This window comes from [Clostridium] clostridioforme AGR2157, from assembly GCF_000424325.1.
GTDB lineage: Bacteria > Bacillota > Clostridia > Lachnospirales > Lachnospiraceae > Enterocloster > Enterocloster clostridioformis_A.
Genome location: NZ_KE384165.1, coordinates 22,518 through 78,932, shown reverse-complemented (window position 1 = coordinate 78,932; position 56,415 = coordinate 22,518). Strand labels below are relative to the sequence as shown.

59 protein-coding genes and 6 pseudogenes (1 of these 65 cut by a window edge) are annotated in these 56,415 nt (G+C 51.6%); 53 read left to right on the top strand and 12 right to left on the bottom strand.

Features of this window, described 5'->3' with window-relative positions:
• Both G614_RS32285 and G614_RS29120 read left to right on the top strand, forming a co-directional pair.
• Nucleotides 1-325: pseudogene (locus G614_RS32285) on the top strand (DUF4368 domain-containing protein) (its annotated part extends 674 nt beyond the left edge of the window); the annotation flags it as partial.
• Between the two features lie 119 nt (nt 326-444).
• Nucleotides 445-744: a MarR family transcriptional regulator gene (locus tag G614_RS29120; RefSeq protein WP_242828234.1), complete on the top strand. Its 300-nt coding sequence runs from the start codon at nt 445-447 to the stop codon at nt 742-744.
• 57 nt (nt 745-801) lie between these two features.
• Here G614_RS29120 and G614_RS0126110 read toward each other — a convergent pair whose 3' ends face one another.
• Nucleotides 802-2,211, bottom strand: a complete 1,410-nt coding sequence (locus G614_RS0126110) for an ATP-binding protein (protein WP_027644212.1) — start codon at nt 2,209-2,211, stop codon at nt 802-804.
• Between the two features lie 154 nt (nt 2,212-2,365).
• Complete coding sequence (locus G614_RS31650) at nt 2,366-2,557, bottom strand: hypothetical protein (protein ID WP_155245165.1); 192 nt, start codon at nt 2,555-2,557, stop codon at nt 2,366-2,368.
• A gap of 158 nt (nt 2,558-2,715) precedes the next feature.
• On the opposite strand from G614_RS31650, the gene holA reads away from it, so the two are divergent.
• The 3 genes and pseudogenes from holA to G614_RS30930 form a co-directional block, all read left to right on the top strand.
• A complete protein-coding gene (holA, locus tag G614_RS0126100; RefSeq protein ID WP_027644211.1) occupies nt 2,716-3,696 on the top strand; it encodes a DNA polymerase III subunit delta in 981 nt (326 codons plus the stop codon).
• A 20-nt stretch (nt 3,697-3,716) separates the two neighbouring features.
• The gene (locus G614_RS0126095; RefSeq protein WP_027644210.1) at nt 3,717-4,289 is read left to right on the top strand and encodes a TIGR01440 family protein; all 573 of its coding nucleotides are present in this window, start codon (nt 3,717-3,719) and stop codon (nt 4,287-4,289) included.
• 39 nt (nt 4,290-4,328) lie between these two features.
• Nucleotides 4,329-4,520, top strand: a pseudogene (locus G614_RS30930) (cytidylate kinase family protein); the annotation flags it as partial.
• 107 nt (nt 4,521-4,627) lie between these two features.
• Here the strand turns inward: G614_RS30930 and G614_RS32115 are convergent.
• The 3 genes from G614_RS32115 to rpsT form a co-directional block, all read right to left on the bottom strand.
• Nucleotides 4,628-4,771, bottom strand: coding sequence for a hypothetical protein (locus G614_RS32115; protein ID WP_166430232.1), 144 nt, complete (start codon nt 4,769-4,771; stop codon nt 4,628-4,630).
• Between the two features lie 23 nt (nt 4,772-4,794).
• Nucleotides 4,795-4,944, bottom strand: coding sequence for a hypothetical protein (locus G614_RS29115; protein WP_002569425.1), 150 nt, complete (start codon nt 4,942-4,944; stop codon nt 4,795-4,797).
• Nucleotides 4,945-5,100: 156 nt separating this feature from the next.
• Nucleotides 5,101-5,364: a 30S ribosomal protein S20 gene (gene rpsT, locus G614_RS0126075; RefSeq protein WP_002569424.1), complete on the bottom strand. Its 264-nt coding sequence runs from the start codon at nt 5,362-5,364 to the stop codon at nt 5,101-5,103.
• 197 nt (nt 5,365-5,561) lie between these two features.
• On the opposite strand from rpsT, the gene gpr reads away from it, so the two are divergent.
• The 17 genes from gpr (at nt 5,562) to dhaM (ending at nt 22,532) form a co-directional block, all read left to right on the top strand.
• On the top strand, nt 5,562-6,572 hold the full coding sequence (gene gpr, locus G614_RS0126070; protein ID WP_027644209.1) for a GPR endopeptidase: 1,011 nt from the start codon (nt 5,562-5,564) through the stop codon (nt 6,570-6,572).
• A 73-nt stretch (nt 6,573-6,645) separates the two neighbouring features.
• Nucleotides 6,646-8,046, top strand: coding sequence for a stage II sporulation protein P (locus G614_RS0126065; protein ID WP_027644208.1), 1,401 nt, complete (start codon nt 6,646-6,648; stop codon nt 8,044-8,046).
• A gap of 73 nt (nt 8,047-8,119) precedes the next feature.
• On the top strand, nt 8,120-9,934 hold the full coding sequence (gene lepA, locus G614_RS0126060; protein WP_027644207.1) for a translation elongation factor 4: 1,815 nt from the start codon (nt 8,120-8,122) through the stop codon (nt 9,932-9,934).
• 21 nt (nt 9,935-9,955) lie between these two features.
• The gene (locus G614_RS0126055; RefSeq protein WP_027644206.1) at nt 9,956-11,233 is read left to right on the top strand and encodes a coproporphyrinogen-III oxidase family protein; all 1,278 of its coding nucleotides are present in this window, start codon (nt 9,956-9,958) and stop codon (nt 11,231-11,233) included.
• Nucleotides 11,234-11,305: 72 nt separating this feature from the next.
• Nucleotides 11,306-12,043: a DNA alkylation repair protein gene (locus tag G614_RS0126050; protein WP_027644205.1), complete on the top strand. Its 738-nt coding sequence runs from the start codon at nt 11,306-11,308 to the stop codon at nt 12,041-12,043.
• Nucleotides 12,044-12,200: 157 nt separating this feature from the next.
• Nucleotides 12,201-12,767 (top strand): alkyl hydroperoxide reductase subunit C, encoded by a 567-nt coding sequence (ahpC, locus tag G614_RS0126045; protein WP_027644204.1) that lies wholly within the window; start codon nt 12,201-12,203, stop codon nt 12,765-12,767.
• Between the two features lie 4 nt (nt 12,768-12,771).
• A complete protein-coding gene (locus G614_RS0126040; protein ID WP_027644203.1) occupies nt 12,772-13,437 on the top strand; it encodes a thioredoxin family protein in 666 nt (221 codons plus the stop codon).
• A 256-nt stretch (nt 13,438-13,693) separates the two neighbouring features.
• Nucleotides 13,694-14,263 (top strand): glycerol-3-phosphate responsive antiterminator, encoded by a 570-nt coding sequence (locus G614_RS0126035; protein ID WP_027644202.1) that lies wholly within the window; start codon nt 13,694-13,696, stop codon nt 14,261-14,263.
• A 100-nt stretch (nt 14,264-14,363) separates the two neighbouring features.
• A complete protein-coding gene (glpK, locus tag G614_RS0126030) occupies nt 14,364-15,860 on the top strand; it encodes a glycerol kinase GlpK (protein ID WP_027644201.1) in 1,497 nt (498 codons plus the stop codon).
• A 105-nt stretch (nt 15,861-15,965) separates the two neighbouring features.
• Nucleotides 15,966-16,679 (top strand): MIP/aquaporin family protein, encoded by a 714-nt coding sequence (locus G614_RS0126025; RefSeq protein WP_027644200.1) that lies wholly within the window; start codon nt 15,966-15,968, stop codon nt 16,677-16,679.
• A gap of 242 nt (nt 16,680-16,921) precedes the next feature.
• Nucleotides 16,922-18,361, top strand: coding sequence for an NAD(P)/FAD-dependent oxidoreductase (locus G614_RS0126015; protein WP_027644198.1), 1,440 nt, complete (start codon nt 16,922-16,924; stop codon nt 18,359-18,361).
• A gap of 17 nt (nt 18,362-18,378) precedes the next feature.
• Complete coding sequence (locus tag G614_RS0126010) at nt 18,379-19,644, top strand: NAD(P)/FAD-dependent oxidoreductase (RefSeq protein ID WP_027644197.1); 1,266 nt, start codon at nt 18,379-18,381, stop codon at nt 19,642-19,644.
• A gap of 3 nt (nt 19,645-19,647) precedes the next feature.
• On the top strand, nt 19,648-20,007 hold the full coding sequence (locus G614_RS0126005; RefSeq protein WP_027644196.1) for a DUF1667 domain-containing protein: 360 nt from the start codon (nt 19,648-19,650) through the stop codon (nt 20,005-20,007).
• A 169-nt stretch (nt 20,008-20,176) separates the two neighbouring features.
• A complete protein-coding gene (locus G614_RS0126000; RefSeq protein ID WP_027644195.1) occupies nt 20,177-20,368 on the top strand; it encodes a hypothetical protein in 192 nt (63 codons plus the stop codon).
• A 52-nt stretch (nt 20,369-20,420) separates the two neighbouring features.
• Nucleotides 20,421-21,407 (top strand): dihydroxyacetone kinase subunit DhaK, encoded by a 987-nt coding sequence (gene dhaK / locus G614_RS0125995; protein ID WP_027644194.1) that lies wholly within the window; start codon nt 20,421-20,423, stop codon nt 21,405-21,407.
• Nucleotides 21,408-21,460: 53 nt separating this feature from the next.
• On the top strand, nt 21,461-22,084 hold the full coding sequence (gene dhaL / locus G614_RS0125990; RefSeq protein WP_027644193.1) for a dihydroxyacetone kinase subunit DhaL: 624 nt from the start codon (nt 21,461-21,463) through the stop codon (nt 22,082-22,084).
• Between the two features lie 67 nt (nt 22,085-22,151).
• Nucleotides 22,152-22,532 carry a dihydroxyacetone kinase phosphoryl donor subunit DhaM gene (gene dhaM / locus G614_RS0125985; protein ID WP_027644192.1) on the top strand — a complete coding sequence of 127 codons (381 nt, stop codon included), beginning with the start codon at nt 22,152-22,154 and terminating at the stop codon, nt 22,530-22,532.
• A gap of 38 nt (nt 22,533-22,570) precedes the next feature.
• On the opposite strand, the gene G614_RS0125980 is transcribed toward dhaM, so the two are convergent.
• Together G614_RS0125980 and G614_RS0125975 are read right to left on the bottom strand one after the other, a co-directional pair.
• Nucleotides 22,571-22,921, bottom strand: a complete 351-nt coding sequence (locus tag G614_RS0125980) for a NusG domain II-containing protein (protein ID WP_027644191.1) — start codon at nt 22,919-22,921, stop codon at nt 22,571-22,573.
• Nucleotides 22,918-23,424 carry a hypothetical protein gene (locus tag G614_RS0125975; protein ID WP_027644190.1) on the bottom strand — a complete coding sequence of 169 codons (507 nt, stop codon included), beginning with the start codon at nt 23,422-23,424 and terminating at the stop codon, nt 22,918-22,920. The genes G614_RS0125980 and G614_RS0125975 overlap by 4 nt, the downstream gene beginning before the upstream one ends.
• Before the next feature lie 270 nt (nt 23,425-23,694).
• On the opposite strand from G614_RS0125975, the gene G614_RS0125970 reads away from it, so the two are divergent.
• The 4 genes from G614_RS0125970 (at nt 23,695) to G614_RS31645 (ending at nt 26,559) form a co-directional block, all read left to right on the top strand.
• Nucleotides 23,695-24,285, top strand: a complete 591-nt coding sequence (locus G614_RS0125970; RefSeq protein ID WP_027644189.1) for a Gx transporter family protein — start codon at nt 23,695-23,697, stop codon at nt 24,283-24,285.
• 58 nt (nt 24,286-24,343) lie between these two features.
• The gene (gene galT, locus G614_RS0125965; RefSeq protein WP_027644188.1) at nt 24,344-25,927 is read left to right on the top strand and encodes a UDP-glucose--hexose-1-phosphate uridylyltransferase; all 1,584 of its coding nucleotides are present in this window, start codon (nt 24,344-24,346) and stop codon (nt 25,925-25,927) included.
• Nucleotides 25,928-26,059: 132 nt separating this feature from the next.
• The gene (locus tag G614_RS0125960; protein WP_027644187.1) at nt 26,060-26,392 is read left to right on the top strand and encodes a cupin domain-containing protein; all 333 of its coding nucleotides are present in this window, start codon (nt 26,060-26,062) and stop codon (nt 26,390-26,392) included.
• Nucleotides 26,326-26,559 carry a hypothetical protein gene (locus tag G614_RS31645; RefSeq protein ID WP_162142795.1) on the top strand — a complete coding sequence of 78 codons (234 nt, stop codon included), beginning with the start codon at nt 26,326-26,328 and terminating at the stop codon, nt 26,557-26,559. Before G614_RS0125960 ends, G614_RS31645 begins: the two co-directional genes overlap by 67 nt.
• On the opposite strand, the gene G614_RS0125950 is transcribed toward G614_RS31645, so the two are convergent.
• Nucleotides 26,556-27,077 carry an ECF transporter S component gene (locus G614_RS0125950; RefSeq protein WP_027644186.1) on the bottom strand — a complete coding sequence of 174 codons (522 nt, stop codon included), beginning with the start codon at nt 27,075-27,077 and terminating at the stop codon, nt 26,556-26,558. The genes G614_RS31645 and G614_RS0125950 overlap by 4 nt on opposite strands.
• 194 nt (nt 27,078-27,271) lie before the next feature.
• Nucleotides 27,272-27,870: pseudogene (locus G614_RS34865) on the bottom strand (HAD family hydrolase).
• Between G614_RS34865 and G614_RS0125940 the strand changes: the two are divergent.
• Nucleotides 27,846-28,211, top strand: a pseudogene (locus G614_RS0125940) (AEC family transporter); the annotation flags it as partial. The pseudogenes G614_RS34865 and G614_RS0125940 overlap by 25 nt on opposite strands.
• Before the next feature lie 51 nt (nt 28,212-28,262).
• On the opposite strand, the gene G614_RS0125935 reads toward G614_RS0125940, so the two are convergent.
• On the bottom strand, nt 28,263-29,276 hold the full coding sequence (locus G614_RS0125935) for an asparaginase (protein ID WP_027644184.1): 1,014 nt from the start codon (nt 29,274-29,276) through the stop codon (nt 28,263-28,265).
• Nucleotides 29,277-29,509: 233 nt separating this feature from the next.
• Between G614_RS0125935 and G614_RS0125930 the strand changes: the two genes are divergently transcribed.
• The 8 genes and pseudogenes from G614_RS0125930 to ilvC all read left to right on the top strand — a co-directional run bounded on the left by G614_RS0125930 (nt 29,510) and on the right by ilvC (nt 34,830).
• On the top strand, nt 29,510-29,962 hold the full coding sequence (locus G614_RS0125930) for an NfeD family protein (RefSeq protein ID WP_027644183.1): 453 nt from the start codon (nt 29,510-29,512) through the stop codon (nt 29,960-29,962).
• Nucleotides 29,963-29,983: 21 nt separating this feature from the next.
• Nucleotides 29,984-30,934, top strand: coding sequence for an SPFH domain-containing protein (locus G614_RS0125925; RefSeq protein ID WP_027644182.1), 951 nt, complete (start codon nt 29,984-29,986; stop codon nt 30,932-30,934).
• 37 nt (nt 30,935-30,971) lie between these two features.
• Nucleotides 30,972-31,085: pseudogene (locus G614_RS31640) on the top strand (MATE family efflux transporter); the annotation flags it as partial.
• Between the two features lie 99 nt (nt 31,086-31,184).
• Nucleotides 31,185-31,367, top strand: coding sequence for an HPr family phosphocarrier protein (locus G614_RS0125915; protein WP_027644181.1), 183 nt, complete (start codon nt 31,185-31,187; stop codon nt 31,365-31,367).
• A gap of 177 nt (nt 31,368-31,544) precedes the next feature.
• On the top strand, nt 31,545-32,378 hold the full coding sequence (gene nudC, locus G614_RS0125910; RefSeq protein WP_027644180.1) for an NAD(+) diphosphatase: 834 nt from the start codon (nt 31,545-31,547) through the stop codon (nt 32,376-32,378).
• Nucleotides 32,379-32,409: 31 nt separating this feature from the next.
• On the top strand, nt 32,410-33,078 hold the full coding sequence (locus G614_RS0125905) for an HAD family hydrolase (protein WP_027644179.1): 669 nt from the start codon (nt 32,410-32,412) through the stop codon (nt 33,076-33,078).
• Nucleotides 33,079-33,203: 125 nt separating this feature from the next.
• Nucleotides 33,204-33,707 (top strand): acetolactate synthase small subunit, encoded by a 504-nt coding sequence (ilvN, locus tag G614_RS0125900; protein ID WP_002569358.1) that lies wholly within the window; start codon nt 33,204-33,206, stop codon nt 33,705-33,707.
• Nucleotides 33,708-33,819: 112 nt separating this feature from the next.
• Nucleotides 33,820-34,830, top strand: coding sequence for a ketol-acid reductoisomerase (ilvC, locus tag G614_RS0125895; RefSeq protein ID WP_027644178.1), 1,011 nt, complete (start codon nt 33,820-33,822; stop codon nt 34,828-34,830).
• A 117-nt stretch (nt 34,831-34,947) separates the two neighbouring features.
• On the opposite strand, the gene G614_RS0125890 is transcribed toward ilvC, so the two are convergent.
• Entirely contained in the window at nt 34,948-35,829 is an 882-nt protein-coding gene (locus G614_RS0125890; RefSeq protein ID WP_027644177.1) for a LysR family transcriptional regulator, read from the bottom strand.
• A gap of 150 nt (nt 35,830-35,979) precedes the next feature.
• Between G614_RS0125890 and leuC the strand changes: the two genes are divergently transcribed.
• On the top strand, nt 35,980-37,242 hold the full coding sequence (gene leuC / locus G614_RS0125885; protein WP_027644176.1) for a 3-isopropylmalate dehydratase large subunit: 1,263 nt from the start codon (nt 35,980-35,982) through the stop codon (nt 37,240-37,242).
• Nucleotides 37,243-37,286: 44 nt separating this feature from the next.
• A complete protein-coding gene (gene leuD / locus G614_RS0125880) occupies nt 37,287-37,772 on the top strand; it encodes a 3-isopropylmalate dehydratase small subunit (protein ID WP_027644175.1) in 486 nt (161 codons plus the stop codon).
• Nucleotides 37,773-37,899: 127 nt separating this feature from the next.
• Here the strand turns inward: leuD and G614_RS0125875 are convergent, their stop codons facing one another.
• Nucleotides 37,900-38,787, bottom strand: coding sequence for a LysR family transcriptional regulator (locus G614_RS0125875; RefSeq protein WP_027644174.1), 888 nt, complete (start codon nt 38,785-38,787; stop codon nt 37,900-37,902).
• 168 nt (nt 38,788-38,955) lie between these two features.
• On the opposite strand from G614_RS0125875, the gene G614_RS0125870 reads away from it, so the two are divergent.
• The 16 genes and pseudogenes from G614_RS0125870 to G614_RS33290 form a co-directional block, all read left to right on the top strand.
• Nucleotides 38,956-40,233: a serine dehydratase subunit alpha family protein gene (locus G614_RS0125870; protein WP_027644173.1), complete on the top strand. Its 1,278-nt coding sequence runs from the start codon at nt 38,956-38,958 to the stop codon at nt 40,231-40,233.
• Between the two features lie 2 nt (nt 40,234-40,235).
• A complete protein-coding gene (locus tag G614_RS0125865; protein WP_027644172.1) occupies nt 40,236-41,429 on the top strand; it encodes a dicarboxylate/amino acid:cation symporter in 1,194 nt (397 codons plus the stop codon).
• A gap of 175 nt (nt 41,430-41,604) precedes the next feature.
• Nucleotides 41,605-43,035: an amidohydrolase gene (locus tag G614_RS0125860; RefSeq protein WP_027644171.1), complete on the top strand. Its 1,431-nt coding sequence runs from the start codon at nt 41,605-41,607 to the stop codon at nt 43,033-43,035.
• Between the two features lie 94 nt (nt 43,036-43,129).
• Entirely contained in the window at nt 43,130-43,885 is a 756-nt protein-coding gene (locus tag G614_RS0125855; protein ID WP_027644170.1) for a MerR family transcriptional regulator, read from the top strand.
• A 114-nt stretch (nt 43,886-43,999) separates the two neighbouring features.
• Nucleotides 44,000-45,118, top strand: coding sequence for a BMP family protein (locus G614_RS0125850; RefSeq protein ID WP_027644169.1), 1,119 nt, complete (start codon nt 44,000-44,002; stop codon nt 45,116-45,118).
• Between the two features lie 90 nt (nt 45,119-45,208).
• Complete coding sequence (locus tag G614_RS0125845; protein ID WP_027644168.1) at nt 45,209-46,738, top strand: ABC transporter ATP-binding protein; 1,530 nt, start codon at nt 45,209-45,211, stop codon at nt 46,736-46,738.
• Nucleotides 46,731-47,759: an ABC transporter permease gene (locus G614_RS0125840; RefSeq protein ID WP_027644167.1), complete on the top strand. Its 1,029-nt coding sequence runs from the start codon at nt 46,731-46,733 to the stop codon at nt 47,757-47,759. The genes G614_RS0125845 and G614_RS0125840 overlap by 8 nt, the downstream gene beginning before the upstream one ends.
• Nucleotides 47,753-48,694: an ABC transporter permease gene (locus tag G614_RS0125835; RefSeq protein WP_027644166.1), complete on the top strand. Its 942-nt coding sequence runs from the start codon at nt 47,753-47,755 to the stop codon at nt 48,692-48,694. Before G614_RS0125840 ends, G614_RS0125835 begins: the two co-directional genes overlap by 7 nt.
• A 470-nt stretch (nt 48,695-49,164) precedes the next feature.
• Nucleotides 49,165-50,586, top strand: a complete 1,422-nt coding sequence (gene hydG / locus G614_RS0125830; RefSeq protein WP_027644165.1) for a [FeFe] hydrogenase H-cluster radical SAM maturase HydG — start codon at nt 49,165-49,167, stop codon at nt 50,584-50,586.
• Nucleotides 50,587-50,645: 59 nt separating this feature from the next.
• Nucleotides 50,646-51,881, top strand: coding sequence for a [FeFe] hydrogenase H-cluster maturation GTPase HydF (gene hydF / locus G614_RS0125825; protein WP_027644164.1), 1,236 nt, complete (start codon nt 50,646-50,648; stop codon nt 51,879-51,881).
• A gap of 226 nt (nt 51,882-52,107) precedes the next feature.
• Nucleotides 52,108-53,247: an N-acetylglucosamine-6-phosphate deacetylase gene (gene nagA / locus G614_RS0125820; RefSeq protein ID WP_027644163.1), complete on the top strand. Its 1,140-nt coding sequence runs from the start codon at nt 52,108-52,110 to the stop codon at nt 53,245-53,247.
• A 176-nt stretch (nt 53,248-53,423) separates the two neighbouring features.
• Nucleotides 53,424-53,891 carry a ribosome maturation factor RimP gene (gene rimP / locus G614_RS0125815; RefSeq protein ID WP_027644162.1) on the top strand — a complete coding sequence of 156 codons (468 nt, stop codon included), beginning with the start codon at nt 53,424-53,426 and terminating at the stop codon, nt 53,889-53,891.
• Between the two features lie 41 nt (nt 53,892-53,932).
• Nucleotides 53,933-55,099 (top strand): transcription termination factor NusA, encoded by a 1,167-nt coding sequence (gene nusA / locus G614_RS0125810; RefSeq protein WP_027644161.1) that lies wholly within the window; start codon nt 53,933-53,935, stop codon nt 55,097-55,099.
• A gap of 34 nt (nt 55,100-55,133) precedes the next feature.
• Entirely contained in the window at nt 55,134-55,406 is a 273-nt protein-coding gene (rnpM, locus tag G614_RS0125805; RefSeq protein WP_002569337.1) for an RNase P modulator RnpM, read from the top strand.
• Nucleotides 55,396-55,731 carry a L7Ae/L30e/S12e/Gadd45 family ribosomal protein gene (locus tag G614_RS0125800; protein WP_002569336.1) on the top strand — a complete coding sequence of 112 codons (336 nt, stop codon included), beginning with the start codon at nt 55,396-55,398 and terminating at the stop codon, nt 55,729-55,731. Before rnpM ends, G614_RS0125800 begins: the two co-directional genes overlap by 11 nt.
• A pseudogene (locus tag G614_RS33290) lies at nt 55,718-56,415 on the top strand (translation initiation factor IF-2); the annotation flags it as partial. The gene G614_RS0125800 and the pseudogene G614_RS33290, both read left to right, overlap by 14 nt.

Below are 56,415 nucleotides of genomic sequence, written 5' to 3'. Positions count from 1 at the left end.
ACCGGGCGCATATCGGACGAGCGTTTCACGGAATTGTCGGCAGACTATGAAGCCGAGCAAAAGGAACTGAAAGAACGTGCCGCCGTTCTGCAGGGCGAGCTTTCAAGGACACTGGAAGCCACGGCAAACGCTGAAAAGTTTATGAAAGTGGTACGCAAGTACACCAGCTTTGAGGAACTTACCCCTCCTGTTACGGGAGTTTGTGGAGAAAATCGTTATCCACGAATCGGAATCATTGGACGGGAAACGCCGGGGGAAGCTCCGCAGACAGGAAATCGAAATCTATTATTCTTTCGTCGGCAAGGTAGATTTGCCCGACGCATAAAGCCCGACCTGTCCGGCAGTCAGCCGGATAGGAACGGCAAAATTTTTTACGCTTCTTTTACTTCTTTATCTCACATGAGCAAAGGCAACGGGAATCTGACAAAAGTCACCAGTCCGATTATGGAAAATGAGCGTTCCTACCGGGGGCTTAATTTCTTTGCAGAGCGTGACCTGCGAGTACTTGAAGCCGTCAGCTGTGGAGAATACATGACTTTTGGAATGCAGGGAAAAGACATCCGCCAGTATCTGGGAGATATCAGTTCCTCCGCCATGTCCAGAATATTCAAGAGGCTCCGCCTTCACGGGATCATTGAACGAGTTCAGGGAACTTATAAATATTTTCCAACAGCCTACGGCAAAGAAGTCATTGCCGCTGGGCTTGCTATTAGAAATCTTGTGCTTATACCAGCTTTGGCATAAGTGTTTTTTCTACGCAGAAATTTTGCCATTTTGCGCTAAAAATCATTTATAAGTGGCCTAATTAGTACTTTTTTCCAACTTATCCAAAATATTTTCATAGCTTACAAGTGTGACATTTCTTGTTTCCATCGCCTTATCCACACATCCTTTTGTAAATCCTCTCTTTGCAAACAGATATAAGTGTACATTTTGATAATGAAACAACTGGCTTCGTTCTATCAGAGTCTCCAATACCCCCACATCCACTTTCTCATTTATCCATTTACATTCACCAAATAACGCGGTATTTCTATCCTGCTCCCCCATAATATCAATCTCTGTCTGGCTACGGGTAGATGGATCAGTTCCCCACCAGCGCCCGAGTTCTTTGAATTCCACAAGGGATTCACCGCTCAAAAGCAATTTCCAAAGATACTGCTTGCAAATTTCCTCAAACACCCTGCCCATATAGTCCGACAGATATGGTTCAATTCGTTTATATGCCAAGTCAGCTGCTCCACGAGCAATAATGGAATTGTTTTCCGGCACAAACCGGTACCAAAACCGATACATATTATCATCAATAGAATAGATTGACTTTCGGGAGGCCTTTTCACCATAAGGAGTTTCCTTTTGAATCAATCCCAATGCTATCAGATTTTTTAGATAGCCAGCACAAACACTACTATCTTCCCCAACCTTAGTAGAAATTTCTGCCATGCGGGAAGCACCGGTTGCAATTGCAGTAATAATCGCATTGTAAAGTGCTGGCTCTCGTACCTCCTGCTTTAACAAATTTTCTGGTTCTTCAAAAAGAGAGGATGTCACATTCAGAAATGTATTCTTAATATTATCCTCAACACTTAACCGATCATTCATTTGCAAAAGATACTGTGGTGTACCACCTACAATACCGTAAATCAGAGCCTTATCCTCAGCAGAAAAGTTTTTGAAGCATTGACAGGCATCTGCAAAATCAAAAGGTAAGATCTTCATCTGCGCTGTTCGCCTGCCATAAAGCGGCGCTTTATAGGCCAGAACATGATCTTCCATATAAGACATGGAGGAACCGCAAAGAATCAGCATTAGTTTAGAGTTGTCCTTATATTTGTCAATTAAAAGCTGCAAAGTAGAGGCCAAACTCTTGGAGGAACGAGCTACATAAGGATACTCATCAATGGCCAGAATCAAACGCTCTTTTTCCGCCAACCGGAATACATATTCTAATGCTGCCTGGAAAGATAAAAAAGCGGTTTCTGCCCGAATGCCTGTACCAAACTCCATAATATCTTTACTTAAGTTTTCCAGGTTTTGTTTAGCATTACTCTCTACACCCATAAAATACAGCGCTCTTTTATCCTTAATGAATTGATTAATGAGCGCAGTCTTGCCTACTCGACGGCGACCATAGATAACGGCAAACTCAAACTTGTCTGATGTATATAATTTATTCAAGGAAGCTAACTCACACTCTCTGCCAATAAACATACGCCTACCTCCATTTTACTTTCTCTAAACTATAACATATTGCTGAATTTTAGTCAAATATGATTTACTAATTTATAATTCACCAACCAAAAATACCTTATGCAACTTCCTTATTTTGAAGTGCAGAATCGCTTCAACAAATATTTTTTGTCAATCAAGGCTCTTTCAAAAATGGTGTAGTAGTGGTGTAGTAAGCGCCTTTCTCTACCATGAAACCATTGATTTCACAGGCTTTTTCGGGACTTTTCAAGATGTCCTTTTCAGTTTTAAGTTTTCTTCTCCCATAGTTTCCTTTTGCCTCCCGTTTTTTGGCATGAACAAAATTCCTTACATATATATGTTCCATGACTTCAGTCTACTATAAATCCAGGAGATGAACAAGGAAACTTTGTACCTTAAGCAGCACTTTTCAAACATGCTCTAGTGACAAATCACCTGGCCCTGTGTTATACTGAAACTGGAAAACATCAGCCAATTGACGGGATATGGAAGGACGACCTTTACATGCAGACATTAAACCAGGATATAAAAGACCGCACATTTAAGCCTGTATACCTTCTGTTCGGTGAAGAGGCCTTCTTAAAGAAAAGTTATAAGAGCCGTCTGAGAGAAGCCCTTACAGGCGGGGATACCATGAATTATAATTATTTCGAAGGCAAAGGGATGAATGTGAACGAAATCATCGGCCTTGCGGACACCATGCCTTTTTTTGCGGAGAAGCGCCTTGTACTTATGGAGGACAGCGGATTCTTTAAAGGCGGGCCAGGAGCGGACGAGCTGACTGAGTACATGGGAGGAATCCCCGAATCCACCTGTCTTGTATTTGTGGAATCGGAAGTGGACAAGAGGAGCAGACTATATAAGGCAGTGAAGAAATACGGCTATGCTGCGGAACTGGGCCATCAGGAACCGGCCCAGCTTGCCAGATGGGCGGCAGGCATCCTGTCTAAAAACGGTAAGAAGATTACCGGCCGCACCATGGAATTCTTCCTGAGTAAGGCGGGGGATGACATGGAGAACATCAGCTCGGAGCTGGAAAAGCTTATAAGCTATACTCTTGGCCGGGAGGTAATCACGGATGAGGACGTGGAGGCTATCTGTACCACCCAGGTAACCAATAAGATATTTGACATGATAACAGCCATATCGGCACGGCAGACCCGCAAGGCCATGGATCTCTATGAGGATCTTCTGACGCTGAAGGAACCGCCCATGCGCATCCTTTTTCTGATAGCAAGGCAGTTCAATCAAATCCTTCAGGTCAAGGACCTGATGGGAAAGGGGTTGGATAAAAGCATCATAGCGTCCAGGCTCAAGCTTCAGCCCTTTGTGGTGGGAAAAATCATGCTGCAGGCCAAGACATTTACCAAGGAACAGATCCTGTCCTATGTGAATCTCTGTGTGGATGCCGAGGAAGGCGTTAAGACCGGTAAGCTGCAGGACCGGCTGGCGGTGGAACTGCTCATAGCAAACAAATATGAATAAAAATAAGAGGAATGAAGGCGATGGATATGATGGAGACAATTGAACTGGAAGATTTAAGGGCTCAGGCCAGGCAGGTGCTGGAGGAGCTTATGGAGGTGGCCCGCCTGAAGCCGGGACAGATTCTGGTGGTAGGCTGTTCGTCCAGCGAGATAGACAGCTTTAAGATTGGGTCCCACTCAAGCGCGGAGATAGGGATGGCTGTGTATACGGCTCTTTACCAGGCACTAAAGCCAAAGGGAATCTATCTGGCTGCCCAGTGCTGCGAACATTTAAACCGTGCCCTGATTCTGGAGGCAGAGGCAGCTCAGGCTTACGGCTATGAACCGGTGAATGTGGTTCCCCAGCTAAAGGCCGGAGGTTCTTTTGCCACGGCTGCGTATGCTACCCTGGAACATCCCGTGGCAGTGGAGCACATCAAGGCCCATGCGGGAATTGATATAGGCGATACCCTCATTGGCATGCACATGAAGGACGTGGCAGTCCCTGTGCGGATTAAGACAAAAGAGATAGGAAGCGCCCATGTGGTATGCGCCAGGACCAGACCTAAGTTTATCGGCGGTATCAGGGCCCGCTACGACGAGGAGAATATGTAAGGACCGCAGCCGGTTACTATCATAGAATATTAAAATGGTCCCGGACTCTCCAGAGAGGAGGCCAAGGCCGGCATCCTGGCAGTGGACAAGAGGCGCAAGGCATACCATGAATATTATTCCACCACCCAGTGGGGAGATATGGCTGCGTATGATATCTGCCTTAACAGCGGGCTGGCAGGGGTGGAAGGATGTCTGGAAGCAGCCCTGACCTATATTAAGTACGTGAAATGATTGGTTTGTAACAATATGTAAAGCCGGTACCCGGAAGAAAAATGAAAAATCCCAGGCAGAAAAAGCAGGCAACCGCTTATCTGTCTGGGATTTTCCCTTTTAAAGCCTTATTCTCCGCCAGGGCCGTCACGGCGCGGCCTGAAAGACTCAGGCAGGGGCTCTGCATAAGCGCCCTTGTCCTTCTTCACATGGTCCGTATCGTTGGAACAGTCCCTGTTTTCCGCTGTATCCTGATTCTTGGTATGATTCATGATTCTGCCTCCTTTGGATGCTGTTAACTTCCCTCTTTCACGATTTCATCCAGAACCTTAATCAGGTCCTGCAATGTTTCCAGGTGCACATTGCGTTCCAGGATGCAGTTTTTCAGGTCAACGGAAAGGGTTTCGAATTTGTCCCGAATTTTCGGGGAAACGTAGGATGCCATATCTATCACCTCGATGATAGTATGGGCCGGAATCGTAATTTTATGCATCATATGAAATGGGGATTCAGAATAAACATTCAGAGAAAAAAACCTCCCGGTGGGTTGGTCCGGAAGGAAGAGTGTCTGAAATTCCTTAACAATGAATATCTCTATAAATTAAGCGATGGAATTAACAGCCTTGGATAAGCGGGATACCTTGCGGGAAGCATTATTCTTGTGATATACTCCCTTGGTAGCAGCCTTGTCAATCTCAGTGGTAGCAGCCAGCAGTGCAGCCTGGGCAGCAGCCTTGTCCCCAGCAGCAACAGCAGCGTCAACCTTCTTGATTGCAGTTTTAACCTTGGATCTGATCGCCTTGTTTCTTGCAGCCTTAGTCTCGTTTACTAAGATTCTCTTCTTTGCAGATTTAATGTTAGCCAATGAAATACACCTCCGTTCTTCATATTATAATCTTTGTGTTTTCCATCAAAGCCTGGACACGGACAGTTCAATGTAAACATACTATTGTATTCTAGCTAATCTGACCCGGAATGTCAAGTCATATTTGGCGAATTTTTGAATATTTCCGGCCATAATCGCAGAAACTGATGGAAGAATGATATGTGAGGTGGATGAATATGGAGGACAATGAAGCTGTAAACGCTGTCAATGAGGCCACGTCCGGTACCTTCCAGGTAAGGACGGACCTGGCGCTGGAACAGCGTGAGAGTTCCATGGGAGAAGGCGGAGACGTATCCGGAGTCCGGCTCAAGGAATGGCATCACCAAAAGAGCGGCCTTAAACTGACAGAGGTAAAGATACTGAATGAACAGGGAGCCAAGTCAATGGGAAAGCCCAGAGGGACCTACCTGACCCTGGAGGCAGACCGGCTGTCCAAGGCGGACGAGGATTACCACAGTGAGATATCGGAAGAACTGGCCCGCCAGATACGCAGGCTTATGGCAGAGATGATTGGGTACAGGGAGGAGGATTTGCCCTCGGTCCTGGTGGTAGGACTGGGAAATGACTCCGTCACCCCGGATTCCCTGGGCCCCAGGGTGCTGGATAACCTGCAGGTAACAAGGCATCTGGACGGACAGTATGGAAACACCTTCCTGAAGGACAGGAAGCTTCCCGCCATCAGCGGCATAGCGCCCGGAGTCATGGCACAGACCGGCATGGAGACGGCAGAGATTTTAAAGGGAATCATACATGAAACCCATCCTGACCTGATTATTGCCATTGACGCCCTGGCGGCCAGGAGCGTGCGGCGTCTGGGGACAACTATCCAGCTTACGGATACGGGAATCCATCCGGGCTCCGGGGTTGGAAATCACCGCCACAGCCTGACGAAGGAAAGCCTGGGAGTGCCGGTGATGGCCATTGGGGTCCCCACTGTAGTGGGGGCGGCAGCCATTGTCCATGATACCGTCTCCGCCCTTGTGGGAGTGCTGGCGGAAAATGAGAGCACCAGGGGAACCGGGAGCTGGATCGAGGAAATGGACCCGGACGGGCAGTATCAGCTCATACGGGAGCTGTTGGAGCCGGAATTCGGTCCTCTTTACGTCACTCCTCCGGATATTGACCAGTCCGTGAAGCAGTTAAGCTTCACCATATCCGAGGGCATCCATCAGGCTGTTTTTCCGTAAGGTTACGAAACAAGCAATATCCTTTGCGTTCCTGCATATCATAATAATAGTATGATGACAGGTGAATGAATTGATGAGAATAAGACGTGGAGGCGTGGACCGGCTCGTGCGCCGGTTTCTGGCCGGCACGGTCCTTATACTGCTTATGCTCCTGTGGGGCCGGTTTATCAGCCGGGCCGCGGGAAGCATAACAAAGAATGATTGCAGAGATATGATATGCGCAGGTGGACAATGGCTGGTGGAAGCCATATGGAACCAGGCCCATCCGGCAAATATTGCCGTGGTGTCAGGCCCATGGCCGGATGACTGGGGAGGCAATGCAGGCGTCAATGACCCGGATCCTGCTTACCGCAAATACAATGCGGTAAAAACATTTTATGAAGAACACCAGTATCTTGCCTGGTATGGCAATGAAGAATCCGGCCAGCAGACTCCGGAGGAACCAGGAATCCTGGCCTCAGGAGAAGCAGGCGCTGGAGCTGGCGCAGGAGGAACTGCCCAGGACAGGGGAAATATCCAGGGCGGGGGAAATGTCCAGGGCGGGGGAACTGCCGATGCGGGCGCTGCCGGAGCAGACAGTACCCAGGGCCAGGACCTGGCAGCCGGAGCGGGAAGTATGGGAACATCCGGATTACAGGGGGCAAACCAGTCCCTGGAGACCATAACGGGTACACTGGAGCGCCCCATTACCGGCAATACATATGTATTGGAACAGCTGATGGATTACGATTTCCTCATAAAACATTTTTACAGTGTCCATACCTCCACCACGGCGGGCCGTGACCTGATGAATGCCAAGGACCTGCTGAGCCGTGACATGACCATGAAGGGGGATGACTCCAAGCCACAGATACTTATTTACCACACCCATTCCCAGGAGGCCTATAAGGATTCCGGCCCGGGACAGACCGTGGTGGGCGTGGGGGACTACCTGACCCGGCTTCTGGAGGCCAAGGGTTACAATGTATACCACGACAAATCGGTTTATGACTTGAAAAACGGCCAGCTGGACCGGAGCAAGGCCTATAATTACGCTCTGGAAGGAATTACGAACATACTGCAGCAGAATCCCTCCATCGAGGTGGTGCTGGATATCCACAGGGACGGGGTGGGGGAAAACCTGCATCTGGTCACCCAGGTGGATGGCAGGGACACGGCGCAGATTATGTTTTTCAACGGACTGAGCCAGACGCCGGAGGGTCCTATTGAGTACCTGCAGAATCCATACCGGGAGGATAACCTGGCATTCAGCCTCCAGATGCAGCTGGGAGCCGCCGCCTATTATCCCGGCTTTACCCGCAAGATATACCTTAAGGGCCTTCGGTACAATGAACACCTGCGTCCCAAGTCCAGCCTGATCGAGGTGGGAGCCCAGACAAACACGTATGAGGAGGCTTTAAACGCCATGGAGCCCCTGTCAGAACTTCTGGATATGGTGTTGCAAGGAAATAGAAAAGATAGTATAATTCAGTAAGCGAACGGAAGCGTTTTCCATATGGATGCACGCAAGCTTCCGGTGAAGAAATACCACAGAAAGAGGATAAAGCATGCCAACAGTTGACCAGAGTAAAATTCGCAATTTTTGCATCATAGCACACATTGACCACGGCAAGTCCACCCTGGCTGACCGTATTATTGAGAAAACAGGGCTTCTCACCAGCCGTGAGATGCAGGAGCAGGTACTGGATAATATGGACCTGGAGCGGGAGAGGGGAATCACCATCAAGTCCCAGGCAGTCCGTACCGTATATAAGGCCCAGGATGGAAATGAGTACATTTTCAATCTGATAGACACCCCGGGACACGTGGATTTTAACTACGAGGTATCCCGAAGCCTGGCTGCCTGCGACGGCGCCATACTGGTGGTGGATGCCTCCCAGGGAATCGAGGCCCAGACCCTGGCCAACGTATACCTGGCCCTGGACCATGACCTGGATGTGTTTCCGGTTATCAATAAAATCGACCTTCCCAGCGCGGAGCCGGAGCGGGTGGCAGCGGAAATCGAGGATGTCATCGGCCTGGATGCCAGCGACGCCCCCCACATTTCAGCAAAGACTGGCGTAAATATAGAAGAAGTGCTGGAAGCCATAGTCCACAAGATACCAGCCCCAAAAGGTGACCCCGAGGCCCCTTTAAAGGCCCTTATCTTTGACTCCACCTACGATTCCTACAAGGGAGTCATCATATTCTGCCGCATCATGGAGGGAACCGTGAGAAGGGGAACCCCCATCCGCATGATGGCCACCGGCTCCGAGGAGGATGTGGTGGAGGTGGGTTATTTCGGCGCAGGCCAGTTCATTCCCTGTGAAGAGCTGAGCGCCGGCATGGTAGGCTATATCACTGCCAGTATCAAGAATGTACGGGATACACGCGTGGGCGATACGGTGACGTCCAGGGACAACCCCTGCGCCTCACCCCTTCCAGGTTACAAGAAGGTCACGCCCATGGTATACTGCGGCCTCTATCCGGCGGACGGAGCCAAGTACAATGACTTAAGGGATGCGCTGGAAAAGCTTCAGCTCAACGACGCCTCCCTGTTCTACGAGCCGGAGACATCCATTGCCCTGGGCTTTGGATTCCGCTGCGGTTTCCTGGGGCTTCTGCACCTGGAAATCATAGAAGAGCGTCTGGAGCGCGAGTACAACCTGGACCTGGTGACAACGGCCCCGGGCGTTGTATACAGGGTGCACAAAACCACGGGCGAGATGATGGAGCTGACTAATCCGTCCAACCTTCCTGATCCTACGGAAATCGAGTACATGGAGGAGCCAATCGTCAGTGCGGAAATTATGGTGACCACGGAATTTGTAGGTTCAATTATGACGCTCTGCCAGGAGCGCAGGGGCAATTACCTGGGCATGGAATACATCGAGACCACCCGCGCCCTTCTGAAATACGAGCTGCCCTTAAATGAAATCATCTATGATTTCTTCGATGCCCTTAAGTCCCGTTCCAGGGGATACGCTTCCTTTGACTACGAGCTCAAGGGATATGAGCGTTCCAGCCTGGTGAAGCTGGATATCCTAGTGAACCGTGAGGAGGTGGACGCCCTTTCCTTCATCGTACATGCGGATTCCGCCTATGAACGGGGCAGAAAGATGTGCGAGAAGCTGAAGGATGAGATTCCCAGACATCTGTTTGAGATACCGATCCAGGCAGCCATCGGAGGCAAGATCATTGCCAGGGAGACAGTGAAGGCTGTCCGCAAGGACGTGCTGGCCAAGTGCTACGGCGGCGATATCAGCCGAAAGAGAAAGCTGCTGGAGAAGCAGAAGGAAGGCAAAAAGCGCATGCGCCAGATTGGAAATGTAGAGATTCCGCAGAAGGCATTCATGAGTGTGCTGAAGCTGGATGACGAATAAATAGGTGGGATAAATCATAACATGGCAAGCTTACAGAGGAAGCCCTTGGAGCTGTATGTCCATGTGCCCTTTTGCGCCAGGAAATGTCTTTACTGCGATTTCCTGTCCTTCAGGGCGCTGGCGTCTGTCCATGAGGCTTATACCGAACAACTAATCAGGGAAATAGAAGTCCAGGGTGCCTGCTGCCGTGAATACCAGGTCAAGACCGTGTTCATAGGAGGAGGCACTCCTTCTGTTATGGAACCATGTCTTATCAGGGACATCATGCAGGCTCTGAACAGGAATTTTGACATAGCGGGAGACGCCGAAATTACCATTGAGGTCAATCCCGGCACGCTGCTTCAGAACAAGCTTCACATCTACCGTGCGGCAGGAATCAACCGGCTGAGCATTGGCCTTCAGTCCGCGGACAACCAGGAACTTAAGGACCTGGGGAGAATCCATACCTTTGAGGAATTCCTGAAGAGCTACCAGTGCGCCCGCATGGCCGGGTTCACCAACGTGAATGTGGACCTGATGAGCAGCATTCCGGGCCAGACACTGGAGAGCTGGAAGAACACCCTTAAGAAGGTGACCATGCTGAAACCGGAGCACATATCCGCATACAGCCTTATTGTGGAGGAGGGGACACCCTTTTGGGACCGTTATGAAAAGCGGGAAGATGAGGGGGACGGACTTAAAACAGATGATGTCTGCTTTCTGCACCCGCGGGGCGGCCGCCATACGGAGCAGGCTCCCGTTCCCGGAAAAAGAGCGGCCCTTTATCCCGCCCTTCCGGACGAGGAGACAGAGAACCGCATATATCATTTTACCAGGACCTTTCTGGCTGAACAGGGATACGGCCGTTACGAGATATCCAATTACGCCAAGCCTGGCAGGGAGTGCCTGCACAATACAGGCTACTGGAGGGAAGTCCCCTATCTGGGTCTGGGCCTGGGATCGTCCTCCTCAATGAACGGAACACGTTTCTCCAACGAGCGTGATTTGGACGCCTATCTGCACCTGGATTTTTCCGAAGAAGGCGGCTCCTCAGCCCTTTCCCTTCTCAGAGGCCCTGTGGAGGAACTGACCAGGGAAGCCAAAATGGAGGAATTCATGTTCCTGGGACTTCGCATGACAAAGGGCATATCAGAGATAGACTTCGTATCCATGTTCGGAGTCAAAATAGAAGGCATATACGGCCCTGTAATAGAGCGGCTCATTGCGGGCGGACTCTTAAAGCGCGAGGGCGTCTGGATATCCCTGACCGAATGGGGAATGGATGTAAGCAACTTTGTACTCAGTGAATTTCTGCTCTAAAGCGCGTCGGAAAGCAGGGCTAAAACACGCTTTAACCCAGCGGAGCATTGTCATTTAAACCGGGAGATTAAAATGGCTGAGAAGATAACCATACGTGAAACCGTAAGAATAAAACTGGAAGAATCATCAGACCCGGAGTACCGGGAATTCCACTGCCGGCTTCTGCCGGGAATCACCGGCATCATGGGAGTGCGCACACCTGTGCTACGTGGAATCGCAAAAGACCTGAAAAAGAGCGGATGGCAGGAATACATAAAAGAGGTATCGTGTGCCTGGAAGGAAATGGGCCAGGGAACAGGCGGCGTTCTCTACGATGAAATGATAATATGGGGGCTATGTATCTGCGGAGGCTGCCGTGACTGGGATACGGCCAGGGAATACATAACCGACTTCGTCCCGGCCATCAATAACTGGGCAGTGTGCGACATTTTCTGCGGCTCCCTTAAAATCACCGGCCGTTACAAGGAAGAGGTCTGGCAGTTCATCCAGCCTTATTTCCAATCCGGCGAGGAATACAAGCTGCGCTTTGGAACCGTCATGCTGTTATCCCATTACACAGACCTGGACCATCTGGACCGCGCCCTAAAACTGCTGGACGGCGTCCATCATACAGGTTACTATGCCAAGATGGCCGTAGCCTGGGCCGTCTCTGTCTATTTCATCAAATTCCCGGACCAGGTAATGGAATACCTAAAGCAAATCAGCCTGGACGACTGGACTTACAATAAAGCGCTCCAGAAGATTACAGAGTCCTTTCGTGTGGACAGAGAAACAAAGATGCTGGTGCGGCAGATGCGCAGGGGGCGCTGACAGGAGTGTTTTTAGTGACAACCGCGGCGTATCCCCATATCATCCCCCTTGTCCTCGCCAAAAACTTGTGCTACAATCAAACTGATATCAGAAAAGTCAGTTAATTTATGAGGAAACTGGAGTTGTTGTCTTAACAATTGGAGAAAGGAGCATTTTTATGGGGAATCTGATTAACAGGACCATCGGGGAATTTAAGGTACAGGCGTTTTATCAGGGAAAGTTCATGGATGTGACCAGGGAGGACACACTGGGACACTGGTCTGTATTTTTTTTCTACCCGGCTGATTTTACCTTTGTGTGCCCTACGGAGTTAGGGGACCTGGCTGATTTTTATGAGGAATTTAAGGAAGCCGGGTGTGAGATTTACTCGGTGTCGGAGGATACCCATTTTGTCCATAAGGCATGGGCGGATGCCTCGGATACCATCAAAAAGATACATTATCCCATGCTGGGAGATCCGGCCGGGAAGCTTGCCAGAGAGTTCGGCGTGCTGGACGAGGAGGAAGGCCAGGCATTTCGGGGTACCTTTATCCTGAATCCGGAAGGCAGGATTAAGGCATATGAGATTCATGACATGGGAATCGGCCGGAATGCCCGGGAGCTGCTGCGCAAGGTTCAGGCCGCCCAGTTCGTGGAGGAACATGGAGACCAGGTGTGTCCTGCAAAGTGGAAGCCGGGAGAAGAGACGCTGACACCCAGCCTGGATTTGGTGGGAATGCTGTAGGGAGGTGGATGTTACGATTGATTTGAATACGATTCCAGGAGAAAGCAGCCTGGTGGACCAGGGACTTAAGGAGCAGCTGGCCGGTATCTTTGGCAGGATGGAGAAAAGGGTGACAATCAGGGCTGTGGTGGACCTGTCCGGGGAAAAGGACAGGGAGATGGCCTCCTTTCTCAGGGCAATCGTTTCTGTAAGCCCTAACCTGGAGCTGGAGTTATACGGGCCGGATGAGGCGGACCAGGTGCTGGAACTGAATACGGCGTGGCTGCCGGTAACAGGACTGTATAAGGACGGGGCCTATGGGCGGGCTGCTTTTCACGGGGTGCCCGGAGGCAGGGAAATCAACTCCTTTGTGCTGGCTGTCTATAACCTGGCAGGGCCGGGACAGGAGGTGCCAAAGGGTACCAGAAAGAAGATTGAGCGGCTGGATAAGAGGACGAATATAAAGATATGCGTGTCCCTTGCGTGCCATCACTGTCCTTTGGTAGTGACAGCCTGCCAGCAGATTGCGTTCCTGAATCCGAATATTGAGGCTGAGATGATTGACGCGGCCCTTTACGATGACCTGGTGGCCAAATATGATATTAAACGGGTGCCTATGATGATCATAAATGACAGCAGGATTGTGATGGGGAGCAAGACCATAGATGAAATCGTCACTTTGTTAAAATAATAACTAAAAAATGGTAAAACAGTGTTGAAAAGTTGTTGAATATTAATGAAAAAAGTGCTCAAATTGATTAGAAATTGTATATTATGCAAGAAAAGAAAATCCTCTATTGAATTTGTATGTGCAATGTGCTATATTGGAAACAGATGAAAACAGGCGAATAAAGTTGCTGAGATGATGAGAGCATAGTGAAACGACAGAAATGTTGATTTAAAACTATGCTCTTTTTAGTGGTGAAATTATGTGAGGGGGGATACCGATGGATCAGAAATTATATGACCTGATTGAAGTGAATCCGGTCATAGCGGCAGTGAAGGACATGGAGGGTCTTGACGCCTGCTGCAAAAGAGATGAGATTAAGGTGGTGTTCATCCTCTTTGGGGATATCTGCAATATCAGCGCCATTGTCAAACAGATTAAAGAGTCAGACAAAGTAGCCATGGTACATATTGACCTGATAACAGGGCTCAGCAGCAAAGAGGTTGCAGTGGATTTTATCAGGAATAATACCAGCGCGGACGGAATAATCTCTACAAAGCCGGCCCTGATAAAGCGGGCCAGGGAGCTGTCCCTGTATACCACGCTGAGGGTTTTTGTATTGGATTCCATGGCGTTTGAAAACATCGAGAAACAGATGAGCGTGGCCAGGCCAGACATCATAGAGATACTTCCGGGACTCATGCCCAAGGTGATACGCAGGGTATGCAGACTGGTGAAGGTGCCTGTCATAGCGGGGGGACTTATATCAGACAAGGAAGACGTGATGGCAGCCCTGTCAGCCGGGGCCATATCCGTATCGACAACGAATCAGAAGGTATGGCTGATGTAAATTGGGAAACTTAAGTCCGCTCTCCTGGGGAAGGAGAATGGGTTTATGTATAAATGATACATATGGTATGTATCAGAACAACAAAAAAGGAGGGTTTTTTATGGCAAAGTATGTAATGGCACTGGATTCGGGAACGACAAGCAACAGGTGTATCCTGTTCAATGAAAAGGGGGAAATGTGCAGTGTTGCACAGAAGGAATTTACTCAGTATTTCCCGAAGCCAGGTTGGGTGGAGCACGATGCCAATGAAATCTGGTCCACACAGTTAGGCGTTGCAGTGGAGGCTATGTCCAAAATCGGGGCTACCGCAGATGACATCGCGGCCATCGGAATCACCAACCAGCGTGAGACCACCATTGTATGGGATAAGGAGACTGGGGAGCCCGTATACCATGCAATCGTGTGGCAGTGCCGCAGGACCTCCGAGTACTGCGATACACTGAAGGAGAAAGGATTGGTCGATACCTTCCGTGCCAAGACAGGGCTTGTGATTGACGCTTATTTCTCAGGAACAAAACTGAGATGGATACTGGAAAATGTGGAAGGAGTCAGGGAACGCGCAGAAAAAGGGGAGCTGCTGTTCGGAACAGTGGAGACATGGCTGATCTGGAAGCTGACCAAAGGCAGAGTACATGTAACCGATTATTCCAACGCATCACGCACCATGCTGTTCAACATCAACACACTGCAGTGGGATGATGAGATCCTGGCCGAGTTAAACATTCCGAAGTGCATGCTTCCGGAAGCAAAACCATCCAGTTTCGTATACGGTGAATCTGACCCGCAGTTCTTTGGCGGCCCAATCCCCATCGGAGGGGCGGCAGGCGACCAGCAGGCAGCGCTTTTCGGCCAGACCTGTTTCAATGCGGGCGAGGCAAAGAATACATACGGAACCGGCTGCTTCTTGCTGATGAACACAGGAGAGAAGCCGGTATTCTCCAAGAACGGACTGGTTACCACCATTGCATGGGGACTGGACGGCAAAGTGAATTATGCTCTGGAAGGTTCCATCTTCGTTGCCGGCGCCGCTATCCAGTGGCTGAGGGACGAGATGAGAATTATAGATTCCTCACCGGATTCCGAGTACATGGCTAAGAAGGTAAAGGACACCAACGGATGTTATGTGGTTCCTGCGTTCACAGGACTGGGCGCACCTCACTGGGATCAGTACGCCAGAGGCACTATCGTGGGCATTACCCGCGGCGTCAACAAATATCACATTATCCGCGCCACATTGGATTCCCTGTGCTATCAGACCAACGATGTGCTCCAGGCCATGAAGGCGGATTCCGGCATTGAGCTGTCAGCCCTTAAGGTGGACGGCGGAGCAAGTGCAAACAACTATCTGATGCAGACCCAGGCAGACATTATCAATGCTCCGGTGAACCGTCCTCAGTGCGTGGAGACCACCGCCATGGGCGCTGCCTATCTGGCAGGTCTGGCAGTTGGATACTGGGCTGACAAGGAAGAAGTTATCAAGAACTGGGCCATTGACCGCACCTTTACTCCGGAGATTTCAGAGGAGAAGAGGACTGAGATGGTGACCGGCTGGAACAAGGCCGTGAAATGCTCTTATGGATGGGCAAAAGAAGATTAATCAGATATGGGTATGAAACAGTGTGATTCGGCAAGGCTGCCCGGCGTCCGGCGCCTCTTTGGCACCGGGGCCGGGGCCATGCCATACAGATAAGGGGGTTATTATATGTTACCATATATTGCAGAGTTTTTGGGGACCATGATACTGATCATCTTAGGTGACGGCGTTGTAGCAAACGTGACGCTCAATAAATCAGGCATGAAGGGGGCTGGTTCCATCCAGATTACCTTTGCATGGGGCTTTGCGGTTATGCTGCCAGCGTTCATCTTCGGCGCCGCATCCGGCGCGCATTTCAATCCGGCACTTACCATTGCCCTGGCAGTGGATGGAAGCATGGCATGGGGACTTGTTCCCGGATACATTGTTGCACAGTTCGCAGGTGCTTTTGTGGGCGCTGTCATTGTGTACCTTCTGTTCAAGGACCAGTATGACGCAACCGAGTCAGAGGCAACCAAGCTGGGAACCTTCTGTACAGGACCATCCGTTCCTAACATGGGACGCAACATTTTAAGCGAGGTAGTTGGCACATTCGTACTTGTATTTGCAATCAAAGGCATCGGCCAGGTATCCGGCATTGCTCCAGGCGTGGATAAACTGCTTGTATTCGGAATCATCGTATCAATCGGTATGTCTCTGGGGGGTCTGACCGGTTATGCCATCAATCCTGCACGTGACCTTGGACCACGTCTTGCACATGCTGTCCTGCCAATTAAGGGTAAAGGCGATTCCAACTGGGGCTATGCGCCGGTTGTCATCATCGGACCGGTTGTGGGCGCAGTAGCGGCAGTGTTATTGTATCAGGCAATTCCGTGGATGTAACATATAGTATTAACAGAATATTGATTGCGTGAGAACAGAGTGGAGCAAATGGGTGTGGAAACACGCCTTGTTTGCTCCGCTTTTTTTTAACCCTTCGGGGCTGAATGTTGGCCGCCCGGGCTGGCTGTTTTTAAACCGGGCCGGCGGTTTTAAAATAAAGACCGGCCCGGTGAGGGCGGCGGCAGGAAGATGCCGGGAGGATTCGGTATTTTCACAAAAAAAGAAGGAAGGGAACAAAACATATGTATGACGTAATAATAATCGGGGCCGGCGTGTCCGGCGCTGCATCTGCCAGGGAGCTGTCACGGTATAAGGTGAATGCCTGTGTCCTGGAACGGGAGGAGGATGTGTGCTGCGGTACTTCCAAGGCTAACAGTGCCATTGTCCATGCCGGATATGACGCGGCGGAAGGCTCGCTTATGGCCAGGCTGAATGTGGAAGGAAACCAGATCATGCCTGAACTGGCAAAGGAGCTGGATTTTCCCTTTAATCCCTGCGGTTCCTTTGTGGTATGTCTGGATGAGGAGTCTCTGCCGGACCTGAAAGCTCTGTATGAGCGGGGGGTTAAGAACGGTGTAAAGGATTTGGAAATCATCACGGATAAGGCAAGAATAAAAGAAATGGAGCCCAATCTGGCAGATGAGGTGGCAGGTGTTCTCTATGCACCTACGGCAGGCATCGTATGTCCCTTTAATCTAAACATTGCGTTGGCGGAAAATGCCTATACCAACGGCGTGGACTTTAAATTTAACACTGAGGTGACGGATATCCGCAGGATAGAGGGCGGATGGGCGCTGGAAACAAACCAGGGCGTGTATGAGACCCGCTATGTGGTCAATGCGGCAGGAGTCCATGCCGACAAGTTCCACAACATGGTCAGCGGGACAAAGATACACATAACCCCCAGAAGGGGAGACTACTGCCTGCTGGATAAGAGCGCCGGAAATCATGTGAGCCGCACCATATTCGCCCTTCCGGGAAAGTATGGAAAAGGCGTCCTGGTCTCCCCTACGGTCCATGGCAACCTGATTGTAGGGCCCACGGCTATTGATATTGAGGATAAGGAGGCCACGGCTACCACCAGGGAGGGACTGGACGAATTGATTGCAAAAGCAGGGATGAATGTAAAGGACCTTCCCATGCGTCAGGTCATCACATCCTTTGCGGGACTCAGGGCCCATGAGGATCACCATGAGTTCATCATAAAGGAGCTGGAGGACGCGTCTGGATTCGTAGACTGCGCGGGAATTGAGTCTCCGGGTCTTACCAGCTGTCCTGCCATTGGAAGAATGGTGGCGGGAATCCTTAAGGAAAGGCTGGGACTGGAGCCCAATCCGCAGTTTAACGGCAGCCGCAAGGGAATTCTGGACCCGGATACACTTACAAAAGAGGAGCAGGCAGAGCTGATCAAGCAGAATCCTGCTTACGGCAATATCATCTGCCGCTGCGAGATGGTCACGGAGGGAGAAATCCTGGATGCCATCCACAGGCCCCTGGGGGCGCGTTCCCTGGACGGCATCAAGCGCAGGACCAGGGCGGGAATGGGCCGCTGCCAGGCAGGGTTCTGCACCCCCAGGTCCATGGAACTGCTTCACCGTGAGCTGGGACTTCCCATGACGGAGATTACAAAGGCCGGCGGGGATTCGAAGCTTGTAGTGGGAACTAATAAGGACAGAATATAGAAAGGGGCGCGCGCAAGATGAGGGAATATGATATTGTCATAATCGGGGGCGGTCCTGCGGGTCTCGCTGCAGCTGTAGCGGCCAGGGATAACGGGATAGAGAGCATCCTGATCCTGGAACGCGATAAGGAACTGGGAGGCATATTAAACCAGTGCATCCACAATGGATTCGGCCTCCATACATTCAAGGAGGAGCTGACAGGCCCGGAGTACGCTGCCAGGTTTGAAAAACAGGTGTATGAGAGGAATATAGAATATAAGTTAAACACCATGGTTATGGATATCAGCCATGACAAGGTGGTCACAGCCATGAACAGGGTAGAGGGACTGTTTGAGATACAGGCCAAGGCTGTCATACTGGCCATGGGATGCAGGGAGCGTTCCAGAGGGGCGCTCAACATACCGGGCTACCGGCCGGCGGGCATCTACTGCGCGGGTACGGCCCAGCGTCTGGTGAACATGGAGGGCTTCATGCCGGGGCGGGAAGTGGTTATCCTGGGATCCGGCGACATCGGCCTTATCATGGCCAGGCGTATGACATTAGAGGGCGCCAAGGTGAAGGTGGTGGCAGAGCTGATGCCTTATTCCGGAGGACTGAAACGTAATATCGTACAGTGTCTGGATGATTACGGCATACCGCTGAAGCTGAGCCATACCGTGGTTGACATACGGGGAAAGGAGCGGCTGGAGGGAATCACCCTGGCTGCTGTGGATGAGAAGGGTAAGCCTATACCGGGAACCGAGGAGGATTATACCTGTGACACTCTGCTTCTCTCCGTGGGACTGATTCCTGAGAATGAGCTGTCTAACGGAATGGGCGTGGAATTGAACCGTGTCACATCAGGGCCGGTGGTGAACGAAAGCCTGGAAACCAATATCGAAGGCGTATTTGCCTGCGGCAACGTGCTCCATGTTCATGATTTGGTGGATTTCGTATCAGAGGAGGCAGCGGCAGCGGGTAAGAACGCAGCCAGATATGTGAAGGACGGCAGGCGCTCCGGGTCAGGACAGGAGATTGAGTTAAGAGCCGTGGACGGGGTACGCTATACGGTTCCCTGCACCATCCATCCGGACCGCATGGAGGATACACAAATCGTACGTTTCCGTGTTGGAAATGTTTATAAAAACTGCTACATCGGCGTATACTTTGATGATGAGCAGGTAATGCACAGGAAACGTCCGGTCATGGCGCCGGGAGAGATGGAGGAGATAAAGCTCCAGAAGGAAAAATTGATGTTGCATCCCGGTATTAAGAAGATTACAATAAAGGTAGAGGAGGCATAGACCATGGAAAAGAGAGAACTTATCTGTATCGGTTGTCCTATGGGGTGTCCTCTGACCGTTGAACTGGAAAACGGGGAAATCAAGACCATCACAGGGTACACATGCAAGAAGGGCGAGACATATGCGCGCAAGGAAGTGACCAATCCGACCCGAATCGTCACCTCCACTGTGAGGGTGGAAGGCGGACGGGCTGACATGGTATCTGTCAAGACCAGGGAAGATATACCCAAGGATAAGATATTCCAGTGTGTAAAGGCCTTAAAGGGCGTAACCGTCAAGGCTCCCATCCACATCGGAGATGTGGTCGTGGCAGACGTGGCCGGCACGGGAGTTGATATAGTGGCCACCAAGGAAGTACTATAGTCGTGTGCTCCTGGCTGAGAGATGGGACAGAAATATGGTTTCCATCTGAATCAGCAGGGGCGCGCCGGTCAGTCGGCAGCTGCCATAAGGCGGCGGCCGGCTTACTGTAGTTTGATGGATGGCGGACCGGCAGAATGGGGCGCCGTCCGAAGAAGAAGGAGGGCTCTAAATGGAGAAGAAACTGGACATCAATAACATGAACGGAATTACCGGGGAAGAGGATAAGACCTGCGGACTCAATGACATGAACTGCCTGGAAGGGAAGGAGGATAAGACCTGCGGACTTAACGACATGAACTGTGTTGAGGAGGACGGGGACAAGACCTGCGGACTTAACGACATGAACTGTCTGGGCGAGTAACAGGATACCCGCATTTGGTGCAGCCTATTAAATAGAAGGGGGTTTACGCAATATGAAGAAATTTATCAACGATGTGGCGCTGGTAGAGGATCAGATGATACAGGGTATGGTTAAGGCGTATCCGGGTTATCTGAGAAAGCTGGACTGCGGCAATGTGGTGGTCAGAGCCAATAAGAAGGAAGGAAAGGTGGCCCTGATCAGCGGAGGAGGAAGCGGGCATGAACCGGCTCACGGCGGATATGTGGGATGCGGCATGCTGGATGCGGCTGTGGCCGGCGCAGTGTTCACATCCCCTACCCCGGACCAGATTTATGAGGGAATCAAGGCCATTGCCACGGATGCAGGCGTGCTCATGGTAGTCAAGAACTATACCGGCGATGTGATGAATTTTGAGATGGCCGCTGAGATGGCTGAGATGGAAGGCATTACCGTGAAGTATGTGGTGACCAATGACGACGTGGCGGTGAAGGACAGTCTGTACACAGTGGGACGCAGAGGTGTGGCCGGAACCGTGTTTGTACATAAGATCGCAGGCGCCATGGCAGAGACAGGCGCTTCCTTGGCTGAGGTCCATGCAGTGGCGCAGAAGGTAATCGACAATGTGCGGACCATGGGAGCAGCCATTGCACCATGTACGGTTCCCGCGGCAGGCAAGCCGGGATTCGAACTGTCAGATGATGAGATGGAAGTGGGAATCGGGATCCATGGTGAGCCGGGAACCCACAGGGAGTCCATGAAGACTGCGGACCAGGTGGCGGATATGCTTCTGGCACAGATACTGGGAGACATTGACTATGAGGGCCGCGAGGTAGCTGTGATGATCAACGGAGCAGGTGCAACGCCTCTCATGGAGCTTTTTATCATCAATAACAGGGTTTCGGATGTGTTGGCTGAAAAGGGAATCAAGGTTTATAAGACCTTTGTGGGAGAGTACATGACTTCCATCGAGATGCAGGGATTCTCCATCTCTCTTCTGCGGCTGGATGACCAGCTGAGGGAGCTTTTGGATGCTCCGGCGGATACGCCGGCCTGGAAGTAACAGGCATTTATGAGGTCATAGAAAAAATAGATTGAAATGAAAGGTGGGTCATCATGGCAGACAGTAAAAAGGTATTGGAGATCATCAAGGCAATCGGTCTGAAAATGGAGGCCGAGAAGGAGTATCTCACAGAGCTGGACCAGCCGATTGGAGACAGTGACCATGGCATTAATATGGCGCGGGGATTTGCAGCGGTGGAGGGAAAGCTTCCTGACCTGGAGGGAAAGGATATAGGGACCATTCTGAAGACAGTGGGCATGACATTGGTATCCACTGTGGGAGGCGCTTCCGGCCCCCTGTACGGTTCGGCCTATATGAAGGCGGGCATGGCCCTGGCAGGAAAGGAAGAGATGGATATGGCTGATTTCCTGTCAATGATGGATACGGCTGTACAGGCAGTGGAGCAAAGAGGAAAGGCCACTGTGGAGGAAGCCACCATGCTGGATGCCATGGTACCTTCCCTGAAAGCCATGAAGGACGTGGCGGCAGAGGGAAAGAGCGCCAGGGAAGTGCTGGAGGCCGGAGTCAGGGCAGCCTGGGCAGGCGCAGAGCACACCAAGGACCTGGCAGCGACCAAAGGCCGGGCCAGCTATGTGGGAGAGAGGGGACTGGGGCATCAGGATCCGGGAGCCACCTCTTATTCCTATATGCTGGAAGTCATTGCGGGGCTGGTATAGAGACAGATACCGGATACAAATATCGGCATAGAGGTACCGTGTCCGGCTGAAAGGAGCAGTAATACATATGGTAGGATTGGTGATTGTGTCTCACAGTGAAAATCTGGCAAAAAGTGTGGTGGAGCTGACCTCCATCATGGCGCCCGGCGCAAGAATCGCGCCGGCCGGAGGCATGGACGACGGCGGCTTTGGAACCAGCTTTGAGAAGATACAGGCAGCCATAGAGTCTGTATATTCCGATGACGGGGTTCTTGTTCTGGTGGATTTGGGAAGCGCTGTCATGACCACGGAGATGGTCATTGAGATGTTCGAGGGAAAGAAGGTGGAGATGGTGGATTGTCCTCTGGTGGAGGGCGCCGTGGTTGCCACCATTGATTCCGCGGGCGGAATGAGCTTTGATGATATCAAGACAGCTCTGGCCGGAGTGGGTAAGACTAAGAAGTTTTAGAGCATAGAATGAAGAAATAAATATAACAGGCGGGGGATTTATTCCCCGCCTGTTATGGTTACAATCATCTGATTGGGAAGGCACACAATGGTGTCGCTGTTTAAATGCTTTTTTCCCTGGTGGACACAGACCTTATCAGGGCAGCTGGCCTCACTGCACCAGATTTCACCGTCCTTTACAATCAGGTGGTTGGTGCCGCCGTTGGAGGAGGTAACCGTTATCTCCGTATCCTTGCTGAGATCCAGTGTTTCCACTACGGTTCCGTTCGCAGACACCTGGGCAATGGCTGCCGGTGTGCGGCGGATATAGTGGCTGATGCTAAAGGCAGCAGCCGCGATCAATAGAATGGCAGCAGCCAGAATCACGTCTCGTTTCTGTAATATGTTCATTTGATTTCCGCCTGACGCAGACATTCCTCCACTCCGTTTATAAATGGATATACGTTGATGCTGACTGAGGCCACGGCGTCAGTGGTGTATCCGTCGTCACCAGCCAGACCGGCCAGACGCTGGTGTTCTATCAGATACCGGCATACGCTGTCTGATTGGGCTTTCCATATAGGCCCATCCGGCGTCATAATATATTGGCCTTCCATGGAAAGCTTCTGTTTGCTTTCCCCGTCACTGTTAAAGGAATCCCAGATACAGGATACGATGATACCATCGGATACTGTCAGGGTGGTTCTGTCCCGGAAACCGTTTGAGTCTGGTTCCGGAGCTTCATAGGTATAGATTCCGTCGGCCAGAGGCACCTCAGGGCGGGCCGTGGTCACAGGTCCTCTTAAGGCCTTATACAAAGGGTCTGATACAGCAATTACCGCTAAGGACAACGCTGCCATGACAGCAATGCCAATCAAACTTCTGGCATAGGAACTGATGGTATTTCTCTTCATGAAAAACACTCCTTTAAAAAATATAGTAGTATGCGCCGGAGCGGAATATATGCGGACGGCGCTGGGTTGGGATATATTGTTTATTTTATCACAATACGCCACTGCATACAATGAGTTTTCACACAAGCAGCGGTGATAATTCATTCGTGTCCATTTTCAAACGATCTAAGGCGCTATGGAAGATTTGGGTCATGCATGGTATACTATATGCGTGTTGAGGACAGAGCACAGGGAAAGGATGAAAAGCCGCGATGAAGACTGGAGGATCACATGCCGAATCAGAAAAAGACAGTCACAGAATCATATAAAAAATCAGCTGTAACGGTAAATAAAGGCCCGGGTACAAAACCAGCCCCAAGGACCTCAGCCAGAAATGCAGCCCTTTTTGGGATCCTGACAGCCCTGGCCCTGGTGCTGGGATACGTGGAGTCATTGGTGCCGGTATATCTGGGAGCACCCGGGGTAAAGCTGGGTCTGGCTAATCTGGTGACCATGGTGGGACTGTACTGCATGGGAACAAAAGAGACAGCTCTTATCAGCGTGGTGCGCATACTCTTATCAGGCATTCTGTTTGGACCGCCTTCGGCCATCCTGTTTGGCCTGGCAGGGACTGCCCTGAGCCTTACCGTCATGGCCCTGTGCAAGCGGTTCAGGCTGTTCGGAATGGTGGGAGTCAGCATACTGGGAGGAGTGGCCCATAATATCGGACAGTTTCTGATGGCGGCTTTTGTGGTGAATACATTTGGGGTATTTTCCTACCTGCCGGTGCTGTTGACAGCAGGCTGTGCGGCGGGAGCACTGATTGGCCTTCTGGGAGGAATTCTGGTGGGACGGGTGAACCGTTTATTCCGCGCCTTTTAATGAAATCAGGATATAAAAGTAAAAAAGTGCATTGTGGTTACGGGGTGTGAGGGATATAATGGAAGAAAACAGCGGCATGTGGCTGCGCTTAGATGGAAGAGTGTACAGGGAGGATATTTCTATGGTTTATGAAGCGGTTAAGGGATTGGTACAGTACGGTCTGGATAAGGGTCTCATATCTGAGGTGGACGCTATCTATGCCAGGAACCAAATCCTGGATGTGATGGGAATGGACGAGTATGAAGAACCCCAGGGGCCGGTGGAGAGCGGGGATTTGGAGGCCATTTTAAAGGAGCTTCTGGACTGTGCTGCAGGCACGGGCGTGCTTAAGGAGGACAGCGTGGTTTATCGGGACCTTCTTGACACAAAGCTGATGAACTGTTTGATGCCAAGGCCGGGCGAGGTGGTGAAGGAATTCTGGAAACGCTATGAGGAGTCCCCTGAGAAAGCAACGGACTGGTATTATGGCTTTAGCCAGGATTCCGATTATATCCGCCGTTACCGCATTGCAAGGGATATGAAGTGGACCACGGATACCCGCTACGGTACTTTGGATATTACGGTAAACCTGTCCAAACCGGAAAAGGATCCAAAGGCCATTGCTGCGGCTAAGCTGGCTAAGCAGAGCGGCTATCCCAAATGCCAGCTGTGCATGGAGAACGTGGGATATGCAGGGCGGACCAACCATCCGGCCCGGAATAACCACAGAATCATTCCCATTACCATCAATAACAGTCAGTGGGGATTCCAGTATTCCCCATATGTGTACTATAATGAGCACTGCATCGTGTTTAACGGACAGCACGTGCCTATGAAAATTGATAAGGCGGCATTCAGAAAGCTGTTTGACTTTATCAAGCAGTTCCCCCATTATTTCCTGGGTTCCAATGCAGACCTTCCCATTGTGGGAGGATCCATCCTGAGCCATGACCATTTCCAGGGGGGACATTATACCTTTGCCATGGCAAAAGCGCCCATAGAGAAACACTTTTCCATAAAAGGGTATGAGGACGTGGAGGCGGGAATCGTATTCTGGCCTATGTCCGTGCTGCGGCTTCGGGCAGCTGATCCGGACAGGCTGATTGAACTGGGGGATGTTGTGCTGGGAGCATGGAGAGGCTATACGGATGAGGATGCGTTTATCTTTGCCGAGACAGACGGAGAACCTCATAACACCATTACGCCCATTGCCAGGAAGGTTGGGGATACCTTTGAACTGGATTTGGTGCTGCGCAATAATATTACCACAGAGGAATTCCCGCTGGGCGTATACCATCCCCATCAGGAGCTGCATCACATAAAGAAAGAGAACATTGGTCTGATTGAGGTCATGGGACTGGCTGTGCTGCCTTCCAGGCTTAAGACGGAACTGGCAATGCTGGGAGAGTACATGGTGGATGGCAGGGATATACGAAGGGATGAGGTCCTTAAGAAACACGCTGACTGGGTGGAGGAATTCCTGCCCGGATATCAGGAAAAGGGCATCCTGGTGACGAGGGATAATGTATGGCCCATTCTGCAGGAGGAAGTGGGAAAGGTGTTTGCACGGGTTCTGGAGGATGCAGGCGTCTATAAATGCGATGAGAGGGGACGGAGGGCATTTGCAAGATTCCTCCACTGCGTGGGATTTGAAGAGGCGTAATCAGCCTGGCCGGGAGATACATTTTCAGGTGCATAAAACAACGAGGCAGGGACTAGCCGCGGCCCCGCGGTCTTGGTATAATGGAGAATATACTGCGGATGACCGCAGTGAATGATGGAAGGAGACAGTGACATGCTGGATGAAAGATGGGTGTTTCATGAGAATGCGGAGCCGGTTCAGGCGGGGCCTGGGGTTGTCAGGAGGGTTCTGGCTTACAGTAAGGATTTGATGTGTGTGGAGAATACCTTTGAGGAGGGAGCTGTGGGCAGTCTTCATCATCATCCCCATTCCCAGATTACATATGTGGTCAGCGGAGAATTCGAGTTTAATATAGACGGTGAGAAAAAAACAGTGAGGGCAGGGGATACCATGCTAAAGCTGGACGGCGTGGAGCACGGATGCATGTGCAGGAAGGCCGGAATCCTTCTGGATATCTTTCAACCCATGCGGGAGGATTTTGTATAGTTGCCATTGGCATCCGGGTAACCATAGTGGAGGCCCTTCCCGGGCTGCTGACAAACCTGGATAAGGAGCTTGCCATGGAGTGCGATGATGTGCTGGCTGAGACAGCGCCCTATAAGCGCCATCCCATTTATGGAGAGACCGTGGCTGAAATGTTGGACTCGCTCTAAGCCTTTAATGCCATGGAAAGAGGCTTTTGGAGGACCGGATACAGGGCGCTGGAGATAATCAGGCCGCTGATTCCCTGGATGATGTTGCTGGGAACGCTGGCCAGGGCAGCCCCTAATCCGTACAGAAAGATTTCGCACAGGCAGTATCCTCCGGCCACCAGAATAATGTCAATCACACCGCAGCCGGCTACGGCAGCGTACGGACTCATTCCTCTGGCCCTTAAACTGCGGCAGACACGGCTTGCCGAGAATGCCACCAGGCCCTTGATGACAAAGGTAATGGGGACATAGATGAAATAACCTCCCAGCAGGTCTGCCATGCAGGAGCCGATGCCGGCTGCCAGGAATGCGGATACCGGGTCCAGAAACACGCCGCAGAGAATCACGATGGCGTCGCCTGGGTGGATGTATCCGCCTGTACCGGGGGTGGGGATGCGGATGGACATGGTGGCCACGCAGGCCAGTGCCGCGAAGAGTGCGGACAACACCAGTTTTTTAGCAGTGAAACGTTCCGTCATAGGGATACCTCCTTAAGTTGAAGTGCTTAAATGCTGATACCTACTATAGCGGAAAGGTGGACTGAGTGAAATATCCAGTTAGATAATATTTGACCAGTCCAGACTGGCGCTGCTGAGGGGGAAATCTGATTCGGGGCGGTGAATCATTTAAGGCGGTAAATCATTCAAAGCGGCAAAAGATTCAAACCAGAGCATCATTCAAGCCAGCGTATCATGGCAGCCGGCTCCTCAAAACGGTGGGTGGATGAGATACCATCAGGACAGTGGCAGCCCCACAAAGCCAGGCAGGAGTCAACTCCGGCCCGGGAAGCGCACTGCATGTCGTAGATGCTGTCCCCGATGTAGAGAATCTGCTGAGGACAGACCCCGGTGCGTTCCATATATTCAAGCATGGGTTCCGGGTCCGGTTTGTGGCGGACTGTGTCATCGGCCGTTATGACGGTCTGAAAATATTCGGATATCTGAAAGGGAAGGAAGCTGCAGGTGTACTGGGGCATTGTCTTGGAGGTGATGATGCCCAGGCCGCAGCCCTTTTTTTTAGGAAATCCAACAGGGGTACAATGCCCTCATACAGATAGGCAGTGTACTGATACTCCTGTTCATACTGCTCCCACCGGGGATAAATCCGGAATATCTGGTCGGGGGAATGTATACCCAGACGTTCAAATGCATCCAGCCCCGGTATGCCCAGAACCGGCAGAAGCCGGCTTATATCCCAGTGTTCCCCGGTTATATCCCTGAGGGCTCTCTGGAGTCCGTGGAGCACGGCAAAAAACCGTGTCCAGCCTGGCAGGAGTGGCCACGCCTCTGGGCCTGATGGCCATGGGTGCGTCCTTTGACCTCAGACAGGCATCACAGGGGGTCAGGGCGGCTTTGGGTGCCAGCGCCGTAAAGCTGGTACTCCTCTGCGCCATATTCCTTCCGGCCGCGGTGTACCTGGGGTTTCGGCAGCAGCAGCTGGTGGCGATTCTCGTGATGCTGGGGTCTGCCACAACAGTCAGCTGCTTTGTAATGGCGCGGAACATGGGACATGAAGGCGTGCTGAGCTCCAGTGTGGTGGCAATCACGACCTGCGGCAGTGCCTTTACCCTGACGCTGTGGCTGGACCTCATCCGTACCCTGGGCCTGATATAGGAATGGGACGAGTCCCGGTGTGCCAGGGGATAAAGGATTACTGCTAGGATATTAATTTTCACTCCATTTCCAGAGTATGTCCCGGTTCACGGTCTCGTAGAACATCATGCGTATCTGGGCCGGGTCCTTTGTCTGACCAAGTATCCACATGATTTTAGTGACCACTGCCTCCAGGGTCATGTCATAGGCTTCCAGAAGGCCGAATTCCTGTTTGATGCTCCGGCCCACCTCGTAGACGGACATGTCGCTGCCCTCGTTGGTGACCTGGGTTGTCATGATGACGGTCTTTCCAAGACCTGTCCACCGGGCGATGGCGCCGTGGTAATCCCCGTCCTGGTAGGAAGGCAGGCCGCCCACTCCAAAGGATTCTATGATGACGGCATCGTAATGCTCCGCCATATAATCTAACAGGGAAGCGTCCATGGAAGGAATCAGCTTCATGAGCCCCACCTCCCCGTCCATTTGGCGGTAGAAGCAGACCTGCTTTTTGTCCCTGTCCTTGTCGTCCAGATAGAATATAATCTGACCGTCCTGGATGATGGCCACATAAGGAAAGTTGATGCTGGAAAATGCGTGATAGCTTTTTGTCCACTCTTTCTTTCCCCTGGTGCCCGCGATGACCTTGCCGTCAAAGACAATGTTTACGTCGTGGGCGCCGGGACAGGAGGCAAAGAGAAGGCTGTCGGCCAGGTTGGTCCTGGCGTCCGTATTTTCCATGTCAATGGGCTTCTGGGCCCCGGTGATGATGATTGGCTTTGGCGAATGCTGAATCAGGTAGGACAGGGCCGCGGCCGTATAAGCCATGGTGTCCGTGCCGTGGGTGATGACAAAGCCGTCGTATTGGCCGTAGTTTTCCTCGATTGCCTTTTCAATGGCCAGCCAGTGGCAGGGCTGTATGTTGGTGCTGTCTATGTTCATCAGCTGGATGGAATGGATTTCACAGTAGCTTTGGCTGTCAGGCACATAGGACAGGACTTCATCCGATGTAATGACGGGCTTAAGCCCCTTATCGGTGCGCTTGCAGGCAATGGTGCCGCCTGTTCCCAGTAAGAGTATGCGTTTCATGTTGTGCCCCCTAATCAAGTGTATTTTGTTTATGTTAAGTATAACCTGTTTGCAAAAACATATAATAACAGCAGCGGCGTCCTTAACTGCCGCATAACCTTTCGCACTGCTTACAATTATATTAAGAATATGATAAATTTACAATCACTTGATTGATTTTAAGTCTGACTATGATACAATAAGAATAGGTAACCAATTTTCTCCATATTCTGTGCAGATGAAAGGAGATTTACATGTCCCTTATTTGGCTTATCACATTTGTGGTTTTTCTGGTAGTGGAAGGAGTTACCACATCCCTGACCAGCATCTGGTTTGCCGGGGGTTCCCTGGCGGCGCTGGTGGTGCAGGTGTGTGGAGGCGGTCTGTATCCCCAGCTGGCAGTGTTTGTGGCAGTGTCCTTCGTGTTGTTTCTCATGGTCCGTCCCTTTGCTTACAAGTACCTGTACGGCAAGCGGACAAAAACCAATGTTGACAGTCTTACAGGCCGTAAGGCCGTGGTCAAGGACCGTATTGATAATGTGGCAGGTACAGGGACTGCCATCCTGGCCGGTGAGATCTGGCTTGCCAGGGCGGCAGAGGAGGGTAATACCTTTGAAGCGGGTGATGTAGTGGTTATATCCGCTGTCAGCGGGGCAAAGCTGCTGGTAGCCGCGGCGAAGCAGGAACATGAGGTGGAAAAAGCATAAAGAAACACAAGGAGGATTCATATGTTTGGAGCAATCGGAGGATTCATCACGTTCATCATCATTGCAGTCATTATTTTATTCATTCTGTCCACCTGTATCAGAATCGTGCCCCAGGCTCAGGCGCTGGTGGTGGAGCGGCTGGGTGCCTACCTTGGCACATACAGCGTGGGCATTCATTTCCTGGTTCCCTTCATCGACCGTGTGGCTAAGAAGGTGAACCTGAAGGAGCAGGTTGAGGACTTCGCGCCCCAGCCTGTTATCACTAAGGATAACGTAACCATGCAGATTGATACGGTGGTATTCTTCTACATCACGGACCCGAAGCTGTATGCCTACGGTGTGGAGCGCCCGCTGCTTGCCATTGAGAACCTGACAGCCACCACCCTGCGTAATATCATCGGTGACCTGGAGCTGGACGAAACACTGACCTCCAGGGAAACCATCAATGCCAAGATGCAGGAGTCGCTGGATATTGCCACGGACCCATGGGGCATCAAAGTGACCAGGGTAGAGCTTAAGAACATCATTCCTCCGGCAGCCATCCAGGAGGCCATGGAGAAACAGATGAAGGCAGAGCGCGAGCGCCGTGAATCCATCCTGAGGGCTGAGGGCGAGAAGAAGTCCATGATTCTGGTGGCGGAAGGCAACAAGGAATCAGCAGTTCTGAACGCGGAGGCTGAGAAGGAAGCAGCCATTTTAAAGGCGGAGGCTGAGAAGGAAAAGAAGATTAAGGAGGCCCAGGGACAGGCAGAGGCCATCCGTTCCGTACAGCAGGCTACGGCAGACGGTATCCGCTTCATCAAAGAGGCAGGGGCTGACAATGCAGTCCTTCAGCTTAAGAGCCTGGAGGCGTTCCAGGCAGCCGCCAACGGAAAGGCCAATAAGATTATCATTCCTTCGGATATCCAGGGAATTGCCGGTCTGGCCAAATCCATAGCTGAGGTAGCCGCAAAAGATGAGGCCGCAGAATAAAATCCAGTGGACAAAAGCAGGTCCGTGATATAAGATATTTCCCATATTGTTTGGAACGTTTTTCCAGCAGCTGTATAATACGGCGGATGCCATGGTGGTGGGCCGCTTTGTGGGAAAGCAGGCCCTGGCCGCAGTAGGAGGAAGCACCAGTCAGGCGCTGGAAGCTTAAGCCACTTAAAAAACGGTTCGGCGTGTATAAGCCTTTCTGATATGGGAAGACTTTCTGTATAAAATGACAGGAGGTGCCTATATGACCACAAAGGAAGTCGTGTTTGATTCGGTAGAGGATGTAAAAAGGTTTGTCCAGCAGAGCGAGAAGCAGCCGGAAGATATTGATGTGTGCTGCGGCAGCTGCATAGTGGACGGAAAGTCCATACTGGGAATTCTCAGCCTGGGGATTCATAAAGAATTGAATGTTGTGATTCATGACTGAGAGGTGAAAAGGACGTTCCGGATATAAGGGCGTCCTTTTTCCATGGTATTTCCTTCTTCGCTGATTTGAAAGGAAGGTTTTACAATGAACCGTTCCTGTGATACAATAGACACTAAATATATTTTTACAGGCTGGACGTTTAGGATTAACAGACCGTAAAGGACGGAGGCTAAATGCATGATTCAGGATATTGCACCGCATACATATGACCCTGTATTCAGGAGGAAGAAACCGGAAGACAGGGATTACCTGCTTCACTACGAATATAATAAGGTAATGCTTCTCAAAAGCGAAAAGGGGAGTGCGATTCCCAACTTCGGGGAGCTGAGGGAAGAAGGAGATTTTTCGGCACAGGCACAGTACCTGTTTTCCATTGATGACAGGGCCTATTACTGTGTGACGGACATGACAGTGCCGGAATTCGGCGGTTTTTACATGGAGCCTCTGACTGTGTTCCGGAATTTTGAACCCCTTCACCAGGCGTTTGCGGGGATAACGGGCAGCCAGCTCTACCGGTGGATGCAGAGCAGGCGGTTTTGCGGCTGCTGCGGCGCGAAGACAGAACCCAGCGTCAGGGAGCGCGCCCTTGTCTGTCCATCCTGTGGGCAGACGGAATACCCTAAAATCAGTCCGGCTGTCATCGTGGCCATTACCAACGGGGACAAGCTGTTAATGTCGCGCTATGCCAGAGGCGCTTACCGAAACTATGCGCTGATTGCCGGGTTTGTGGAAATAGGAGAGACCTTTGAGGACTGCGTTCGCAGAGAGGTCATGGAGGAAGTGGGCCTTAGAGTGAAGAACATCCGCTACTATAAAAGCCAGCCCTGGGCATTTTCAGATACGGAGATGGTGGGATTTACGGCGGAGCTGGATGGGGATGACACCATATGCCTGGAGGAAGAGGAGCTGTGCGAGGCCGGCTGGTTTACACGGGATGAAATCGTGGAATACGGCCCTTATATCAGTGTGGGACACGAGATGATGAAGGCGTTTAAGGACGGGAAGATATAGCAGGCAGCCACATATAAAAGGAGAAGTGACCATGAACCGTAAGGATTATATTTTATTTGACTTGGATGGAACCCTGACAGACCCTAAGGAGGGAATAACCAAATCAGTACAGTATGCACTGGAGCATTTCGGGATACAGACAGAAGATCTGGACAGTCTGACGCCTTTCATAGGGCCGCCTCTGAAGGACAGCTATAAGAAGTATTACGGCTTTTCCGATGAGCAGGCATGGGAGGGGGTGCAGGTATACCGGGAGTATTTCAGCGTACGGGGCTGGGTTCAGAACAAGGAGTATCCCGGCATAAAGGAAATGCTGGAAGCCCTGAAGGAAGCAGGGAGGGTGCTGTTGGTGGCCACCTCCAAGCCGGAGGAGTTTGCCAAGAAGATACTGGAGCACTTTGACATGGCGGAGTATTTTGATTTCATCGGCGGTGCCGATATGGGGGAAACGCGGGTGCGCAAGGCGGATGTAATCCGCTATGTGCTGGAACAGTGCGGCCTGGAGTCGGACGATGAGACAATCGGACGCTGTGTGATGGTAGGAGACAGGGAGCACGATGTCCTGGGGGCCAGGGAGTGCGGCATGGAATGCGTGGGCGTACTCTACGGATATGGAGACCGCCAGGAGATGGATGCGTGCAGACCTGCCTGGATTGCGGGGACAGTGAAGGAATTGAGGGAGTTGCTTCTGTCACTATAACTTGAACTCATAATAACCATTCCTATTATGCAATTGACAAATAGAACAATGGTTGCTATGATTGAAATTATTATTAAGAAGGCAGCTGCTTTTGCACTTGCCATCAACTGAGAGGGTGGGATTAGATGGACGACAGAATCGTGTTATCGCTGCTTGTGGACAATACTGCAGGTGTGCTGGCCCGTGTAGCAGGGCTGTTCAGCCGCCGCGGATACAATATTGAGAGCCTGACTGTAGGTGTCACCGCTGACCCGCGGTACTCCAGGATGACTGTGGTTTCCCTGGGAGACCAGACCGTCCTGGAACAGATTAAGAACCAGCTCAATAAGCTGGAGGATGTAAGGGATATCAAGGAACTGCAGCCGGACCGTTCCGTATACAGGGAACTGATGATGGTGAAGGTGCGTGCCAATGCCAGTGACCGCCAGTCCGTCAGCGCCATATCCAGTATCTTCCGCGCCACCATTGTGGATGTGGGAAAGGATTCACTGACAGTCATGCTGACAGGGGACCAGTCCAAGCTGGATGCGCTTATTAACCTGCTGGAGGATTATGAAATCCTGGAGCTGGCCCGCACAGGCCTTACAGGACTGGAAAGAGGCGCAGAGGATATAAGGATGCTTCCATAAAACAGAGGCTTAAGGGGGCGGCCAAAGGCGGACAGAGAGTCGTCGGTTTTGTTGCCTTAAACATATATCATTTAAGATTTAAGTTCAAAGGAATTGAAGGAGGAAAAAAGCAATGCCAAAGATTTATTATCAGGAAGACTGTAATTTGTCATTACTGGAGGGCAAGACCATTGCAGTGATCGGTTACGGCAGCCAGGGACATGCACATGCTTTAAACTTAAAGGAGTCAGGATGCAGCGTAATTGTAGGCCTGTATGAGGGCAGCCGTTCCTGGAAGAAAGCCGAGGAGCAGGGTTTCGAGGTATATACAGCGGCTGAGGCATCCAAAAAAGCAGATGTCGTCATGATTCTGATCAACGATGAGAAGCAGGCAGCCATGTATAAGGAGTCCATCGCGCCAAACCTGCGCCCGGGAATGATGCTGATGTTTGCCCACGGTTTCGCCATCCACTTCGGACAGATTGTTCCGCCTAAGGATGTGGATGTTACCATGATCGCTCCCAAGGCACCGGGCCATACCGTGAGAAGCGAGTATCAGAGGGGCAGAGGAACCCCATGTCTGGTAGCTGTTTACCAGGATGCCACAGGTAAGGCCATGGATATGGCATTGGCTTATGGACAGGGAATCGGCGGCGCAAGGGCAGGTATCCTGGAGACCACCTTCAGAGTGGAGACCGAGACCGACCTGTTTGGTGAGCAGGCAGTGCTCTGCGGCGGCGTGTGCGCCCTGATGAAGGCCGGATTTGAGACCCTGGTTGAAGCAGGCTATGCTCCTGAGAATGCATACTTTGAGTGTGTGCATGAGATGAAGCTGATTGTGGACCTGATTTACGAGAGCGGTTTTGCGGGCATGCGTTATTCCATTTCCAATACAGCTGAGTACGGCGATTATATCACCGGACCTAAGATTGTAACCGACGAGACCAAGAAGGCCATGAAGAAGATTCTGTCCGATATCCAGGACGGTTCCTTTGCAAAAGAGTGGCTTCTTGAGAACCGGGTTGGCTGCCCGCATTTCAATGCCATGAGGAAGAACGAGGCAGAACAGCCGCTTGAGAAGGTGGGAGCTGAGCTGAGAAAGCTTTACAGCTGGAATGATACGGACAAACTGATTAACAACTAGTGCTACATAATTGTATTCGAGGATATTGGCGGATATAATGAAGAACAGGCGGATGCCCCGGTAGGAAGCTGAGGAATCCGCCTGTTTTATATATGCAGAATACGTACTTTCGGAGTATCAGTACAAAAACTCCAGGAATGTTTTTAAGGCCATGGCCTGGTTGGCAGGGTGATAGGCGAAACCAATGGTCCTGCGGTGAATGGGGATATTCAGGGGAATCTCTACCAGCAGGCCGCTGTCCAGCTCCTTCTGTACCAACTCCTTGATGACACAGGCAATGCCCAGGCCAATCTTGGCAAATTCAATCAGCAGATCCATGGTGGTTACTTCCAGAATCTGATGGGGCCAGATGTTGTTTTCCGCCATGTATTCGTTCACATGGTGGCGGGTCATGTTGCTGGTATCTAAAAGCATGATGTTGCCGGTCTCAAACAGGCTGGTGTCCTGTCCTTCCCTCAGATACAGGTTCTCCAGATAACTGGGAGTGGTGACAAAGGTGTCCTGGATATCCATGACCGGGATAAAGGCCAGGTCACGGCGGACCGAGGGCTCGGCAACCAGACCCAGGTCAATCTTCTGCTGCTCCAGCCGGGCCAGGGTCTGGGCCGTGGCCTGGCTCTCTATGGTGACCTTCATGTGAGGATACTGGTCGATGAAGGTCTTCAGGTAGGGAAGCAGGATATATTTGCACAGTGTGTTGCTCACGCCAATCCTTAAGTGGCCGATGTCAAATTCCTGAATCCGCTTCAGTTCCTGTTCGCCCCGGTCCAGGGCGTCAAATGCCTCCCTGGTATGTTCGAATAAAATTTCACCCTCAGAGGTGAGCTGTACTCCACGGGAGCTTCGGGTAAACAGGGACAGGCCAAGGCTGTCCTCCAGCTTGCTGATGGCCTTGCTGATGGCGGGCTGGCTGATGTAAAGTTCCTTTGCTGCCTTGGATATGTTGCCTGCTTTGGCCACTTCATAAAATATCTTGTATTGGGACAGGTTCTGTTCCATGGAATCCCCCTCCTGCTATATAACATTTTTTCATATATCCCATTCGTATTATGTATTTTTATTATAACAATACATATGCTAAAATGTAAAGCACGGATGATATAATTTCAAAGAATTAATAGAGAAGGATATTGAAGGAGGAAATAAGTTATGGGAATGACCATGAGCCAGAAAATCCTGGCTGCCCACGCAGGACTTGAGGAAGTGAAGGCGGGACAGCTCATTGAGGCGGATTTGGATTTAGTGCTGGGAAATGACATCACTTCTCCGGTTGCCATCAACGAGATGAAGAAGATGGACAGGAAGACCGTGTTTGATAAGGACAAGATTGCCCTGGTTATGGACCATTTTATCCCTAACAAGGATATAAAGTCGGCTGAGAACTGCAAGTGCTGCAGGGAGTTTGCCTGCCGCCATGAGATAACCAATTATTTCGATGTGGGAGAGATGGGAATTGAGCATGCCCTTCTTCCTGAAAAGGGACTGGTGGTAGCCGGTGACGCGGTCATAGGCGCGGACTCCCACACATGTACATACGGAGCGCTGGGAGCATTTTCCACGGGGGTGGGAAGCACGGATATGGCAGCCGGCATGGTGACCGGCAGGGCTTGGTTCAAGGTGCCCTCTGCCATTAAATTTGAGCTGGTGGGCAAGCCCTCCAAGTGGGTCAGCGGCAAGGATGTAATCTTACATATTATCGGCATGATTGGTGTGGACGGAGCCCTGTATAAGTCCATGGAGTTCGTGGGGGAGGGAATCAGGAACCTTTCCATGGATGACCGCTTTACCATCTGCAACATGGCAATCGAGGCAGGAGGAAAGAACGGAATCTTCCCGGTGGATGAACTGGCCGCCGAATATATGAAGGAGCATTCAAAGCGCGGGTTTACCGCATATAAGGCGGATGAGGACGCGGAGTATGATGAGACATATGTGATTGACTTGTCCGAGTTAAAGCCCACCGTATCCTTCCCCCATCTTCCTTCCAATACCAGGACCATTGACCAGGCAGGGGATGTGAAGGTGGACCAGGCGGTCATCGGTTCCTGTACCAACGGACGTATAGAGGACATGAGAATCGCGGCGGAGGTATTAAAGGGCAGGAAGATTGCCAAGGGTGTGCGCTGCATCGTGATACCGGCTACCCAGTCCATCTACCTTCAGGCTATGAGAGAAGGGCTTCTGGAGATTTTCATTGAGGCGGGAGCCGTGGTGAGCACACCTACCTGCGGTCCGTGTCTGGGAGGCTACATGGGTATCCTTGCAGCCGGAGAGAGATGTATTTCCACAACGAACCGTAACTTTGTGGGACGTATGGGACACGTGGATTCAGAGGTATATCTGGCCAGCCCGGCCGTGGCTGCCGCAAGTGCCGTGGCGGGAAAAATCATCTGCCCGTGCCGGCTGGATTAACGGAATAAAGGCAATATCATTGTGAAAGGAAAAGGAGACTGAACATGAAAGCATGCGGACACGTTTTTAAATACGGTGACAATGTGGATACGGACGTCATCATCCCGGCCAGATATTTAAACGCCACCCAGGGCCATGAGCTGGCAAAACACTGTATGGAGGATATTGACAGGGAGTTTGTGAATAAGGTCCAAAAGGGAGACATCATTGTGGCCAACAAGAATTTTGGCTGCGGTTCCTCCAGGGAACATGCGCCTATGGCCATCAAGTGCGCGGGAGTGAGCTGCGTTATTGCGGAGACATTTGCCCGTATCTTCTACAGGAATTCCATCAACATCGGCCTTCCCATCATAGAGTGTGCGGAGGCGGCCAGGTCCATTGAGGCAGGGGATGAGGTGGAAGTTGATTTTGACAGCGGAATCATTACCAATAAGACAAAGGGAGAGACTTATAAGGGGCAGTCGTTCCCTCCCTTTATGCAGAAAATCATATCGGCAGGCGGCCTGGTGAATTATATTAACGGACAATAGAAAAGGAAGAAAGCAGCCAATGTGCGGCAGGGAGAATATACTCCCTTCAGAATGAAATTCTGACGCGCGGGGCTGCTTTTTTGCGGAGGAGCACGCCTGACGCAGATATCAGGCACTCTATTCACAATTAATTACGCAGCGCAGTACTGGCCAGACGTAGAAAAGCATCCATCTCCCTGGTGACCCACTTATCCTTGTGGTAAACAATCTGACGCCAGGTCCTCATGTAGAAATCCCTGACATCCAGCACGGCCAGCCCGCCATTGATAATATCCCTGTGTATGGTGAATTCCGGAAGAAAGGAAACCCCCAGGTTCTTTCTCAGCAGGCTGATGATGAATTCCGTGTTCCCAATCTCCAGAAAGGGGTGTATTTCCTTGCCCTGGGCAGCCAGGTACTGGTCCAGGATGAAACGGTAGCTGGCGTTTTTCTCAGTGAGGATGAAGGGCTGGTCTATGACCAGGTCCAGGTCCAGGCTGTCCATCCCCACAAAGGGGTGGCTGGAGGAGGTGACGAACACGATGTCCTCCGGCTCCTCCAGGACTTTTATCCATTTGCTGTCATACATACGCTTATCCAGGAAATACACTATATCAATGGCATTGCTGTTCATCATCTCCAACAGCGTCTCAGGGGAGTCGGTGATGAGCCTTATGTTGACCTTGGGGTAGAGCCGGTGGTATTCCCTTAACAGCTCCGGGAATATGGTGGCGCAAATGGATTCAATGGTCCCCAGGCACAGGCTTCCGGTAAGCTCTGATACATGGGTGACCGCATCCCTGGCATGTTCCAGCTCCTTCATGACAGAGACCGCGTGTTCATAGAACAGGGCTCCCTGATGGGTCAGGGTGGTCTGTTTGCCGATGCGGTCGAAGAGATGGACGTTCAGCTCCTGCTCCAGCTGCTTGATTTGGATGGTGACAGCTGCCTGGGAATAACCCAGCTGTTTGGCTGCCTTGGAAAAGCTCTTTAACTGTGCCACCTGGATAAAGGCGGCAATCTCCCGTAGCTCCATATTATGTGCTTCCTTTGCCTATATAAAAATATTTAAACGATATCATAAAAACATTAAATTTTACAACCATATGGTTTTATGGTACATTAATGTTAATCAGAAATCAATACAAAATGTATAGTAATTTTCCGGATAATCAATTAAAATGGGAAAGGAATTACAATCATTATGGAGAAAACAAATGTTAAGTACGGAGCTTATGTTCAAATTCTGAAGGAGGAGCTGCTTCCGGCCATGGGATGTACAGAGCCCATTGCCCTTGCCTATGCGGCCGCCACAGCCAGGAAAGTGCTGGGGGAGCTGCCGGACCGTGTTGTGGTGGGAGCCAGCGGAAGCATCATCAAGAATGTGAAGTCAGTTATCGTGCCTAACACGAATCATCTGAAGGGCATTCCGGCAGCAGCAGCAGCGGGAATCGTTGCGGGAGATTCGGACAAAGAACTGGAGGTGATTGCAGAAGTTACACCAGACCAGACCGGACAGATGAAGGAATTCCTGGATAACACGGAAATCAGGATGGAGCATGTGGATAACGGCATTACCTTTGATATCATCGTGACTCTGTATAAGGGGGATTCCTACGCAAAGGTCCGTATCGCCAATTATCATACCAATATCGTGCTGATTGAAAAGAATGGGGAGATTCTTAAGCAGGTAGAGGTGGCAGGCGAGGAGGAGGAAGGTCTGACCGACAGAAGCCTGCTCAACATGGAGGATATCTGGGATTTTATCAATACGGTGGACATCGAGGACATCCGGGAAGTATTGGACCGCCAGATTAAGTACAACTGGGCCATTGCACAGGAGGGTTTAAAAGGGGATTATGGCGCCAATATCGGCTCTGTCCTTCTGGAAATGTCTGGAAATGATGTCCGCACCAGGGCGAAGGCCATGGCCGCGGCAGGCTCTGACGCCAGGATGAATGGCTGTGAACTGCCGGTCATCATCAATTCGGGAAGCGGCAACCAGGGTATCACTGCCTCTGTTCCCGTGCTGGTATATGCGCAAGAATTTAAGGTGGATGAGGATAAGAAGTACAGGGCTCTGGCCCTGTCCAACCTGACGGCCATCCATCAGAAGACGCCCATTGGCAGGCTTTCCGCTTACTGCGGGGCTGTCAGTGCCGGTGCAGGCGCCGGAGCAGGTATTGCTTACCTGTGCGGCGGCGGTTTTGAGGAAGTCGTACATACGGTTGTGAACGCCCTTGCCATTGTGTCGGGTATTGTCTGCGACGGAGCAAAGGCTTCCTGCGCGGCCAAGATTGCCTCGGCAGTGGATGCGGGAATTCTGGGCTACAACATGTATATACGCGGTCAGCAGTTTTACGGGGGAGACGGCATCGTCACCAAGGGTGTCGAGGCCACACTTAAGAACGTTGGTCGCCTTGGAAAAGAAGGGATGAAGGAGACCAACGAGGAAATCATAAAAATCATGATTGGAGAATAGGTATGAAAAAAATAACAGGCAGTTTACCGTTTCGGTTGCTTTTGGGCGTTATCCTGGGCATCATATTCGGTCAGTTGGCCGGGAGCGGCCTTATGCATGTTGTTGTGACAATCAAATACATCCTGAACCAGGTCATTGTTTTCTGCGTGCCGCTTATCATCATCGGATTCATTGCCCCTTCCATCACAAGGCTGGGCAACAATGCATCCAAAATGCTGGGAGTTGCGATTATAATTGCCTATGTTTCGTCTATCGGAGCAGCCCTTTTTTCTATGACAGCAGGTTTCCTTATGATTCCTCACCTGTCTATTGCCACTGAGGTGGAGGGGTTAAAGGATTTGCCGGAAATCGTGTTCCAGCTGGATATACCTCAAATTATGCCTGTGATGAGCGCCCTGGTGTTCTCGCTGCTTCTGGGCCTGGCCGCCACATGGACCAAGGCCTCGGTGATTTCCCAGGTGCTGGAGGAGTTCCAGCAGATTGTGCTGTCCATTGTTACCAAGGTGGTAATTCCCATCCTTCCTGTGTTTATCGCGTTTACATTCTGCGCCCTTTCCTATGAGGGGACCATTACAAAACAGCTTCCTGTGTTCATACAGGTGGTCATCATTGTCATGATTGGTCATTACATCTGGCTGGCCCTGCTGTATGCCATCGGCGGCGCCTATTCAGGCAAGAATCCGCTGGATGTCATAAAGAATTACGGACCTGCCTATATTACCGCGGTAGGTACTATGTCGTCTGCGGCCACACTGGCCGTTGCCCTGCGCTGTGCCAAGAAATCACAGCCGCCTCTCAGGGATGATATGGTGGACTTCGGCATTCCGCTGTTTGCCAACATCCATCTGTGCGGTTCTGTTCTGACAGAGGTTTTCTTTGTAATGACCATATCAAAGATTCTTTACGGAACCATTCCGTCCCTGGGAACCATGATTTTGTTCTGCGCCCTTTTAGGCGTGTTCGCCATCGGAGCGCCCGGTGTTCCAGGAGGTACGGTCATGGCTTCACTGGGTCTGATTACTGGCGTGCTGGGATTTGACGAAACGGGAACAGCCCTGATGCTTACCATCTTTGCCCTTCAGGACAGCTTCGGAACCGCCTGCAACGTGACCGGTGACGGGGCTCTGACCATGATTCTTACAGGCTTTGCCGAGAAACATGGAATCAAGAGGCAGAAGATTGAAAGCGGGCTGTGATAGGCCTGTGTATTTATAAGATATACTAATATGAATATAGTAATTTATAATAAAAACAAAATTGATCTTGAAGCTATAGTGACTATAGGATATATAATGGGTTCAAGAGCCAAGCGGAAAGGACCGGCTAGCCGGTCCTTTTTGCAGCATGATATTTCCGAAAGAGAGGTAAGGAATGGACAAAAAGATTCTAATTAAGAATGCAAAGGCAATCGTGTCCTGTGACGGGGAAGACCGGGTTTACAGGGACGCGGACATGCTGATTGAGGGGCCAAAGATACTGGCAATCGGTAAGGACCTGATGAATGGAGGGGACCCGGCGTCAGGAAAAAATCTGAATCAGGAGGACGTCCGGGTAATCCGGGCAGAGGGAAAGTTCGTGTATCCGGGCCTGATTAACACCCATCATCATTTTTTCCAGACCTTTGTGCGCAATCTCATGACCATTGACTATCCCAACATGATGGTGATGGACTGGATTGATAAGATTTACCGCATATTCCAGAACATTGATTCCGACGTGATTTACTACTCTACCCTTACATCCTTTGCGGATTTGATTAAACACGGCTGTACATGCGCCTTTGACCACCAATACTGCTACACCAGGAAGACCGGCAAGTCATCGGTGGACCGCCAGATGGAGGCGGCAGAGCTTTTGGGCATCCGGTACCACGCCGGAAGGGGGACCAACACCCTTCCCAGAGGTGAAGGAAGCTCCATTCCCGACAATATGCTGGAGACAACGGATGAGTTCTTAAAGGACTGTGACCGGCTGATTGGACTGTATCACGATTCCGGGCCCTTTTCCATGAAGCAGATAGTCATGGCGCCCTGCCAGCCCATTAACTGCCGCAGGGATACCTTTGCCGAGACCGTGGTCATGGCCAGGGAGAAGGGGGTCAGGATGCACACCCATCTGGGCGAGGGAGAGAACGAAGGCATGATGGCCCGCTGGGGCAAGCGCACCATGGACTGGTGTGAGGAGATGGGATTTATCGGTGAGGATGTATGGTACGCCCATGACTGGGAAGTGACAAAGGAAGAGTATAAGGTTCTGGCAGCCACCGGAACAGGGGTTTCCCACTGTCCGGCACCGGCCGTACTGGGCGGCTTCCCGATTCTCAATATAAAGGAAATGCAGGAAGCAGGCATTCTGGTGAGCCTGGGGTGCGACGGTTCCGCCACCAATGACAGTTCCAATCTGCTGGATGCCCTGCGCATGGCTTACCTGATGCAGGCATACCACACCAAGGAGAGAGGGGGATGCACCTCCGCTTATGATATGTTAAAGGTGGCCACCGTAAACGGGGCAAAGACCCTTGGAAGAACCGACCTGGGGTCCCTGGAAGCGGGAAAAGCAGCGGACCTGTTCATGATTGACACAGAGACACTGGAGCTGGCGGGAGCCCTGCACGACCCGAAGAACCTGCTGGCAAGAGTGGGACTTACCGGACCGGTGTGGATGACGATGATTAACGGAAACATTGTTTACAAAGAAGGCATCCTGAAAGGCGTGGACGAGAGAAAGCTGGCCCTGGAGGGAGAGGCTGTTTGTACAAGGGTCATCCGGGAGCCTCACAGCGCTTACAGGGATTTTATTTGACAGGGAATTTATCTGACAGGGAATTTATCTAATAGGGAATCCGGCATCAAATCTAACGGGGAATCTGGCAGGAAAAAGGAAAGAAGGTTGGCAGGTGAAGGAATATTTTTCTATCGGGGAATTGGCGGAGCTATTCGGGCTTAACATACAGACACTGTACTATTATGACAGCGTCGGAATCTTTTCCCCCAGGGAACGCAATGAGAAAAACGGGCGCAGAAAGTATGAGTTTGACCAGATATACGAGCTGGCAAAGGTGTCCTATATGCGCCGTCTGGGCTATTCCCTGGAGGAAATCAAGAAATCCAGAACCAGCTTAAACTCCAACAGGGCTGTGGACATCATGAAGCAGCGCTCCCAGGAGCTTCGCAGGCAGTGGCAGGAGCTGCTCAACATAGATGAGGCCATCCAGAGGAAAATCCAGTTCATGGAACAGGAGATGGATGGAATCCGCCTGGATGAGATTGCGGTGAAGCATTTTGAGGACCGGAAGTTTATTTCCATAGGCGACGAGGAGCTGCTGTACAGGGAAAATTCCTTTTACTTTTATCCCACCATTGCCTTTTATGAGGGGGACCGGAAATACTTTGGGGCCTACCTGTATCCGGACGATGAGGAGATACCAGAGACCATACACCAGTCCAGAATCCAGATTATCCAGGGAGGCGACTTCCTCTGCGGATACCATCTGGGCGGATACGAGGGAGTACCGGATACCATCCGGCGTTTGAGGGAGGCCAGGCCGGACCTTGAGCTGGGGGCTCAGGCCATTAATTTTAATATTCTGGATCAGTTCGTGGAAAGTGATAATGAAAACTTTATCACCGCCATGCAGATTCGGGTGTTATAGATTCACATGACTGATGATTCAGTACCAATTATGCAGTACCGACTATGCAGTACCAACTATGCAGTACCAAAGAGGAAACATGAAAAATCTATGGAAAAAGGAAGGGGAAGAGACATGAAAAACAGAATGCGTTTAGCGGCAGCAGCCCTGGCATTATCCATGGCAGGCTTTGGCCTAACCGGATGCAGCGGGGAAACAAAGGAGACAGCGGCAAAGACAGAGGCAGCAGATAAGCAGGCTGGGGGCGCCCAGGCCGGAGATACCCAGGCAAAAGGGGACCAGGCCGAAGACGGCCGGGCGGAAGGGGGCCAGACAGCGGACGGCAAGACATACAAGGTGGCCCTGTGCCTGTCCGGCGCGGCCAATGATATGGGCTGGTGCCAGTCAGCCTATGACGGGCTTAAGCTTCTGGAGGCGGATTACGGCTGTGAGGTGACCTATACGGAGAATCTGACACCGGATGACATTGAGGCTGCTTTTGCGGATTATGCGGCCAGCGGATATGACGTGGTCATCGGCCATGGATATGAGTTCGGGGACCCGGCAGTGGACGTTGCGGAGCAGTATCCGGATACAAAATTCATTGTGACCGAGGGCGAGGTGTCTGCTGACAATGTGGCCTCCTATGTGTCAAAGTGTGAGGAAGGCGGATACATCATGGGAATGCTGGCAGCCGGCATGTCCGAGAGCGGCAAGGTGGGCTTCATCGGACCGATTCAGGGCGCGTCCCTTGTGAAAATCATGAACGGATTTGAGGACGGGGCAAAGGAAGTAAACCCTGACATCCAGGTACAGACCGCATGGACCGGTTCCTTTACCGATACGGCCCTTGGCAAGGAGGCCGCCCAGGCCATGATTGATAATGGCGCGGATGTAATCGGACACTGTGCCAACGAGTCGGGAACAGGAGCCATCAATGCGGCAAAGGAAGCAAAGGTCTACGCCACAGGCGATTCCTATGACCAGAATGACCTGGCGCCCGACACCATCCTTTCCTCATCTGTTTACCATATCCCTCAGGTGATTGAGGCGGCCTTTAAAACCGTTGCGGACGGAACCTTTGAGGGCGGCATCTACCAGCTGGGAATGGCAGACGGGGCAGTGAGCGTTGCTCCTTACCACAATCTGGATTCCGCTGTTCCCGATGAACTGAAGCAGAAGATTTCCGATAAGATTGCGGCAATTGAATCCGGAGAGTTTGAAGTACCATGTGATACCAAGCCCAGAGCATAAGATATTTCCTGAAAGGGGCCTGCATCAAACCAACCGCAGCAGAGCGTGTCCGGGGGTGCGGGCCCTGTTTAGAAAGAAAGGATGGAACGGATGCCATTACTTGAGATGAAGCATATAACCAAATCCTTTGCAGGCGTGTATGCCAACGAGGATGTGGACCTGTCTGTGGAGCAGGGGGAGATACATGCGCTGTTAGGGGAAAATGGGGCTGGCAAAACCACCCTTATGAACATTCTGTTTGGCATTTACGAGGCGGACAGAGGGGAAATCTGTTTTAAAGGCGAACATGTGGAATTTAAGTCGCCCGGTGAGGCGATTGCCAGGGGAATTGGCATGGTCCACCAGCATTTTTCCCTGGTTAAGAAAATGACGGTGCTGGACAATGTGATGCTGGGACTGAAAGGGGAGGGCATCGTGGCGGACCGGAAGTCGGCAAGGGAAAAACTGACGGGCCTTGCCGCAACCTACGGCCTCTCGGTGAACCCGGAAGCGCCTGTCCATACCCTTTCCGTGGGAGAGCAGCAGAGGGTGGAGATTCTTAAGGCCCTGTACCGGGATGTGAGCCTGCTGATTCTGGACGAGCCCACCGGCGTTCTCACCCCCCAGGAAACGGAGAATTTCTTCGGGGTCTTAAAACGGCTGCGGGATGAGGGATATGGAATCATCATCATCACCCACCGGCTGGGGGAAATCATGGATATCAGCGACCGGGTGACGGTGCTGCGGGATGGCCGGAAGGTCAAGAGCCTGGTGACAAAGGAGACAACGCCGGAGGAACTGTCTGCCTGCATGATTGGGCGGGAGCTTAAGAAGGGAAGGGAGATAAGGGAATCCGCTGCCGGGGAGGCGGCCTTAAGCCTTAAGGATGTGTGCCTTCACAAAAAGCACAGCACCAAGATGTCCTTAGACCACGTAAGCCTTACAATCCGCAGGGGAGAAATCCTGGGAATCGCGGGCGTGGAAGGCAACGGACAGAAGGAACTGGCCGAGGTAATAACAGGAATCCGCAGGATAAACAGCGGACAGATGGAATACCAGGGAAGGGATATACGAAAGGACAGCGTAAAGGAGCGGTTTCGGGCCGGCATCTCCTATATTTCCGACGACCGTCACGGCGACAGCCTGGTCATGGACATGACGGTGGAAGATAATCTGATATTAAGGGACTTTGACCGGGAACCGTTTTCGAGGAAAATGGTGCTGGACTACAGACAGGCGGAGAAGAGAGCCCGGGAGGCCCTGGTTGAATACAACATCAAGACCTCGGGTAAAAGCGGCATCAAAACACCGGTAAAGCTGATGAGCGGCGGAAACCAGCAGAAGGTCATACTTTCCAGGGAGATATCTGAGAAAGCCGGCCTGATTGTGGCCAGCCAGCCCACAAGGGGACTGGATATCGGAGCCACCCAGTTTGTCCATGAAATCCTTCTCAGGCAGAGGGATGCAGGCAGATGCGTCCTGCTGATATCAGCTGACCTGGATGAAATCCTGGGAGTAAGCGACCGCATCGCGGTCATGTATGAAGGCCGTATCATAGGGCTCCTGAACCGGGATGAGGCAGATGTACATAAGATTGGCCTGCTGATGGGCGGTATTGCTAAGGAGGCGGCAAATGAATAGGAAATCAAAGATATTTGAGATAGCGGGCATCGGACTCATCGCAGTGGCCGTGTGGACGGTTCTTATCATGCTGTCAGACGCAAGCCCGGCAGAGGCTTATGCCATGTTCTTTAAAGGCATATTTGGAAATTTAAACGGGTTCATGGAAGTGTTTGTAAAGGCAACTCCCCTGATTTTTACGGGTCTGGGATGCGCTGTGGCGTTTAAAACCGGCTTTTTCAACATCGGCGCGGAGGGACAGTTTTACATAGGGGCCCTTGCCTCTGCGTGGGCGGCCCTTACCTGGACCGGGATTCCCGGGGTACTCCGTATCCTGTGCGCCATCTTAACGGGATTTGTCTTTGGAGGTCTCTGGGCGCTGATAGCAGCCATGTTTAAGGCAAAGCTGGGGATATCGGAAATCATTGTAACCATTATGCTGAATTATATTGCCATCAATTTCCTGGGTATTGCAGTCAGGACCTTCCTCATGGATCCGGCAGGAAGCATACCCCAGTCGCCCAAGCTGGACCCTTCCGTCACCCTTTACCGGTTCTTAAAGCCCACCAGGCTTCACGCGGGCTTTATCATCGCCGTGCTCATGGTGTTCCTTGTCTGGTTTATCCTGGAGAAGACAACGGTGGGATATGAAATCAAGGTGGTGGGATTCAACAAGCGGGCCGCTGCCTGCAATGGAATCTCTGTTGTCAGGAACATCATCATTTCCGCATTCTTAAGCGGCGGTCTGGCGGGAATCGCAGGAGCCGTGGAGGTCATGGGCGTGCAGAGAAAGCTTCTGGAGGGAATCTCCGGGGAGTGCGGATACACAGCGGTGCTTATTGCCCTTCTGGCCGCCAACCATCCCCTGGGCGTGCTCTTTGCTGCCATCGGGTTTGCAGCCCTGGAGGTGGGGGCGAATTCCATGCAGAGACAGATGGGAGTGCCGTCAGCCATTGTCAATATCCTGGTGGGGCTGATTGTGCTGCTGATTCTGGGCAGGGAGTTGTTTAACAGGAAGAGAAAGGGGGAAAAACCATGCTAGCGCAAATCATGACCGTTGGTTTCGTGACGGCCCTTCTGACGGCTTCCGTAAGAATGGCGGTGCCCCTGATTTACGCCGGACTGGGGGAGACCATATCCGAGAAAGCGGGAATCCTTAATATAGGCATGGAGGGTGTCATGCTGGGCGGAGCGTTCTTCTCCTTTGCGGGAACCTTTTATTCCCGCAGCCTGGCCATTGGCCTTTTGTGCGGCATGGCAGGCGGGGCAATGGTCAGCGCCATCCACGGGCTGCTGTCCATCAGGCTGGCCCAGGACCAGTCTGTCAGCGGAATCGCCATCAATATATTCATGGCCGGAGTCACCAGCTTTCTCTATAAACTGATGTCAAGCGGCCATTCCTATCAGCAGATAGAACCGTTTGCCAAGCTTAAGATTCCCTTTCTGGGGGATATACCCCTGATAGGAAACGCCCTGTTCAGCCAGGATATACTGACATACGGGGTCTATGTGCTGGTAATCCTGGTCACCCTGTTTTACAGCAGGACATCAAAGGGAATGGCCTTTGCCGCAATCGGGGAGAACCCCAGGGCTGCGGATTCAGCCGGTATACCCGTACGCCGGTACCAGTGGGCGGCCGTGCTGTTAAATGGCCTGCTGGGAGGACTGGGAGGCGCGTATCTGGTTCTAGTGCAGGTGGGCAATTTTTCTGAGAACATGACATCAGGCAGGGGATACATAGCCCTGGCGGCAGTCATACTGGGCCGGTATGTGCCCTTTGGAATGATGGGTGCGGCCTTCATATTCGGCGCGGCCAATGCCCTTCAGATCCGCCTCCAGGCCATCGGTGTACCCCTGCCCACACAGGCCCTGGCCATGCTGCCCTACATCATAACCCTGGTTGCGCTTATGGGCTCCATCGGCAAAAACAGCGCGCCGGAGGCATTGGGTAAGCCGTATATCAGGGGAGCCAGGTAGGGGCCCCGCTCCTTCAGTTCCAAAGCGTTGCGGAAATGAGACAAAGGAATGCTGGATAATCTTTACGGAATAATGATTGACAGTCCCCCTGGCCTGTAGTAAGATAAGAAAAACGGATGTGCGCCACGGTACACAGTACTGGTATCTGCGCTGACAGGCCTGTCTTACGGCAAGTGCCTCACAGCAAAGCGGCGGCAGCAAATCCCATAGCAGGATATGTGATTGACTGACCTGAAGCAGGGCTGAAGGGGAAGGCGGGGACACAGATGTGACAGTATGTTCAGGATACGCCTTTTTGGCGTATCCTTTTTTACTTTATTATCGTGAGGTATCATATGGAAACAAGAATTGTGGTGATTGGCTCCAATATCGGTAGCTGATAAAACTATATAAATCATCTGACGGGGAAGTGTTACCGGAGGCCGCCATGGCCATGGACCCTGACCCGGCAAGAAAAGGAGAGGAAGAACATGAACTACGACCCAAAATCACCCCATGCAGAGGAATTCATCCATCACGGGGAAATTGAAGAGACCCTTGCCTACGGGGAGGCAAACCGCACCAACAGGGAACTGATTGATGAGATTCTGGCAAAGGCCAGGGAGCGCAGGGGCCTGACCCACAGAGAGGCCATGGTGCTTCTGGATTGCGGCCTTGAGGACAAGAACCAGGAGATTTATGAGCTGGCGGAGCAGATTAAAAAGGATTTCTACGGAAACCGCATCGTGCTGTTTGCGCCCCTGTACCTGTCCAATTACTGCATCAACGGGTGCGTGTACTGTCCCTACCACGCCAGGAACAAGCATATCCCAAGGAAGAAGCTGACCCAGGATGAAATCCGCAGGGAGGTTATGGCGCTGCAGGATATGGGACATAAGCGCCTGGCCCTGGAGACGGGGGAGGACCCGGTGCACAATCCCATTGAATACATGCTGGAGTCCATTGACACCATTTACAGCATAAAGCATAAAAACGGCGCCATACGCCGCGTCAACGTGAACATAGCAGCCACCACGGTGGAAAATTACAGGAAGCTTAAGGACGCGGGAATCGGTACATATATCCTGTTCCAGGAGACATATCACAAGGAAAGCTATGAGAAGCTTCATCCCACGGGGCCGAAACATGATTACTGTTACCACACAGAGGCAATGGACCGTGCCCAAATGGGAGGTATCGACGACGTGGGCTGCGGCGTGCTGTTTGGCCTGGAGCTTTACCGGTATGAATTTGCGGGACTTTTAATGCACGCAGAGCATCTGGAGGCAGTGTTCGGGGTGGGACCCCATACCATCAGCGTGCCCAGGATACGAAGGGCGGATGACATTGACCCGGATTCCTTTGACAATGGAATCGATGATGACACCTTTGCCAAGCTGGTTGCCTGCATCCGCATCGCGGTTCCCTACACAGGCATGATTGTGTCCACCAGAGAGAGCCGGAAAACCAGGGAACGGGTGCTGCACCTGGGCATTTCCCAAATCAGCGGCGGTTCCAAAACAAGCGTGGGCGGCTACTTTGAACCTGAGCCGGAGGATGAATGTTCAGCCCAGTTCGATGTAAGCGACAACCGCACCCTGGACCAGGTGGTGAACTGGCTCATGGGAATGGGATATATTCCCAGCTTTTGTACGGCCTGCTACAGGGAAGGGCGCACAGGCGACCGTTTCATGTCCCTGTGCAAGAGCGGACAGATTCAAAACTGCTGCCATCCCAACGCCCTTATGACGTTGAAGGAGTATCTCATGGATTACAGCTCCGAGGAGACAAGGCGCATCGGTGAGGCGCTCATAGAGAAGGAAATCGGAAGCATACCAAAGGAGAAGGTGCAGCAGATTGTCAGGGATAACCTGGTGAAGATTGAACAGGGCGTCAGGGATTTCAGGTTTTAAGCGGGAAATTAACCGTGTAACTAATCGGCAATGAATCAGGGAAAGAGGAGCGGATGTCCATGGGAATGAACAATACGCCGGCATCGGACCGGATACATATTGGATTTTTTGGAAGGAGAAATGCCGGCAAATCCAGCGTGCTGAACGCGGTCACGGGCCAGGACCTGGCCGTGGTGTCGGACGTGAAGGGAACCACCACGGATCCTGTATATAAGGCCATGGAGCTGCTGCCTCTGGGCCCTGTGATGATGATTGACACGCCGGGCATTGACGACGAGGGCCAGCTGGGAAGCCTGAGGGTGAGGAAGAGCTATCAGGTACTCAACAAGACAGATGTGGCTGTGCTGGTGATGGATGTCTGTCACGGCCCGGCTCCGGAGGACTATGCCCTCCTGAAGAAGATAGGGGAAAAGCAGATTCCCTGCGTGGCAGTCTGCAACAAGGCGGATTTGGACGGGATTTTGGGTCAGAGACCGGAGGGGATTCCTGAATCGGTTCCCGTCCTGTCTGTCAGCGCCCATACCGGTCAGGGTATTACGGCGCTTAAGGAGTGTCTGGCACAACTGGGCAAGACCCAGGAGAACAGCCGGAAAATCGTGGGAGACCTGCTTTCCCCATCTGACCTGGCCGTACTGGTGGTGCCCATTGACAAGGCGGCCCCCAAGGGACGCCTGATTCTGCCCCAGCAGCAGACCATACGGGACATCCTGGAAGCGGATGCAGTGTCCGTGGTGGTCAGGGAAAACGGACTGAAGGGCACGCTGGCTTCTCTGGGGGAGAAGCCTAGAATTGTCATCACCGACAGCCAGGTATTTGCAAAGGTCAGTGCAGATACGCCGGCGGATATTCTCCTGACCTCGTTTTCCATTCTCTTTGCCCGCTATAAAGGCAGCCTGGAGCCCATGGTGCAAGGCGTCAGGGCTCTGGACAGCATCAGGAAGGGAGACAGAATCCTGATTTCCGAGGGCTGCACCCATCACAGGCAGTGCGAGGACATCGGGACCGTAAAGCTGCCCAGGTGGATACGGGAGTATACTGGAACAGAACCGGAGTTTGTGTTTGCCACAGGTACAGAGTTTCCGGATGAACTTGCAAGCTTCCGTCTGATTGTCCACTGCGGCGGATGCATGCTGAATGAGCGTGAGATGAAGTACAGAATGAAATGCGCCCAGGACCAGGGAATTCCCATGACCAACTATGGCATAACCATTGCTTACATACAGGGTATATTGAGGCGGAGCGTGGAACCATTTCCGGAGATAGCGGAGCTGCTGGACGGCAGCCGGGAAGGATGAGGGCGGATATAAGGCAGGGGCTGTGAAGCATATTTTATGTAATACAGGCTCCTGCTTTTTTGCGCTTTTTTCAGCCTATATATTCCGGAGATTATATATATCTTTTTAGTGGAAATAAAAATATTTTTTATTTTAAATAGTATATTGAAAAATATTTCTAACGTGATATACTTATAACTAAGGGAATTAATATAGAGAACACACATAGATGGAAGGAGAAGAAAGTATGAGGATTCAGGGTAAGAGAGTCTGGATAGCAGGACAGTTCATGGCAGCCCAGATGGAGATTGAGGACGGAGTCATCAGCCGTATCCATGAGTATGGTGCGGGAACGGCGGACCAGGATTACGGGGATAAGAGAATCGTGCCGGGCTTCATTGACATCCACACACACGGAGCATATGATTTTGATACAAACGACGGCCAGCCGGAAGGACTTCGCAACTGGATGAAGCGGATACCTGAGGAGGGCGTCACAGCCATTCTGCCCACCACCGTGACCCAGATGCCGGATGTGCTCACCAGGGCCGTGGCCAATGTGGCAGCTGTGGTGAAGGAGGGCTACGAAGGGGCGGAAATCCTGGGCATCCATTTTGAGGGACCGTTCCTGGATATGGAGTACAAGGGGGCGCAGCCGCCTGAGGCCATTGCGTCTGCATCCGTGGAGCAGTTTAAGAAATATCAGGAGGCAGCCGAGGGCCTTATCAAATATATCACCCTGGCGCCGGAGCGGGACCCGGACCATGCGCTTACCAGATACTGTTCCACCCACGGGGTGGTGGTCAGCATGGGCCATTCGGCCGCCACTTACGAGCAGGCTCTTTTGGGCATTGCCAACGGTGCGTCGTCCATGACCCATGTATATAACGGCATGACGCCTTACCATCACCGCAAACCGGGACTGGTAGGCACTGCCCTCAGGGTAAGGGATATCTACGGGGAAATTATCTGTGACGGATGCCATTCCCACCTGGCTGCCCTGAACAACTTCTTTACAGCCAAGGGACGTGATTATTCCATCATGATCAGCGATTCCCTCAGGGCTAAGCACTGCCCTCCGGGAGGACAGTACCAGCTGGGCGGCCATGACATTGAGATAGGAGAGGACGGACTGGCCCGCCTCAAGGGAACAGATACCATTGCGGGAAGCACCCTCAACATGAACAGGGGACTTAAGATTCTGGTGGAACAGGCACTGGTGCCCTTTGACACTGCCCTTAATTCATGCACCATCAATCCGGCCAGATGTCTGGGCGTGGACCACAGAAAAGGAAGGATTGCGGCCGGATGCGATGGAGATTTAGTGGTTCTGGATGATGATTACAGCGTACTCCAGACATGGTGCAGAGGACGTGCAATGCTTTGATGCAAGCCCCTGAACTGTCACGATTTAAAGGAAATTTTCGATAAAATCCTTGAAAATGCTTGCATTTACGGCGGCATGATGGTATAGTGTATACGATAACTAATGTAGATTACTGATAAAAGAGTGGACACCAGTCCACTCTTTCGTTTTGGAAAGACAGGAAAGGTGGTGGAACGATGGGAAAAAAGGAGAGCTATGAGAGCCGGGTGGAGAAACATCTCCTTCCACTGATGGAAGAGCATGGTTTTGAACTGGTAGACGTGGAGTATGTAAAGGAAGCAGGTACCTGGTACCTGAGGGCTTATATAGATAAAGAAGGCGGGATTGCCGTGGATGACTGTGAGGTCATCAGCAGGGCTTTAAGCGACTGGCTGGATAAAGAGGACTTCATTGATGACAGTTATATCCTGGAAGTCAGTTCGCCGGGATTAGGCCGTCCTCTTAAGAAGGAAAAGGACTTCGTAAGAAGCATGGGCAAGGATGTGGATGTAAGGCTTTACCGTCAGCTTAACAAGCAAAAGGAATTTACGGGCGCCCTCAGTGCATATGATGAAAATACTGTGACGCTGACCATGGAAGACGGAAGCCAGATGATATTTGAAAAAGCGGACATTGCCCTGATACGGCTTGCGCTGGATTTTTAGTTAGATCATTCACATGCTGAGACATGGATAGGAGGATAAACATGAACAAGGAACTGTTAGAGGCAATGGAGGTATTGGAGAAAGAGAAGAACATTTCCAAAGATACTCTCATTGAAGCCATTGAGAACTCTTTACTCACTGCCTGTAAGAACCATTTCGGAAAAGCCGATAATGTAAAGGTCACGGTGAACCCCAATACCTGTGACTTTGCAGTATATGCAGAAAAAGCGGTTGTGGAAAACGTGGAGGACGATTGTCTGGAGTTGAGCCTGGCGGACGCCAAGATGCTGAACCCCAAGTATGAGATTGGGGATACGGTACAGATTCCGCTGGATTCCAAGAAATTCGGCCGTATTGCCACACAGAACGCAAAGAACGTGATTCTGCAGAAGATACGCGAGGAAGAACGCAAGGCACTGTACAACGAGTATTTTATGAAGGAAAAGGATGTCATGACCGGCGTGGTACAGCGCTATCTGGGAAAGAACGTGAGCATTAACCTGGGCAGGGTGGACGCCATCCTCAATGAAAGCGAGCAGGTAAAGGGCGAGACATTCCGTCCGACGGAGCGCGTCAAGGTATATGTCATCGAGGTAAAGGATACGCCAAAGGGCCCCAGGGTTTCTGTGTCCAGGACACACCCGGACCTGGTGAAGCGCCTCTTTGAATCCGAGGTGGCCGAGGTCCGCGACGGTACGGTGGAAATCAAGGCCATTGCCAGGGAAGCAGGTTCCAGGACAAAGATTGCGGTGAAATCCAATGACGCCAATGTGGACCCGGTAGGCGCATGCGTGGGCCTCAACGGTTCCAGGGTCAATTCCATTGTTAGTGAATTAAAGGGTGAAAAAATCGACATCATTAACTGGGATGACAATCCTGCGTACCTGATTGAGAACGCGTTAAGTCCTGCCAAGGTCATCTGCGTTGTGGCGGACGAGGAAGAGCGGGAAGCACAGGTTATTGTGCCGGATTACCAGCTGTCCCTTGCAATTGGCAAGGAGGGACAGAACGCAAGACTGTCCGCAAGGCTTACGGGCTTTAAGATTGATATTAAGAGTGAGACCCAGGCCAGGGAAATGGGACTCTTCGAGCAGATGGGACTCCAGTACGGCGATACGTCGTCTGAGACCTATGAGGAAGAGCCGGAGGGATCAGAAAGCTACCAGGATTATGAAGAAAACTATCAGGAAGACGGAAGCGAACAGTAAAAAGGATACTCTGAGAAGGTTAGGAGTGATGTAAGTGAGCATGAAAAAAGTTCCGCTCAGGCAGTGCATTGGCTGCCAGGAGATGAAGAGCAAGAAAGAAATGATAAGAGTCATAAAAACCGCCGAGGATGAGATTATGTTGGATGCCACAGGCCGCAAGAACGGCAGGGGCGCTTACCTGTGTCCATCAATGGAATGCCTGAAGAAGGCAGTGAAGGGAAAGGGACTGGAGCGTTCCTTCAAGATGGCCATTCCCAAAGAGGTGTATGAAACTCTGGAAAAGGAGATGGAAGAACTTGGCAGATAACAAAAGGCTGTTAAGCCTGGTGGGCCTAGCGACAAGGGCCAGGAAGGTGGTCAGCGGCGAATTTTCGACGGAGAAATCAGTAAAGAGCGGAAAGTCCCATTTGGTAATCGTATCGGAAGAAGCTTCGGACAACACGAAGAAAAAGTTTACCAACATGTGTACTTACTATAAAGTCCCAATCTATCTGTTTGGAACAAAGGACGAACTTGGGCATGCCATGGGGCAGGAGTTCAGGGCGTCACTGTCAGTGGAGGATGCAGGTTTCGCAAAGTCAATGGTAGAACGAATGAATATAAACGGAGGTAGCTTGAATGAGAGTAAGTGAACTGGCAAATGAACTGGGCAAGACCAGTAAGGAGATATTGGAAATTATTAAGACTAAAGATAAATCAGCTGTATTGTATGCAGCATCGAATGTGACAAAGGATCAGGAGAATATTGTGCGCTCTTTTGCAAATCCTAAGAGGGACGCAAAACCTGCCGCACCGGAGCACAGGACGGAGGCTCCTAAAACAGAGGCCCCCAGAGTGGAAGCTCCAAGGACGGAAGCGCCTAAGACAGAGACTCCTAAGGCAGAGGCTGCCAGGAGCCAGGACAGCGCATCAAAGGGTGAGCCGGCTAAGAAGAAGCTGACAGCCGTGTTCCGCCCTCAGAACGCCCAGCAGCAGATTAAGCGTCCGGTTCCTCCGAAACCACAGGGAGGAAACCATGGTCATACGGCTCCTGCCCCGGCGGCAGCGCCACAGGCAGCACATACGACACCACAGGCAGCACATACGACACCACAGGCAGCTCCGGCTGAGCCTGCCAAACCACAGGTGCAGGCCCAGTCCGCGGATACGGTTTCAGAGAGAGCCGCAGCACCCCAGCCGTCCGCAGCACCCCAGGCAGGGGTTCAGGCCGGAACTCAGGCAGGAACCCAGGAAACTGCCCAGGACAGCCGCGATACAGCCAGGAGCCAGGGAGGCTATCAGGGAGGCCGCGACAATAACAGGAGCCAGGGAGGCTA

What these genes read in the sequence shown, in the direction of transcription:
- ilvC (WP_027644178.1), top strand. Translation starts at nt 33,820, where the DNA reads ATGCCAAAGATTTATTATCAGGAAGACTGTAATTTGTCATTACTGGAG.
- G614_RS0125950 (WP_027644186.1), bottom strand. Translation starts at nt 27,077, where the DNA reads ATGACGGAACGTTTCACTGCTAAAAAACTGGTGTTGTCCGCACTCTTC.
- nudC (WP_027644180.1), top strand. Translation starts at nt 31,545, where the DNA reads ATGATTCAGGATATTGCACCGCATACATATGACCCTGTATTCAGGAGG.
- G614_RS0125905 (WP_027644179.1), top strand. Translation starts at nt 32,410, where the DNA reads ATGAACCGTAAGGATTATATTTTATTTGACTTGGATGGAACCCTGACA.
- G614_RS0125935 (WP_027644184.1), bottom strand. Translation starts at nt 29,276, where the DNA reads ATGAAACGCATACTCTTACTGGGAACAGGCGGCACCATTGCCTGCAAG.
- G614_RS0126050 (WP_027644205.1), top strand. Translation starts at nt 11,306, where the DNA reads ATGGCTGAGAAGATAACCATACGTGAAACCGTAAGAATAAAACTGGAA.
- dhaL (WP_027644193.1), top strand. Translation starts at nt 21,461, where the DNA reads ATGGCAGACAGTAAAAAGGTATTGGAGATCATCAAGGCAATCGGTCTG.
- ilvN (WP_002569358.1), top strand. Translation starts at nt 33,204, where the DNA reads ATGGACGACAGAATCGTGTTATCGCTGCTTGTGGACAATACTGCAGGT.
- dhaM (WP_027644192.1), top strand. Translation starts at nt 22,152, where the DNA reads ATGGTAGGATTGGTGATTGTGTCTCACAGTGAAAATCTGGCAAAAAGT.
- G614_RS0126000 (WP_027644195.1), top strand. Translation starts at nt 20,177, where the DNA reads ATGGAGAAGAAACTGGACATCAATAACATGAACGGAATTACCGGGGAA.
- G614_RS0125980 (WP_027644191.1), bottom strand. Translation starts at nt 22,921, where the DNA reads ATGAACATATTACAGAAACGAGACGTGATTCTGGCTGCTGCCATTCTA.
- G614_RS0126065 (WP_027644208.1), top strand. Translation starts at nt 6,646, where the DNA reads ATGAGAATAAGACGTGGAGGCGTGGACCGGCTCGTGCGCCGGTTTCTG.
- G614_RS0126010 (WP_027644197.1), top strand. Translation starts at nt 18,379, where the DNA reads ATGAGGGAATATGATATTGTCATAATCGGGGGCGGTCCTGCGGGTCTC.
- G614_RS0125865 (WP_027644172.1), top strand. Translation starts at nt 40,236, where the DNA reads ATGAAAAAAATAACAGGCAGTTTACCGTTTCGGTTGCTTTTGGGCGTT.
- holA (WP_027644211.1), top strand. Translation starts at nt 2,716, where the DNA reads ATGCAGACATTAAACCAGGATATAAAAGACCGCACATTTAAGCCTGTA.
- gpr (WP_027644209.1), top strand. Translation starts at nt 5,562, where the DNA reads ATGGAGGACAATGAAGCTGTAAACGCTGTCAATGAGGCCACGTCCGGT.
- G614_RS0125975 (WP_027644190.1), bottom strand. Translation starts at nt 23,424, where the DNA reads ATGAAGAGAAATACCATCAGTTCCTATGCCAGAAGTTTGATTGGCATT.
- G614_RS0125845 (WP_027644168.1), top strand. Translation starts at nt 45,209, where the DNA reads ATGCCATTACTTGAGATGAAGCATATAACCAAATCCTTTGCAGGCGTG.
- G614_RS0125860 (WP_027644171.1), top strand. Translation starts at nt 41,605, where the DNA reads ATGGACAAAAAGATTCTAATTAAGAATGCAAAGGCAATCGTGTCCTGT.
- G614_RS0125850 (WP_027644169.1), top strand. Translation starts at nt 44,000, where the DNA reads ATGAAAAACAGAATGCGTTTAGCGGCAGCAGCCCTGGCATTATCCATG.
- G614_RS32115 (WP_166430232.1), bottom strand. Translation starts at nt 4,771, where the DNA reads ATGAATCATACCAAGAATCAGGATACAGCGGAAAACAGGGACTGTTCC.
- lepA (WP_027644207.1), top strand. Translation starts at nt 8,120, where the DNA reads ATGCCAACAGTTGACCAGAGTAAAATTCGCAATTTTTGCATCATAGCA.
- G614_RS0126095 (WP_027644210.1), top strand. Translation starts at nt 3,717, where the DNA reads ATGGATATGATGGAGACAATTGAACTGGAAGATTTAAGGGCTCAGGCC.
- G614_RS31650 (WP_155245165.1), bottom strand. Translation starts at nt 2,557, where the DNA reads ATGGAACATATATATGTAAGGAATTTTGTTCATGCCAAAAAACGGGAG.
- galT (WP_027644188.1), top strand. Translation starts at nt 24,344, where the DNA reads ATGGAAGAAAACAGCGGCATGTGGCTGCGCTTAGATGGAAGAGTGTAC.
- G614_RS0126015 (WP_027644198.1), top strand. Translation starts at nt 16,922, where the DNA reads ATGTATGACGTAATAATAATCGGGGCCGGCGTGTCCGGCGCTGCATCT.
- G614_RS31645 (WP_162142795.1), top strand. Translation starts at nt 26,326, where the DNA reads ATGCATGTGCAGGAAGGCCGGAATCCTTCTGGATATCTTTCAACCCAT.
- nusA (WP_027644161.1), top strand. Translation starts at nt 53,933, where the DNA reads ATGAACAAGGAACTGTTAGAGGCAATGGAGGTATTGGAGAAAGAGAAG.
- G614_RS0125835 (WP_027644166.1), top strand. Translation starts at nt 47,753, where the DNA reads ATGCTAGCGCAAATCATGACCGTTGGTTTCGTGACGGCCCTTCTGACG.
- G614_RS0126110 (WP_027644212.1), bottom strand. Translation starts at nt 2,211, where the DNA reads ATGTTTATTGGCAGAGAGTGTGAGTTAGCTTCCTTGAATAAATTATAT.
- G614_RS0125875 (WP_027644174.1), bottom strand. Translation starts at nt 38,787, where the DNA reads ATGGAGCTACGGGAGATTGCCGCCTTTATCCAGGTGGCACAGTTAAAG.
- G614_RS0126005 (WP_027644196.1), top strand. Translation starts at nt 19,648, where the DNA reads ATGGAAAAGAGAGAACTTATCTGTATCGGTTGTCCTATGGGGTGTCCT.
- dhaK (WP_027644194.1), top strand. Translation starts at nt 20,421, where the DNA reads ATGAAGAAATTTATCAACGATGTGGCGCTGGTAGAGGATCAGATGATA.
- hydG (WP_027644165.1), top strand. Translation starts at nt 49,165, where the DNA reads ATGAACTACGACCCAAAATCACCCCATGCAGAGGAATTCATCCATCAC.
- G614_RS0125960 (WP_027644187.1), top strand. Translation starts at nt 26,060, where the DNA reads ATGCTGGATGAAAGATGGGTGTTTCATGAGAATGCGGAGCCGGTTCAG.
- G614_RS0125930 (WP_027644183.1), top strand. Translation starts at nt 29,510, where the DNA reads ATGTCCCTTATTTGGCTTATCACATTTGTGGTTTTTCTGGTAGTGGAA.
- ahpC (WP_027644204.1), top strand. Translation starts at nt 12,201, where the DNA reads ATGGGGAATCTGATTAACAGGACCATCGGGGAATTTAAGGTACAGGCG.
- G614_RS0126055 (WP_027644206.1), top strand. Translation starts at nt 9,956, where the DNA reads ATGGCAAGCTTACAGAGGAAGCCCTTGGAGCTGTATGTCCATGTGCCC.
- nagA (WP_027644163.1), top strand. Translation starts at nt 52,108, where the DNA reads ATGAGGATTCAGGGTAAGAGAGTCTGGATAGCAGGACAGTTCATGGCA.
- rimP (WP_027644162.1), top strand. Translation starts at nt 53,424, where the DNA reads ATGGGAAAAAAGGAGAGCTATGAGAGCCGGGTGGAGAAACATCTCCTT.
- G614_RS29115 (WP_002569425.1), bottom strand. Translation starts at nt 4,944, where the DNA reads ATGGCATCCTACGTTTCCCCGAAAATTCGGGACAAATTCGAAACCCTT.
- G614_RS0125925 (WP_027644182.1), top strand. Translation starts at nt 29,984, where the DNA reads ATGTTTGGAGCAATCGGAGGATTCATCACGTTCATCATCATTGCAGTC.
- G614_RS0125890 (WP_027644177.1), bottom strand. Translation starts at nt 35,829, where the DNA reads ATGGAACAGAACCTGTCCCAATACAAGATATTTTATGAAGTGGCCAAA.
- G614_RS29120 (WP_242828234.1), top strand. Translation starts at nt 445, where the DNA reads ATGGAAAATGAGCGTTCCTACCGGGGGCTTAATTTCTTTGCAGAGCGT.
- G614_RS0125970 (WP_027644189.1), top strand. Translation starts at nt 23,695, where the DNA reads ATGCCGAATCAGAAAAAGACAGTCACAGAATCATATAAAAAATCAGCT.
- G614_RS0126035 (WP_027644202.1), top strand. Translation starts at nt 13,694, where the DNA reads ATGGATCAGAAATTATATGACCTGATTGAAGTGAATCCGGTCATAGCG.
- hydF (WP_027644164.1), top strand. Translation starts at nt 50,646, where the DNA reads ATGGGAATGAACAATACGCCGGCATCGGACCGGATACATATTGGATTT.
- G614_RS0125870 (WP_027644173.1), top strand. Translation starts at nt 38,956, where the DNA reads ATGGAGAAAACAAATGTTAAGTACGGAGCTTATGTTCAAATTCTGAAG.
- G614_RS0125840 (WP_027644167.1), top strand. Translation starts at nt 46,731, where the DNA reads ATGAATAGGAAATCAAAGATATTTGAGATAGCGGGCATCGGACTCATC.
- leuD (WP_027644175.1), top strand. Translation starts at nt 37,287, where the DNA reads ATGAAAGCATGCGGACACGTTTTTAAATACGGTGACAATGTGGATACG.
- G614_RS0126025 (WP_027644200.1), top strand. Translation starts at nt 15,966, where the DNA reads ATGTTACCATATATTGCAGAGTTTTTGGGGACCATGATACTGATCATC.
- leuC (WP_027644176.1), top strand. Translation starts at nt 35,980, where the DNA reads ATGGGAATGACCATGAGCCAGAAAATCCTGGCTGCCCACGCAGGACTT.
- G614_RS0125915 (WP_027644181.1), top strand. Translation starts at nt 31,185, where the DNA reads ATGACCACAAAGGAAGTCGTGTTTGATTCGGTAGAGGATGTAAAAAGG.
- glpK (WP_027644201.1), top strand. Translation starts at nt 14,364, where the DNA reads ATGGCAAAGTATGTAATGGCACTGGATTCGGGAACGACAAGCAACAGG.